The 57,671-nt window shown below is 38.1% G+C and carries 55 protein-coding genes, 1 tRNA gene and 1 riboswitch (1 of these 57 running past the window's edge); of the genes, 25 read left to right on the plus strand and 31 right to left on the minus strand.

Annotated elements, in window-relative coordinates; translation table 11 throughout:
* Positions 1–95 precede the first annotated feature (95 nt).
* From glyS to HMPREF2813_RS09870, 9 genes are all read left to right on the plus strand, one after another.
* The gene (glyS, locus tag HMPREF2813_RS04565) at positions 96–2,162 is read left to right on the plus strand and encodes a glycine--tRNA ligase subunit beta (protein ID WP_005686190.1); all 2,067 of its coding nucleotides are present in this window, start codon (positions 96–98) and stop codon (positions 2,160–2,162) included.
* An 86-nt stretch (positions 2,163–2,248) separates the two neighbouring features.
* Positions 2,249–2,325: transfer RNA gene (locus tag HMPREF2813_RS04570), tRNA-Ile, on the plus strand.
* A 198-nt stretch (positions 2,326–2,523) separates the two neighbouring features.
* The gene (locus HMPREF2813_RS04575; RefSeq protein ID WP_005659144.1) at positions 2,524–3,063 is read left to right on the plus strand and encodes an integrase; all 540 of its coding nucleotides are present in this window, start codon (positions 2,524–2,526) and stop codon (positions 3,061–3,063) included.
* 29 nt (positions 3,064–3,092) lie between these two features.
* Positions 3,093–3,401: a P2 family phage major capsid protein gene (locus tag HMPREF2813_RS04580; protein WP_005659142.1), complete on the plus strand. Its 309-nt coding sequence runs from the start codon at positions 3,093–3,095 to the stop codon at positions 3,399–3,401.
* Complete coding sequence (locus HMPREF2813_RS04585) at positions 3,401–3,625, plus strand: hypothetical protein (protein ID WP_005659141.1); 225 nt, start codon at positions 3,401–3,403, stop codon at positions 3,623–3,625. The genes HMPREF2813_RS04580 and HMPREF2813_RS04585 overlap by 1 nt, the downstream gene beginning before the upstream one ends.
* A gap of 297 nt (positions 3,626–3,922) precedes the next feature.
* Positions 3,923–4,177 carry a type II toxin-antitoxin system Phd/YefM family antitoxin gene (locus HMPREF2813_RS04595; protein WP_005651514.1) on the plus strand — a complete coding sequence of 85 codons (255 nt, stop codon included), beginning with the start codon at positions 3,923–3,925 and terminating at the stop codon, positions 4,175–4,177.
* Positions 4,167–4,457: a type II toxin-antitoxin system RelE family toxin gene (locus HMPREF2813_RS04600; RefSeq protein ID WP_014551013.1), complete on the plus strand. Its 291-nt coding sequence runs from the start codon at positions 4,167–4,169 to the stop codon at positions 4,455–4,457. Before HMPREF2813_RS04595 ends, HMPREF2813_RS04600 begins: the two co-directional genes overlap by 11 nt.
* A 35-nt stretch (positions 4,458–4,492) precedes the next feature.
* Positions 4,493–4,747 carry a hypothetical protein gene (locus HMPREF2813_RS09555; protein ID WP_014551014.1) on the plus strand — a complete coding sequence of 85 codons (255 nt, stop codon included), beginning with the start codon at positions 4,493–4,495 and terminating at the stop codon, positions 4,745–4,747.
* 169 nt (positions 4,748–4,916) lie between these two features.
* A complete protein-coding gene (locus HMPREF2813_RS09870) occupies positions 4,917–5,054 on the plus strand; it encodes a hypothetical protein (protein ID WP_005659136.1) in 138 nt (45 codons plus the stop codon).
* A 476-nt stretch (positions 5,055–5,530) separates the two neighbouring features.
* Here the strand turns inward: HMPREF2813_RS09870 and holA are convergent, their stop codons facing one another.
* The 3 genes from holA to leuS form a co-directional block, all read right to left on the minus strand.
* Positions 5,531–6,565, minus strand: coding sequence for a DNA polymerase III subunit delta (holA, locus tag HMPREF2813_RS04605; RefSeq protein ID WP_005659128.1), 1,035 nt, complete (start codon positions 6,563–6,565; stop codon positions 5,531–5,533).
* Entirely contained in the window at positions 6,565–7,068 is a 504-nt protein-coding gene (lptE, locus tag HMPREF2813_RS04610) for an LPS-assembly lipoprotein LptE (RefSeq protein ID WP_005659127.1), read from the minus strand. The genes holA and lptE overlap by 1 nt, the downstream gene beginning before the upstream one ends.
* 94 nt (positions 7,069–7,162) lie before the next feature.
* Positions 7,163–9,748, minus strand: a complete 2,586-nt coding sequence (gene leuS / locus HMPREF2813_RS04615) for a leucine--tRNA ligase (RefSeq protein WP_005659126.1) — start codon at positions 9,746–9,748, stop codon at positions 7,163–7,165.
* 248 nt (positions 9,749–9,996) lie between these two features.
* Here leuS and uppS point away from each other — a divergent pair, with 248 nt between their 5' ends.
* The 6 genes from uppS (at position 9,997) to lpxD (ending at position 17,096) form a co-directional block, all read left to right on the plus strand.
* Positions 9,997–10,716 carry a polyprenyl diphosphate synthase gene (uppS, locus tag HMPREF2813_RS04620; protein ID WP_005655860.1) on the plus strand — a complete coding sequence of 240 codons (720 nt, stop codon included), beginning with the start codon at positions 9,997–9,999 and terminating at the stop codon, positions 10,714–10,716.
* 17 nt (positions 10,717–10,733) lie between these two features.
* On the plus strand, positions 10,734–11,600 hold the full coding sequence (locus HMPREF2813_RS04625) for a phosphatidate cytidylyltransferase (protein WP_005686182.1): 867 nt from the start codon (positions 10,734–10,736) through the stop codon (positions 11,598–11,600).
* Between the two features lie 9 nt (positions 11,601–11,609).
* Positions 11,610–12,941, plus strand: coding sequence for an RIP metalloprotease RseP (gene rseP, locus HMPREF2813_RS04630; protein WP_014551015.1), 1,332 nt, complete (start codon positions 11,610–11,612; stop codon positions 12,939–12,941).
* A 19-nt stretch (positions 12,942–12,960) separates the two neighbouring features.
* Positions 12,961–15,357 (plus strand): outer membrane protein assembly factor BamA, encoded by a 2,397-nt coding sequence (bamA, locus tag HMPREF2813_RS04635; RefSeq protein WP_014551016.1) that lies wholly within the window; start codon positions 12,961–12,963, stop codon positions 15,355–15,357.
* A gap of 107 nt (positions 15,358–15,464) precedes the next feature.
* Complete coding sequence (locus HMPREF2813_RS04640) at positions 15,465–16,058, plus strand: OmpH/Skp family outer membrane protein (RefSeq protein ID WP_005655852.1); 594 nt, start codon at positions 15,465–15,467, stop codon at positions 16,056–16,058.
* 12 nt (positions 16,059–16,070) lie between these two features.
* The gene (gene lpxD / locus HMPREF2813_RS04645) at positions 16,071–17,096 is read left to right on the plus strand and encodes a UDP-3-O-(3-hydroxymyristoyl)glucosamine N-acyltransferase (RefSeq protein WP_011272285.1); all 1,026 of its coding nucleotides are present in this window, start codon (positions 16,071–16,073) and stop codon (positions 17,094–17,096) included.
* A gap of 168 nt (positions 17,097–17,264) precedes the next feature.
* Here lpxD and tsf read toward each other — a convergent pair whose 3' ends face one another.
* The 7 genes from tsf to secM form a co-directional block, all read right to left on the minus strand.
* Positions 17,265–18,116 carry a translation elongation factor Ts gene (gene tsf, locus HMPREF2813_RS04650; RefSeq protein WP_005686173.1) on the minus strand — a complete coding sequence of 284 codons (852 nt, stop codon included), beginning with the start codon at positions 18,114–18,116 and terminating at the stop codon, positions 17,265–17,267.
* Between the two features lie 133 nt (positions 18,117–18,249).
* A complete protein-coding gene (gene rpsB, locus HMPREF2813_RS04655) occupies positions 18,250–18,972 on the minus strand; it encodes a 30S ribosomal protein S2 (RefSeq protein WP_005645552.1) in 723 nt (240 codons plus the stop codon).
* Positions 18,973–19,149: 177 nt separating this feature from the next.
* Positions 19,150–19,914 carry a class I SAM-dependent methyltransferase gene (locus HMPREF2813_RS04660; protein ID WP_005666039.1) on the minus strand — a complete coding sequence of 255 codons (765 nt, stop codon included), beginning with the start codon at positions 19,912–19,914 and terminating at the stop codon, positions 19,150–19,152.
* Positions 19,915–20,033: 119 nt separating this feature from the next.
* Positions 20,034–21,890 carry a monovalent cation:proton antiporter-2 (CPA2) family protein gene (locus tag HMPREF2813_RS04665; RefSeq protein ID WP_005663631.1) on the minus strand — a complete coding sequence of 619 codons (1,857 nt, stop codon included), beginning with the start codon at positions 21,888–21,890 and terminating at the stop codon, positions 20,034–20,036.
* Positions 21,891–21,998: 108 nt separating this feature from the next.
* A complete protein-coding gene (gene mutT, locus HMPREF2813_RS04670; RefSeq protein WP_005655844.1) occupies positions 21,999–22,409 on the minus strand; it encodes an 8-oxo-dGTP diphosphatase MutT in 411 nt (136 codons plus the stop codon).
* A 64-nt stretch (positions 22,410–22,473) separates the two neighbouring features.
* Positions 22,474–25,179 (minus strand): preprotein translocase subunit SecA, encoded by a 2,706-nt coding sequence (secA, locus tag HMPREF2813_RS04675; protein ID WP_005686163.1) that lies wholly within the window; start codon positions 25,177–25,179, stop codon positions 22,474–22,476.
* Positions 25,180–25,303: 124 nt separating this feature from the next.
* A complete protein-coding gene (gene secM / locus HMPREF2813_RS04680; protein ID WP_005686162.1) occupies positions 25,304–25,606 on the minus strand; it encodes a secA translation cis-regulator SecM in 303 nt (100 codons plus the stop codon).
* A gap of 79 nt (positions 25,607–25,685) precedes the next feature.
* On the opposite strand from secM, the gene HMPREF2813_RS04685 reads away from it, so the two are divergent.
* Positions 25,686–26,000: a DUF721 domain-containing protein gene (locus HMPREF2813_RS04685; protein ID WP_005686159.1), complete on the plus strand. Its 315-nt coding sequence runs from the start codon at positions 25,686–25,688 to the stop codon at positions 25,998–26,000.
* Between the two features lie 27 nt (positions 26,001–26,027).
* Here the strand turns inward: HMPREF2813_RS04685 and tadA are convergent, their stop codons facing one another.
* The 6 genes from tadA to proB form a co-directional block, all read right to left on the minus strand.
* Positions 26,028–26,549, minus strand: coding sequence for a tRNA adenosine(34) deaminase TadA (gene tadA / locus HMPREF2813_RS04690; protein ID WP_005663639.1), 522 nt, complete (start codon positions 26,547–26,549; stop codon positions 26,028–26,030).
* Positions 26,549–27,400 (minus strand): thymidylate synthase, encoded by an 852-nt coding sequence (locus HMPREF2813_RS04695; protein WP_005666042.1) that lies wholly within the window; start codon positions 27,398–27,400, stop codon positions 26,549–26,551. The genes tadA and HMPREF2813_RS04695 overlap by 1 nt, the downstream gene beginning before the upstream one ends.
* Before the next feature lie 9 nt (positions 27,401–27,409).
* The gene (lgt, locus tag HMPREF2813_RS04700) at positions 27,410–28,216 is read right to left on the minus strand and encodes a prolipoprotein diacylglyceryl transferase (protein ID WP_005651466.1); all 807 of its coding nucleotides are present in this window, start codon (positions 28,214–28,216) and stop codon (positions 27,410–27,412) included.
* A gap of 8 nt (positions 28,217–28,224) precedes the next feature.
* Positions 28,225–29,019 (minus strand): sulfite exporter TauE/SafE family protein, encoded by a 795-nt coding sequence (locus HMPREF2813_RS04705; protein WP_005686154.1) that lies wholly within the window; start codon positions 29,017–29,019, stop codon positions 28,225–28,227.
* Positions 29,019–29,609 (minus strand): RNA pyrophosphohydrolase, encoded by a 591-nt coding sequence (gene rppH, locus HMPREF2813_RS04710; RefSeq protein ID WP_005686152.1) that lies wholly within the window; start codon positions 29,607–29,609, stop codon positions 29,019–29,021. Before rppH ends, HMPREF2813_RS04705 begins: the two co-directional genes overlap by 1 nt.
* An 80-nt stretch (positions 29,610–29,689) precedes the next feature.
* Positions 29,690–30,796, minus strand: a complete 1,107-nt coding sequence (gene proB, locus HMPREF2813_RS04715; protein WP_014551017.1) for a glutamate 5-kinase — start codon at positions 30,794–30,796, stop codon at positions 29,690–29,692.
* 100 nt (positions 30,797–30,896) lie between these two features.
* On the opposite strand from proB, the gene folA reads away from it, so the two are divergent.
* From folA to HMPREF2813_RS04730, 3 genes are all read left to right on the plus strand, one after another.
* Complete coding sequence (gene folA / locus HMPREF2813_RS04720) at positions 30,897–31,379, plus strand: type 3 dihydrofolate reductase (protein ID WP_005648125.1); 483 nt, start codon at positions 30,897–30,899, stop codon at positions 31,377–31,379.
* Positions 31,380–31,551: 172 nt separating this feature from the next.
* Positions 31,552–32,724, plus strand: coding sequence for an EmrA/EmrK family multidrug efflux transporter periplasmic adaptor subunit (locus HMPREF2813_RS04725; protein ID WP_013526215.1), 1,173 nt, complete (start codon positions 31,552–31,554; stop codon positions 32,722–32,724).
* A gap of 9 nt (positions 32,725–32,733) precedes the next feature.
* Positions 32,734–34,266 (plus strand): DHA2 family efflux MFS transporter permease subunit, encoded by a 1,533-nt coding sequence (locus HMPREF2813_RS04730; RefSeq protein ID WP_014551018.1) that lies wholly within the window; start codon positions 32,734–32,736, stop codon positions 34,264–34,266.
* Between the two features lie 12 nt (positions 34,267–34,278).
* On the opposite strand, the gene ftsN is transcribed toward HMPREF2813_RS04730, so the two are convergent.
* The 13 genes from ftsN to HMPREF2813_RS04795 all read right to left on the minus strand — a co-directional run bounded on the left by ftsN (position 34,279) and on the right by HMPREF2813_RS04795 (position 50,486).
* A complete protein-coding gene (gene ftsN, locus HMPREF2813_RS04735) occupies positions 34,279–35,049 on the minus strand; it encodes a cell division protein FtsN (RefSeq protein WP_005686142.1) in 771 nt (256 codons plus the stop codon).
* Positions 35,050–35,282: 233 nt separating this feature from the next.
* Positions 35,283–38,363, minus strand: a complete 3,081-nt coding sequence (locus HMPREF2813_RS04740; protein WP_041174640.1) for a multidrug efflux RND transporter permease subunit AcrB — start codon at positions 38,361–38,363, stop codon at positions 35,283–35,285.
* 17 nt (positions 38,364–38,380) lie between these two features.
* Positions 38,381–39,577: a multidrug efflux RND transporter periplasmic adaptor subunit AcrA gene (locus HMPREF2813_RS04745; RefSeq protein ID WP_012054558.1), complete on the minus strand. Its 1,197-nt coding sequence runs from the start codon at positions 39,575–39,577 to the stop codon at positions 38,381–38,383.
* A 31-nt stretch (positions 39,578–39,608) separates the two neighbouring features.
* A complete protein-coding gene (locus HMPREF2813_RS04750) occupies positions 39,609–40,172 on the minus strand; it encodes an efflux transporter AcrAB transcriptional repressor AcrR (protein ID WP_005686134.1) in 564 nt (187 codons plus the stop codon).
* A 241-nt stretch (positions 40,173–40,413) separates the two neighbouring features.
* Positions 40,414–41,661: an ATP-dependent RNA helicase RhlB gene (gene rhlB / locus HMPREF2813_RS04755; protein WP_005686131.1), complete on the minus strand. Its 1,248-nt coding sequence runs from the start codon at positions 41,659–41,661 to the stop codon at positions 40,414–40,416.
* Between the two features lie 116 nt (positions 41,662–41,777).
* Positions 41,778–41,984, minus strand: coding sequence for a DNA gyrase inhibitor YacG (gene yacG / locus HMPREF2813_RS04760; RefSeq protein ID WP_005645697.1), 207 nt, complete (start codon positions 41,982–41,984; stop codon positions 41,778–41,780).
* Positions 41,977–42,597, minus strand: a complete 621-nt coding sequence (gene coaE, locus HMPREF2813_RS04765; protein ID WP_012054560.1) for a dephospho-CoA kinase — start codon at positions 42,595–42,597, stop codon at positions 41,977–41,979. The genes yacG and coaE overlap by 8 nt, the downstream gene beginning before the upstream one ends.
* A gap of 70 nt (positions 42,598–42,667) precedes the next feature.
* The gene (gene glyA / locus HMPREF2813_RS04770) at positions 42,668–43,933 is read right to left on the minus strand and encodes a serine hydroxymethyltransferase (protein ID WP_005686126.1); all 1,266 of its coding nucleotides are present in this window, start codon (positions 43,931–43,933) and stop codon (positions 42,668–42,670) included.
* 134 nt (positions 43,934–44,067) lie between these two features.
* Positions 44,068–44,937: a glycosyltransferase gene (locus HMPREF2813_RS04775; RefSeq protein ID WP_224064290.1), complete on the minus strand. Its 870-nt coding sequence runs from the start codon at positions 44,935–44,937 to the stop codon at positions 44,068–44,070.
* 29 nt (positions 44,938–44,966) lie between these two features.
* On the minus strand, positions 44,967–46,253 hold the full coding sequence (purD, locus tag HMPREF2813_RS04780; protein WP_005686121.1) for a phosphoribosylamine--glycine ligase: 1,287 nt from the start codon (positions 46,251–46,253) through the stop codon (positions 44,967–44,969).
* A 185-nt stretch (positions 46,254–46,438) separates the two neighbouring features.
* A complete protein-coding gene (purH, locus tag HMPREF2813_RS04785; RefSeq protein ID WP_012054562.1) occupies positions 46,439–48,037 on the minus strand; it encodes a bifunctional phosphoribosylaminoimidazolecarboxamide formyltransferase/IMP cyclohydrolase in 1,599 nt (532 codons plus the stop codon).
* Between the two features lie 188 nt (positions 48,038–48,225).
* Positions 48,226–48,630, minus strand: a complete 405-nt coding sequence (locus HMPREF2813_RS04790; protein WP_005648172.1) for a DoxX family protein — start codon at positions 48,628–48,630, stop codon at positions 48,226–48,228.
* Between the two features lie 116 nt (positions 48,631–48,746).
* On the minus strand, positions 48,747–50,486 hold the full coding sequence (locus HMPREF2813_RS04795; RefSeq protein WP_012054563.1) for a protein-disulfide reductase DsbD: 1,740 nt from the start codon (positions 50,484–50,486) through the stop codon (positions 48,747–48,749).
* 191 nt (positions 50,487–50,677) lie between these two features.
* On the opposite strand from HMPREF2813_RS04795, the gene arcA reads away from it, so the two are divergent.
* Both arcA and HMPREF2813_RS04805 read left to right on the plus strand, forming a co-directional pair.
* Entirely contained in the window at positions 50,678–51,388 is a 711-nt protein-coding gene (arcA, locus tag HMPREF2813_RS04800; protein ID WP_005659073.1) for a two-component system response regulator ArcA, read from the plus strand.
* A 176-nt stretch (positions 51,389–51,564) separates the two neighbouring features.
* Positions 51,565–51,675: riboswitch (glycine riboswitch) on the plus strand.
* A gap of 112 nt (positions 51,676–51,787) precedes the next feature.
* Positions 51,788–53,158 carry an alanine/glycine:cation symporter family protein gene (locus HMPREF2813_RS04805; protein ID WP_012054564.1) on the plus strand — a complete coding sequence of 457 codons (1,371 nt, stop codon included), beginning with the start codon at positions 51,788–51,790 and terminating at the stop codon, positions 53,156–53,158.
* A 58-nt stretch (positions 53,159–53,216) separates the two neighbouring features.
* On the opposite strand, the gene HMPREF2813_RS04810 is transcribed toward HMPREF2813_RS04805, so the two are convergent.
* Positions 53,217–53,954: an epoxyqueuosine reductase QueH gene (locus HMPREF2813_RS04810; protein WP_012054565.1), complete on the minus strand. Its 738-nt coding sequence runs from the start codon at positions 53,952–53,954 to the stop codon at positions 53,217–53,219.
* Positions 53,955–54,004: 50 nt separating this feature from the next.
* Positions 54,005–54,994 (minus strand): octaprenyl diphosphate synthase, encoded by a 990-nt coding sequence (ispB, locus tag HMPREF2813_RS04815; protein ID WP_070646990.1) that lies wholly within the window; start codon positions 54,992–54,994, stop codon positions 54,005–54,007.
* 213 nt (positions 54,995–55,207) lie between these two features.
* Here ispB and rplU point away from each other — a divergent pair, with 213 nt between their 5' ends.
* From rplU to cgtA, 4 genes are all read left to right on the plus strand, one after another.
* Positions 55,208–55,519 (plus strand): 50S ribosomal protein L21, encoded by a 312-nt coding sequence (gene rplU / locus HMPREF2813_RS04820; RefSeq protein WP_005626416.1) that lies wholly within the window; start codon positions 55,208–55,210, stop codon positions 55,517–55,519.
* Between the two features lie 20 nt (positions 55,520–55,539).
* The gene (gene rpmA, locus HMPREF2813_RS04825) at positions 55,540–55,797 is read left to right on the plus strand and encodes a 50S ribosomal protein L27 (protein ID WP_005539872.1); all 258 of its coding nucleotides are present in this window, start codon (positions 55,540–55,542) and stop codon (positions 55,795–55,797) included.
* 80 nt (positions 55,798–55,877) lie between these two features.
* Positions 55,878–56,798: a DMT family transporter gene (locus HMPREF2813_RS04830; RefSeq protein WP_014551024.1), complete on the plus strand. Its 921-nt coding sequence runs from the start codon at positions 55,878–55,880 to the stop codon at positions 56,796–56,798.
* Between the two features lie 27 nt (positions 56,799–56,825).
* On the plus strand, positions 56,826–57,671 hold the 5' portion of the coding sequence (gene cgtA / locus HMPREF2813_RS04835) for an Obg family GTPase CgtA (protein ID WP_014551025.1). 327 nt of this gene lie beyond the right edge of the window; the window shows 846 of its 1,173 coding nt (coding positions 1–846); its start codon is at positions 56,826–56,828; the stop codon falls past the right edge of the window.

Below are 57,671 nucleotides of genomic sequence, written 5' to 3' on the forward strand. Positions count from 1 at the left end.
CTCTTTAGCAAAGAGGGGTAGGGGAGATTTGGCAGAAGTAATAACGAAGAAAATAAGAATTTAAATCTACAGAATTTTTAAATAAGAGAAACAAAATGACAACCCAAAACTTCCTAGTAGAAATCGGCACGGAAGAGCTGCCACCAAAAGCTCTCAAAACATTAGCAACCTCTTTTGCGGATAACGTTGAGGCGGAATTAATCCAAGCGGGCTTATCATTCGACAAAATCGAATGGTTTGCGGCGCCGCGTCGTTTAGCGGTGAAAGTGTTGAACTTGGCGACACAACAACCGAGCAAAGAAATCGAAAAACGAGGGCCTGCAGTATCAGCAGCCTTTGATGCGGAAGGTAAACCAACTAAAGCGGCTGAAGGCTGGGCGCGTGGTTGTGGCATTACTGTTGAGCAAGCAGAACGCATTGCGACTGATAAAGGTGAATGGCTCGTTCATTGTGCGAAAATTGAAGGCCAACCGACCAAAAACTTATTAAACGACATTGTGGCAAATGCGTTAGCGAAATTGCCAATTCCAAAACCAATGCGTTGGGCTGACAAAACTGTGCAATTTATTCGCCCAGTTCATACTGTGACTATGTTGTTAGGTGATGAGTTAATTGAAGGCGAAATTTTAGGTGTAGCAAGTGCTCGCACCATTCGCGGTCACCGTTTCTTAGGCGAGAAAGAATTTGAAATTCAACATGCAGACCAATATCCGCAATTATTGCGTGAAAAAGGTTCTGTGGTAGCAGACTTCAATGAACGTAAAGCAGAAATTTTGGCAAAATCTCAAGCAAAAGCGACCGCACTTGGCGGCGTGGCTGATATTGAAGAAAGCTTGCTTGAAGAAGTGACTTCGTTGGTGGAATATCCAAATGTTTTAGCAGCAAAATTTGAAGAACGTTTCTTAGCCGTGCCTGCGGAAGCCTTGGTTTACACCATGAAAGGCGACCAAAAATATTTCCCGATTTATGATAAAGACGGCAAATTATTACCGCACTTTATTTTTGTCTCGAACATCAATCCAGAAGATCCAACCGCAATTATCGAAGGGAACGAAAAAGTGGTTCGCCCACGTTTAACCGATGCGGAATTCTTCTTCAAAACCGACTTAAAACAAAAACTGGTTGATCGTTTACCGCGTTTAGAAACCGTGTTGTTCCAACAACAATTGGGTACATTGAAAGACAAAACTGACCGTATTGAACAACTTGCAGGCGAAATTGCAAAACAAATAGGCGCAGACGAAGCGAAAGCAAAACGTGCTGGCTTACTGTCAAAATGTGATTTGATGACCAACATGGTATTCGAATTCACTGATACGCAAGGCGTAATGGGTATGCATTATGCTCGTCACGACGGTGAAGATGAAGAAGTGGCAGTGGCGTTAAACGAACAATATATGCCACGTTTTGCGGGTGATGAGTTACCAAAATCACTCGTTGCAAGTGCGGTTGCTTTAGCGGATAAATTTGACACTTTAACAGGTATCTTCGGTATCGGCCAAGCACCAAAAGGTAGCGCAGACCCGTTCGCATTACGCCGTGCAGCATTAGGTGCATTGCGTATTATCGTCGAGAAAAACTTACCACTGGATTTAGAAGATTTAGTGAAAAAATCAGCCGCACTTTTCAGCGATAAACTCACGAATAAAAACGTGGTTGCTGATGTGGTGGACTTCATGCTCGGTCGTTTCCGTGCATGGTATCAAGATGAAGGCATTGCGGTGGATGTAATTCAAGCGGTATTGGCACGTCGTCCAACTCGCCCAGCTGATTTTGATGCGCGTGTACGTGCGGTTTCACACTTCCGTACTTTAGATTCAGCGGAAGCGTTAGCAGCAGCAAACAAACGTGTAAGCAACATCTTAGCCAAAGCGGATGCTGCAATTGGCGAGATCAATTTAACCGCTTGCGTAGAGCCAGCAGAAAAAGCCCTTGCTGAAGCGGTACTTGTATTACGCACTGAAGTACAACCGCTTATCGCACAAGGCGATTACACTGCAGTGTTAGATAAATTAGCAAACTTACGCGCACCGGTAGACAGCTTCTTTGATAACGTGATGGTAAATGCTGAAGATCCAGCATTACGCCAAAACCGTTTGGCGATATTGAACACACTTCAAGGGTTATTCTTACAAGTAGCTGATATTTCAGTGCTTCAATAATGATAAAAGGGATGGTTGATTTTTCGTCAATCATCCCTTCTTTTATAGACTTCAAGTGATTATTTCTCTATAATTACCGCACTTTCCCCCCCTTAGCTCAGTCGGTTAGAGCAGGCGACTCATAATCGCTTGGTCACTGGTTCAAGTCCGGTAGGGGGGACCATTCGACTTGTCAAATAACGTCTTTTCTGTCAAAAAACATCATAAAAACAGCATTTTAGAATCAACCTTATTGTTGTTTTCGTCTTTTATTGTTTGTCATTGTTCGTTTTTATTGTTCCCTTAAATGTTCCCTCTTTATGAAGGAACAAAAACGAGGGAACAGAAGAACGGTAAATTTTTATTTATTAGGGTTTGAACAATGGCTAGAGACTTTTCAAAAAAATTCACTGATTCTTATATTCATGGAATTAAACCAACCGATAAAGAGCAACTATTTTCTGATAGGGATAAGGCTCGTATATGGTGCGGGCTATTGGCACAAGGTATAGATCCTGCTGAAGAAGAATGTATGCAGCAAGAGGAGAAAGAGAAGAAATCTGTGACCTTTAAAGAGCTTGCTATGCTATGGCGTGATAAACGATTAAAGAAGGGTGAGTTAAAAGAAAATAGTATTGAGAAAGTTTATAGAAGAGTAGAGCTTTATTTGTTTGATAGATTTAATTTTTCTAGATTGTTAGCTAAAAATATTAATTTGAGATCTTTTGATAATGCTCTACTTCCCATAGAGGGAACAGGTATATGCGATAAGTTATGCATTGCAATAAAACAAATATTTGATAATGCGATTGATGAAGGCGTGTTAGAAAATAATCCTTTTACAAGATTATCCAAAAGATTTAAAAAGCCAATTACTAAGAATTTTCCATCAATACCGCCTAAGGAATTAATGGCGTTCTAGACAAGAGATTATGCAGACGTGGGGAAATTATGTTGAGCAGTGCATTAGTCAATCTTGATGCGAAACAGCTCAACAGCCAAAACGGCGCGCCAATCACCGCACAAAACCTGATTGGCGGACTCCGTGCAATTTCCGCACCTTTCTTTCCGGCAGACTACATTTTAATTACAACGTTTTCTAACCTTGCGATTTACTTCAAGCAAAACACCGCTCGCTTGTTCTTCAAACAAGAACCGAGACAAAATAACGTGCAAATTTATTTCTCTGTGATGCTTGATTACTTGCTAGAAAATCACCGCCATGCGGTGCTAATTGAAGGCATTGATGAGGTGCAATAATGGAACAGATAACTCCTGAAGAATGTGCTAGTAAATTGCTTGAAGCCGTGCATTTATTTATCAATTACAGCGTGCAGGATTATATTTCACGTGGAATCATACAGGCGAATGAAAAGCCTCGATTTATGCGTGAATTATGGGGGCAGCTTGAACAAAGTGCGTTAGAAAACAACCGCACTTTCAACAATAAAGCCACCGCGTCCGCTTGTTTTACGTTTGAATAGGGGGAGCAATGCGACAAACTCACGTAAATAACAAAATGAGAAAAGAAGATATATTCAAGCAGCTGGATTCATTTTCAGACCGTGGGGGCGATATTATGAAGGCGGAATTTATAGCGCACCTTTGCAGCACTTACTGAACGCGAAGCCATAGACCTCACAACTGAATATATCAAACGATGCAAAAAACTCGAACGCAATCACCACTAATCAAGCCCCAAAAAGGGCTTTTTTGTATCTTTTAAAAGGTTTTTAGTGGTGTTATCATATCGTTAAATTAAACACTAAAAGGGGCATTATATGGCATTACATCAAATACTGGCAGAACAAGCGGCAAGCATTACAGACTTAAAACGAAACCCAATGGGCGTAATTCAAGAAAGCGAAAGCGGAATAGTCGCAATATTGAACCGAAACCAACCCGCATTTTATTGCATCACCCCCGAATTATTCTCTCATATGCAAGAATTAATCGAAGATTTAGAGCTCGGCAGAATGGCAAATGAACGGCTAGCCACCCTAGAACCAGTAGAGGTTGATCTAAATGACTTATAAACTCATTTTTGATAAACGCGCATTAAAAGAATGGAATAAATTGGGGGAAACCTTACGCCAACAATTTAAAAATAAATTAGCCGAAAGAATGATAAATCCACGCATTCAAGCCGACAAATTAAAGGGCGAAAATGATTTATATAAAATCAAATTAAGAAGCGCTGGTTATCGATTAGTTTATCAAGTAAGAGATCAGGAAATCACTATTATTGTTGTATCTGTTGGAAAAAGGGAACGATTAGAAGTCTATAAAACCGCAGAACAAAGAACATCCCACTAAACTGGGCTTTATTTTTACTTAGGATAAGAAAAATTATGGCAAAAAATAAACCAACATTACCCCCTAGAAAATGGTATAGCTTGCAACAGGTAGCGGATAAATTGACAAGAGAATTTGGCGAGCCAGTAACAGTAGATGATTTATTGCATTATTATCAAATTGATTTATTGCCTTTTTCAATTTATATAAACCACAATGTAGAAAGAACATGTATTAATGATCTTGTATTTAGTGCCCCCAAAAGTCGGAAAATTCCATGCCGATTAGCATACTTAAATTCGACATATTAAACAAATTAGAGGAATTAATTATAGGAAAAATTCTATATATAGAATTCCCGAAAAAAGAAACAGAAAGTTTAATTTTAGATAGCTATAAATTTAAAAAAAGCCTTCATCATGTGGGCAATTAAACGCCAATTTTGTCGGGCAGATTAGTAACATTAAAAGGGCGGTTTATGTGGATTGCCCCGAAGCGAACAACTGGGATAAAACCGAAAAAGAAACTTTGCAGGAAAAAGGCATTAAGCCGATGACGAATGAAGAACGATTAGCACAGTTAAAAGGGCAAGATAAAGTGCAAGGCAAGTTGTTTTAAGCCGTGCACTGACTTGGGGGCAAAAAAGCCCCGCGAGGCTTGGACTTGGTTGGCGCAGGGACTTAGGAAAAAAAACCATACAACGAAAGATTTATTATGAAATTTAGCCAAAAACTAAACGGGCATATTATACCGAAAAACAAACACTTATCACAAAACGAACAAAAATATTCGCTTTTTGTTTATTTCACGCTTGACAGATAAAACGAAATTAAACGAGAATTAAAGATTAATAAATTTTCTAACTTGCCAAATAATTCCCAAATAATTCCCAAATAATGACATCAAAAAAGACCATTTTTTATAGTGATGTTCCCTGTTTTGTTCCCTTTTTAGATACTAACACTCTTATTAATTTTAGGTATGACAAGGGATAAGTTCAAAAAATGGAAGTAGGTAGAGACCATTTTTCCAGCAAAAAATTTCTTTTTTATCAAAATCTTATTTCAATATTGTCTATTTTATTTGCCTTGTGACTACAAACAAATTTTTACAGATAAATCAGCGAGTTTAATCCACACTTCATCACTAAATTCTTGTTTAGCAAGGCGTTCAATATTGGCAAGCTCTTGGATAATTTCGTAGAGAGTCTGGTAAGTTAAACGTTGAATCGCACTTAAAAAGAGCGGTCGGCGATTTTGCCAGATTTTTAGACGGTCAAATTCAGTCTTAATTTGTTGAGTTGGAAGTTTTTCCGTTGTCACAATACGTTGCTGTGGTTTTGTGAGTTCAAGCAACGTAAATAATTCTCGCTGTAGTGTGCGTAATAAAATAACAGGTTGCACATCTTCAGCTTGTAAACCTTTTAAAATACGCTTAGCACGATTTGCTTTTCCCATTAGCAAAGCATCAATCCATTGAAATGGTGTAAAAATTGAAGATTGTTCTACTACGCTAATAACACGATTGTAGTTAAGTTTATGGTCAGGATAGAGCAAATCTAAAAGCTGCAGAGCTTGTTTGAGTGCGAGCAGGTTATTTTCGTAACTATAACAAAGTTGTTGAATTGCTTCATTGTCAGCGTCTAATCCCATTACTTTGGTACGATTTTTTACCCAACGTGGTAAGTTTTCTACCGTCGGTGTTTGACAATTTATCAGTATTGTATTTGGTTCATATTGATTAAGTATAATAAACCACGTTTGCTTTTCAATCGCTTTAGTCAATTTTGCTACCTGTAAAATAAGCAAGACATCTTTATGCAATACGGATATAAGTTCTTGCAGATTTTTCTGCAAAAGTGCGGTGAAATTTTCAGGTAAATTCAAGCTTAGTATTTGTTTACTAAAAAACAACCCTATAGATTGACAAGATTCTATAAGTTGCGCCCAATCAGTTTGGCTATCAACTTGAATAGTATTTTTTTCATCAAAACCTTGCTGGTTTGCCACTTGACAAATAGTATCCTCAGTTTCACTAAGTAATAAAGGATCTTGCCCTTGCAAGAGATAAACTCTAGCCAAGCCTTGCGCAAGATGATGATTTAGTTGCTCTGGAAAAATGCGGTTCATTATTTCCTTTTTATTTGATTTTGTAACGCAATTATTTTTACGATTAATTGACGTGCTACTTGCTCGCGCATATCATTCCAAATTACCTCTCGTTCTTCTGATTTGGCTAATGCTGCACGTGCATTATCAAAGAAAGTACGGTTTACTTTCGCATTGATTGGATAGCTTTCGCCATTAGCAAGGCGGAAAGTGGCTTCTACTTCCAACATTAAAAGTTTTTCTGCCTCACGTCCGTGCTTAAAAATAGACGCGACTTGATCTGAAGTAATCTGTTTATTAATACGTAAAATGGGAATATTTTGTTCTAAATTGACGACATTAACCTGATTTTCCTGCAATTTGCGACGCATAATAACAGTAAAATCATTATAAGAGTCATCACTTTCAAGGGCTAATGTTCGCCATTCACTTGGCATAGTAACCGACTGTTGAAAATGCCAACCGCAAGCAGAAAGAATTGCTAATGTTGCGATAAGCAGTAAAGTCTTGATTGAGTTGATCATAAAAATTACCTTTATTGTAGGACGTGTAAAATGTAAATATTTCACATACCTATAAAAAATGGTGCGTGAATTTTAAATCCACACACCCTATGTATTATGGTTTCACTACCACGTTTAATAATTTACCTACGACATAAATCACTTTGACAATGTGTTGATTATCAATAAATTTCTTCACATTTTCATCCGCAAAAGCAATCGTTTTGACTGTGTCTTCATCTGCATCTGCCGCAACAGTAACTTTGCCACGAACCTTGCCATTTACTTGCACAACAATCAGTTTTTCATCTTCTACCATTGCGGCTTCATCGGCTTTTACCCATTCTGCAGTATCAATAGCACTTTCATTGCCAAGAGCTTGCCATAATTCAAAACAGATATGTGGCGTAATTGGATAAAGCATACGAACAACTGCACTTAATGCCTCCGCCATAACTGCACGATCTTGCTCGCTATCAAGCGATGCCTTAGTCAGTTTATTCATCAATTCCATCACTGCAGCAATCGCAGTATTAAATGTTTGACGACGACCAATATCATCGCTCACTTTCGCAATGGTTTTATGAACTTCACGGCGAAGCACTTTTTGTTCTGCGGAAAGTGCGGTCAAATCTAGGCTAGTTTTTGCTGGATTTTGTTGATATTGATATACCAAATTCCAAACACGCCCTAAGAAACGTTTCGCACCTTCTACGCCAGATTCTTGCCATTCCAAGGTCATTTCTGCTGGAGAGGCAAACATCATAAAGAGGCGAACAGTATCGGCACCATATTTTTCTACCATTTCTTGTGGGTCAATACCGTTATTTTTGGATTTCGACATTTTTGTCATGCCACTGTGGACTAATTCACGCCCTTCAGGATCAGTCGCTTTAATAATTCTACCTTTTTCATCACGTTCAAGAGTTACCTGTGTTGGACTCACCCAAATACGCTCATTGGTTGGACTTGTGTAGTAGAAGGCGTCTGCAAGCACCATACCTTGACATAATAATTTATCGGCTGGTTCGTCACTGGTTACAAATCCTGCATCACGCAATAATTTGTGGAAGAAGCGGAAGTAGAGCAAGTGCATTGTTGCGTGTTCGATACCGCCGATATATTGATCCACTGGTAACCAATAGTTTGCTTCTTCCGCATCAAGCATGCCATTTTGATATTGTGGACAAGTGTAGCGCGCGTAATACCAAGAGGATTCCATAAAGGTATCAAAGGTATCCGTTTCTTTTAACGCTGGTGCGCCGTTAAGGGTTGTTTTGGCCCAGTTAAGATCTGCTTTAATTGGACTTTTTACGCCATCCATTACCACATCTTCAGGCAGAATAATAGGTAAATCTTCCATTGGTGCAGGTACTACATCGCCATTTTCAAGGGTTAGCATTGGAATTGGTGCACCCCAATAACGTTGGCGAGAAACGCCCCAGTCACGTAAACGGTAATTAACTTGACGTTTTCCAACACCTAATTTTTCTAATTTATCCGCGATACCGTTGAATGCACCATCAAAGTCTTTACCATCAAATTCAGCTGAATTAACGAGTTTGCCGTGTTCAGTAAAGGCTTGTTTAGTTAAATCAATTTCCTCATCAGCAATGGGTTCAATAACTTGCTTGATTTGTAAACCGTATTTTTGAGCAAATTCAAAGTCACGTTGGTCGTGAGCTGGAACCGCCATTACTGCGCCAGTGCCATAGTGCATTAATACGAAATTCGCAACCCAAATTGGTAATTTTTCACCCGTCAATGGATGAATAGCAAATAATCCCGTTGCCATTCCTTTTTTCTCCATTGTCGCAAGATCAGCTTCTGCCACTTTTGCGTTTTTCGCTTCTTGGATAAAGGCGGCTAATTCGGAATTGTTTTGAGCTGCTAAACTTGCTAATGGATGTGCTGCCGCAATGCCTAAATAACTTACGCCATAAAAGGTATCTGGACGCGTGGTGTAAACTGCTACTTTTTCGTTGGTATTTGCAACATCAAAGGTAATTTCTACCCCTTCAGAACGACCAATCCAGTTACGTTGCATGGTTTTTACCATGTCAGGCCATTGTGGAAGGGTATCTAAACCACCTAATAATTGCTCTGCATAGTCAGTAATTTTGATAAACCATTGTGGGATTTCTTTTTGTTCCACAGGTGTATCACAACGCCAGCAACAACCTTCGTGTACTTGCTCGTTTGCGAGCACTGTTTCATCATTCGGGCACCAGTTTACGGTTGAGGTTTTTTTGTACACCAAGCCTTTTTTGTAAAGCTCAGTGAAGAACCATTGCTCCCATTTGTAGTAGTCGGGTTTACAGGTTGCGATTTCACGATCCCAGTCGAAACCAAAGCCTAAAAGTTGAAGTTGTTTTTTCATGTAGGCAATGTTTTCGTATGTCCATTTAGCAGGCGCAGTTTTATTTTTGATCGCCGCACCTTCTGCTGGTAAGCCGAAAGCATCCCAACCAAATGGTTGCAATACGTTTTTGCCTAGCATGCGTTGATAACGAGAAATGACATCACCAATAGTGTAGTTGCGCACATGCCCCATATGCAGGCGGCCAGAAGGATATGGGAACATAGAAAGACAGTAATATTTTTCTTTAGATTCGTCTTTGATTGCTTTGAAAACTTTATTTTCTGCCCAATATTGTTGAACCTTTGGTTCGATCATATCGGGGCGATATTGTTCTTGCATAAAATCACCTTAAATTTTAACCGCACTTTTGCAGCATTTTGACAATAGAAAATGTGCCATAGAATACCGTAAAATGGCAAAAATTAATAGGGAGAGAAATAAAAAGTGCGGTGGTTTTTTAGTTGTTTTTTACAATAAATTTTCAATTTTTACAGAACAGATTAGAACAAAGGAATTCATAGCAAGCCAATATAACTTATGATATAGTTTACCACCAAATTTATAGAGGTCTCTCAATAATAAAAATAATGATAGAGTTGGATCAAACAAATATACCAAAACACGTTGCCATTATTATGGATGGTAATGGTCGTTGGGCAAAACAGAAAAATAAAATGCGAATTTTCGGACACACCAATGGCGTTACTGCGGTACGCAAAGCAGTGGCTTATGCACGACAAATCGGTGTGGAAGTACTCACACTTTATGCCTTTAGTAGCGAAAATTGGAGTCGCCCAGAACAAGAAATCAGTGCGTTAATGTCGCTTTTTATGCAAGCCTTGGATCGCGAAGTGAAAAAATTACATAAAAATAATATTTGTCTGAAAATTATTGGCGATGTATCTCGTTTTAGTGAAACTTTACAAGAAAAAATCAAAAAAGCGGAAAATTTAACAGAAAAAAATACCGCGCTTACACTCAATATTGCGGCAAATTACGGCGGTTGTTGGGATATTATTCAAGCCGCTAAACAAATTGCAGAAAAAGTTAAAAAAGAAGAAATGTCAGTTTCAGATATTAATAACTCGACTTTTCAACATCATCTTGCAACCCAAAATGCACCACCTGTGGATTTATTAATTCGCACCAGTGGAGAACAGCGCATAAGCAACTTTTTATTATGGCAAATTGCCTATGCGGAATTATATTTTTCCGATGTGCTTTGGCCTGATTTTAATCAATTAGAATTTAATCGCGCGATTGCAAGTTATCAACAACGTCATCGCCGTTTTGGCGGGACTGAATAGTTAAACGGATTAAAATTATGCTTAAACAACGAGTTTTATCTGCTATTGTGTTAATTGCTGCAGTTTTATGTGCACTATTTTTATTCACACCTTTTTATTTTGCCCTCGCTTTAGGGGCGGTAGCGATTTTAGGCATTTGGGAATGGACTCAATTTGCTCGCCTAAAACAACCTTTGATACGTTTTTTTGTGACTACCTTTTTAGGCGTATTTATCTTCTTATGGCTCTATACTGAGGGCAACTATTTAGATGCAGGGCGTGTGTTTGAACAACATCTTCAGCTTTTATTGATAAATGCTGTTAGCTGGTGGGGTTTAGCTTTGTTACTTGTGATCAGTTACCCTAAATCAGCTAAATTTTGGTCTAAAAATCCACTTTTACAACTTTTATTTGCCTTTTCTACGTTGATTCCATTTATCGCAGGTGTATTACGTTTACGTTTAGAACACTATACCCATGATCCTTATCACGGCTTATTTTTATTACTTTACGTATTTGTACTTGTTTGGGCGGCTGATTCTGGTGCTTATTTTAGCGGACGCGCCTTTGGCAAACGTAAACTTGCCCCTAAAGTATCGCCAGGTAAAAGTTGGGAAGGGGTTATTGGTGGATTAATTACAGCATTAGTGCTTGCTTTTATCTTTATTCATTTCTCTAACAATACTTTAGTAGGCAATCGAAATATTACTGGATTTATCATTCTTTCTGTAGCGACAGTTGCAATTTCAGTATTGGGCGATTTAACTGAAAGTATGTTTAAACGTGAGTCAAGAGTTAAAGACAGTAGCCAATTGATTCCTGGTCATGGCGGTGTATTAGATCGCATTGATAGCTTGACTGCCGCGGTACCTTTTTTCAGCTACTTCTATTTCTTTGTGTTATAAGGATTTTGAATGTCATTTTTGTGGTCACTAGGTTCTTTTATCATTGCTATTGCTGTATTAGTATCCGTTCACGAATATGGTCACTTTTGGGCAGCGAGAAAGTGCGGTATAAAAATCCATCGTTTTTCCATTGGTTTTGGAAAAGTAATTTGGAAACGCATTGACAAATATGGTACAGAATTTGCGGTTTCAATGATTCCTTTAGGCGGCTATGTAAAAATGCTTGATGGACGTAATGAAGTAGTTCCTGCTGAGCAAAAATCACAAGCATTTGACAGTAAAAGCGTATTACAACGGTCATTTGTAATTATTGCAGGCCCTTTAGCTAATTTTATTTTTGCAATTTTTGCTTATTGGGTCATTTACCTTTATGGAATGCCAACGGTTAAACCAGTGATTGAATCAATAACACCAAACTCAATCGCAGCACAAGCCCACATTGAACCCAATACGCAAATTCTTACAATTGATGGCGAAGAAACTCAAGATTGGGAAACCATCAATATGCTACTTGCAACAAAAATGGGGGAGCTTAATGTTAAGATTACCCTTTCTCCTTTCAATTCTAATATTGAACAACAACGGACTTTAAATCTTACAAATTGGACATTCGATCCCGAAAAAGAAAGTGCTTTTGAGGCATTAGGGATTATGCCTATGCGTCCTAAAATTGAAATGGTGCTTTCTAAAGTTGTTCAAAATTCTCCCGCTGAGAAAGCGGGTTTACAAATAGGAGACAAAATTTTAACAGAAAATTTAACCGCACTTCCTTGGCAAGATTTTATAAAACAGGTCGAACAAGGCGAAACTTTTACTATAAAAATTGAACGTAATGGAGAAACATTTGACAAAGTCCTAACTCCAGTGCGTAATCAAAATGGCAAATGGTTTGTTGGGGTTAGCCCAACCTTGACAAAATTAGCGGATGAATACCGTACTGAATTAAAATATGGTATTCTTGAATCTTTACAAAAAGGCATTGAAAAAACAGGACAACTTTCCCTTTTAACCTTGAAAATATTAGGGAAATTACTTACTGGCGATTTGTCATTAAATAATTTAAGTGGGCCAATTTCTATTGCAAAAGGTGCTGGCGCATCAGCAAATATTGGATTGGTGTATTTTTTAATTTTTATGGCATTGATTAGTGTAAATTTAGGGATTATGAATTTATTTCCATTACCAGTATTAGATGGCGGTCATTTAGTTTTTTTAACAATGGAAGCTGTTAAAGGAAAACCTGTTTCTGAGCGGGTGCAAAGCATCTGTTATCGAATTGGCGCAGCACTGTTATTAAGCTTAACGGTGTTTGCATTATTTAATGATTTTTTACGTCTATAATTTATATAGGATACAATCGATGAAAAAACTTCTAATCGCAAGTTTATTATTCGGTACGACAACGACTGTGTTTGCCGCACCTTTTGTGGCAAAAGATATTCGTGTGGATGGTGTTCAAGGTGACTTAGAACAACAAATCCGAGCAAGTTTACCTGTTCGTGCTGGTCAGCGTGTGACTGACAATGATGTGGCTAATATTGTCCGCTCTTTATTCGTAAGTGGTCGATTCGATGATGTGAAAGCGCATCAAGAAGGCGATGTTCTTGTTGTTAGCGTTGTGGCTAAATCGATCATTTCAGATGTTAAAATCAAAGGTAACTCTGTTATTCCCACTGAAGCACTTAAACAAAACTTAGACGCTAACGGATTTAAAGTTGGCGATGTTTTAATTCGAGAAAAATTAAATGAATTTGCCAAAAGTGTAAAAGAGCACTATGCAAGTGTAGGTCGCTATAACGCAACAGTTGAACCTATTGTCAATACGCTACCAAATAATCGTGCTGAAATTTTAATTCAAATCAATGAAGATGATAAAGCAAAATTGGCATCATTAACTTTCAAGGGGAACGAATCTGTTAGTAGCAGTACATTACAAGAACAAATGGAATTACAACCTGATTCTTGGTGGAAATTATGGGGAAATAAATTTGAAGGTGCGCAATTCGAGAAAGATTTGCAGGCAATTCGTGATTATTATTTAAATAATGGCTATGCCAAAGCACAAATCACTAAAACGGATGTTCAGCTAAATGATGAAAAAACAAAAGTTAATGTAACCATTGATGTAAATGAAGGTTTACAGTATGACCTTCGTAGTGCACGCATTATAGGTAATCTAGGAGGTATGTCTGCCGAGCTTGAACCTTTACTTTCAGCATTACATTTAAATGATACTTTCCGCCGTAGTGATATTGCAGATGTAGAAAATGCAATTAAAGCAAAACTTGGAGAACGCGGTTACGGTAGCACAACGGTAAATTCAGTACCTGATTTTGATGATGCAAATAAAACATTAGCGATAACCTTTGTTGTTGATGCTGGACGACGTTTAACTGTTCGCCAACTTCGCTTTGAAGGAAATACCGTTTCTGCTGATAGCACTTTACGTCAGGAAATGCGCCAACAAGAAGGAACTTGGTATAATTCACAATTAGTTGAGTTAGGAAAAATTCGCTTAGATCGTACAGGTTTCTTCGAAACAGTCGAAAACCGAATTGATCCTATCAATGGTAGTAATGATGAAGTGGATGTCGTATATAAAGTCAAAGAACGTAACACGGGTAGTATCAACTTTGGTATTGGTTACGGTACAGAGAGTGGTATTAGTTATCAAGCAAGTGTTAAACAAGATAATTTCTTGGGAACAGGGGCTGCTGTAAGTATAGCTGGTACGAAAAATGATTATGGTACGAGTGTCAATTTGGGTTATACCGAGCCCTATTTTACTAAAGATGGTGTAAGTCTTGGTGGAAATGTTTTCTTTGAAAACTACGATAACTCTAAAAGTGATACATCCTCTAACTATAAGCGTACGACTTATGGAAGTAATGTTACTTTAGGTTTCCCTGTAAATGAAAATAACTCCTATTATGTAGGATTAGGTCATACCTATAATAAAATTAGTAACTTTGCTCTAGAATATAACCGTAATTTATATATTCAATCAATGAAATTTAAAGGTAATGGCATTAAAACAAATGACTTTGATTTTTCTTTTGGTTGGAACTATAACAGCCTTAATAGAGGCTATTTCCCAACTAAAGGGGTTAAAGCAAGTCTTGGTGGACGAGTTACTATTCCAGGTTCTGATAACAAATACTACAAACTAAGTGCAGACGTACAGGGTTTCTACCCATTAGACAGAGATCACCTCTGGGTTGTATCTGCAAAAGCATCTGCAGGATATGCAAATGGTTTTGGAAACAAGCGTTTACCGTTCTATCAAACTTATACAGCGGGTGGCATTGGTTCATTACGCGGTTTTGCTTATGGTAGTATTGGGCCTAATGCAATTTATGCCGCTCAAAATGGTAGCGGTAATGGTAATGGTGATTTTAATAAGATAAGTTCTGATGTGATTGGTGGTAATGCAATCACAACTGCGAGTGCAGAACTTATTGTACCAACACCGTTTGTGAGCGATAAGGGGCAGAACACAGTCCGAACTTCCTTATTTGTTGATGCGGCAAGTGTTTGGAATACTAAATGGAAATCGGATAAGAGTGGGTTAGATAACAATGTATTGAAAAGCTTACCCGATTATGGCAAATCAAGCCGTATTCGTGCCTCTACAGGTGTCGGATTCCAATGGCAATCCCCTATTGGGCCATTGGTATTCTCTTATGCCAAACCAATTAAAAAATATGAAAATGATGATGTCGAACAGTTCCAATTTAGTATTGGAGGTTCTTTCTAATAAATTGAACTTTTTTCTTCATCAGAACTCAAAAACAACGTTCTCTGCCTAATTTAATTGGGCAGAGAAAATATTAAACCCATCATTTAATTAAGGATATTTATCAAATGAAAAACATCGCAAAAGTAACCGCACTTGCTTTAGGTATTGCACTTGCTTCAGGCTATGCTTCCGCTGAAGAAAAAATTGCTTTCATTAATGCAGGTTATATTTTTCAACATCACCCAGATCGCCAAGCGGTAGCAGATAAACTTGATGCTGAATTTAAACCTGTAGCTGAGAAATTAGCAGCAAGCAAAAAAGAAGTTGATGATAAAATTGCTGCTGCTCGTAAAAAAGTAGAAGCAAAAGTTGCGGCTTTAGAAAAAGATGCACCTCGCTTACGTCAAGCTGATATTCAAAAACGCCAAGAGGAAATTAATAAATTAGGTGCGGCTGAAGATGCTGAATTACAAAAATTAATGCAAGAACAAGATAAAAAAGTTCAAGAATTCCAAGCTCAAAATGAAAAACGTCAAGCTGAAGAACGTGGTAAATTATTAAATAGCATTCAAACTGCGACAAATAATTTAGCAAAAGCAAAAGGTTATACTTATGTGCTTGATGCAAATTCAGTTGTATTTGCGGTAGAGGGTAAAGATATTACTGAAGAAGTATTAAAATCTATTCCTGCTTCTGAAAAAGCACAAGAGAAAAAATAATAGGTTCTCATAATGCAAAAATCCTATTCTTTACAAGAATTGGCAACTCAAATCGGCGCTACCGTTCGCGGTAACGCCGATGTTGTTGTTGAGAATATCGCTCCTCTCGATAAAGCCCAATCAAATCAACTCACTTTTATTTCTAACGTAAAATTTCGTGCATTATTGAAAGATTCTAAAGCAGGGATTTTGGTTGTTTCTGAAGAGGATGTTGAACACTGTTCTCCAGAAAGCAATTTACTTATTGTTAAAGATCCTTATGTGGCTTACGCAATTTTAGCGCAATATATGGATAGCACGCCAAAAGCGGCACAAGGAATCGCAAAAAGTGCGGTCATTTTTGATGGTGTTTTATTGGGCGAAAATGTATCTATTGGTGCGAACGCAGTGATTGAAGAAGGTGTTGTACTAGGTGATAACGTGATCATTGGTGCAAATTGCTTTGTTGGTAAAAATACCAAGATAGGTTCAGGCACTCAGCTCTGGGCTAATGTCACTGTTTACCATAACGTTGAGATTGGAGCTAATTGCTTAATTCAATCAGGAACAGTTATCGGTAGTGATGGTTTTGGTTATGCAAATGATCGTGGTCGTTGGATTAAAATTCCACAAGTAGGGCAAGTAATAATTGGTAATAATGTGGAAATTGGTGCGAATACCTGTATTGACAGAGGCGCATTAGATGCCACGATTATTGAAGATAACGTTATTATCGATAACCTTTGTCAAATTGCGCATAATGTTCATATTGGCACTGGTACAGCGGTTGCGGGTGGCGTTATTATGGCAGGTAGCTTAACTGTTGGTCGCTATTGCTTAATTGGTGGTGCAAGTGTGATTAATGGTCATATGGAAATTTGCGATAAAGTAACCATTACTGGAATGGGAATGGTTATGCGCCCAATTACAGAGCCTGGCGTATATTCCTCTGGTATTCCATTGCAAACGAATAAAGAGTGGCGTAAAACGGCAGCTCTAACATTAGGTATTGATGGAATAAATAAACGTTTAAAAGCGTTAGAAAAGAAAATTTCTTAATTGATACCCCATCATTTAATCTGCATTTTACAAGTTTAATAACTGATTAAAATGCAGATTTTTATGTGTATAAAATTTACTTAACGAAATAAGTTGAAATTCTTTTAAAAATAAATAAGCCCAACTTTAAATTGGGCTTACAAGCATACATTTTTTATCGTTAAAGAATTATGCGTTACCGCCAGTGATTTTTGCAACTTCAGCAGCAAAATCTTCTTCTTTTTTCTCAATACCTTCGCCTACTTCTAAACGAATGAAGTTAGAAACAGAAGTATTTACTGATTTTAAGAAATCCCCTACAGATACAGAAGGATCCATTACAAATGCTTGACCTGTTAATGAAACTTCACCAGTGAATTTCTTCATACGACCTTCAACCATTTTCTCTGCGATTTCTTTTGGTTTACCAGAGTTGATCGCAATATCGATTTGGATTTGGCGTTCGTGTTCAACCACTTCAGCAGACACATCTTCTGGGTTCACGAATTCAGGTTTAGATGCAGCTACGTGCATTGCTACTTTTTTCAGTTCATCATCAGAACCTTCGCCCGCAACTAATACGCCAATTTTTGCACCGTGTAAGTATTGTGCAATTACTTGACCATCTAAGTAAGCAACACGACGGATATTCATGTTCTCACCGATTTTAGCAACTAATGCAGCACGTTTTTCTTCAAATTGCGCTTGTAATGCTTCGATAGTGGTACCTTTGTTTGCTGCTGCGAAATCAGCCACTTCGTTTGCTAAACCTAAGAAACCTGCATCTTTTGCTACGAAGTCAGTTTCACAGTTCATTTCAACTAATACACCGAAACCATTTTCTACACGAGCAAGGATAACACCTTCAGCTGCAACACGGCCTGCTTTTTTAGCTGCTTTAGCTTGACCAGATTTACGCATATTGTCGATTGCTAACTCAATATCACCGTTTGCTTCAACTAATGCTTTTTTACATTCCATCATACCTGCGCCAGTACGGTCACGAAGTTCTTTTACTAATGATGCTGTGATTTCAGCCATTTTTAAAATCCTCTGTCGAAAATGCGGTTTATTTTGACCGCACTTTTAGATAAAAATATAGGGGCTAAATTTTAGCCCCTATGCCAATTAATCGCTTGATTATTAAGGGCTTCGCCTTATTGCAAAACTTAAATTATTCTGCGTCAGCTGCTAATTCTTCAGCAACTTGAGCTTCGTTACCACGACCTTCTTTAACCGCTGCTGCAGCTGCAGAAACGTAAAGTTGGATAGCACGAGTCGCATCATCGTTACCAGGGATAACGAAATCTACGCCAGCTGGTGTTGAGTTAGTATCAACGATAGCAAATACAGGAATACCTAGGTTATTTGCTTCTTTAACAGCGATATGTTCGTGGTCCGCACCGATAACGAATAATGCATCTGGTAAGCCACCCATATCTTTGATACCGCCAAGGCTTAATTCAAGTTTTTCCATCTCACGGCTACGCATTAACGCTTCTTTTTTGGTTAATTTATCAAAAGTACCGTCTTGAGATTGGGTTTCTAAATCTTTTAAACGTTTAATTGATTGACGAACGGTTTTCCAGTTAGTCAACATACCACCTAACCAACGGTGGTTTACGTAATATTGCTGACAATCTAATGCTGCTGCTTGAACTGCTTCAGACGCTGCACGTTTTGTACCAACGAATAATACTTTACCATTGTTGCTAGCAATGCGAGTTAATTCCGCTAAAGCTTCGTTGAATAAAGGTAAAGTTTTTTCAAGATTGATGATGTGAACACCGTTACGAGCACCAAAAATGAAAGGTTTCATTTGTGGGTTCCAGTAACGAGTTTGGTGTCCGAAGTGTACGCCTGCGTTGATCATGTCGCGCATTGAAACTTGTGCCATAATATTTTCCTTTTGTTGGGGTTGAGCCTCCACATATCAGCTAATCGACCGTTTGGCACCCCGATTAAGCCTTGTTAATATGTGTGTGTTGTTAGTAATTAAAAAACTGCTTTTGAAAGGCAAAAACAGCGGGGCGATTTATACCATAAAGTGCGGTTAAAAACCAGTTTATTTTGTTTATTTCTCCACTTTTCTTGCTTTGATAAATAACAATGGTGGTCGATGTGACAAATCTTTAAATTCATTATGCCATTGCGGTTGGTCAGCAAGCATGGGTTCTTCCATTTGCTCGATTTGAAACCTTGCATGAATTAAATTATTGATAATTGTTGCTGTTGTTCGATGATAGGTTTGAAAAGGTTGTTTGAACCAATTTCTATTGCGTTTCCCCTCTTCTCGATAATGATTTAAACGATAAGCGACTTGCTGTTTTTTGTCATTTTTTTCCCAGCGTTCTCCCTCTTTATGGCAGGTTGTTATCGGATGTTCTTGTGAGAAAATTAATGTGCCATTAGACGAGAGTTTGTCATGGATCGTTGATAATAATGTCGGAAAATTTTCAATATAATGAAAGGCAAAAGAGCTAGTAATCACATCGAAATGACTTTCTGGTAACTCAGCTAATTTTTCTATTGGTAAGTGATATAAGGAAAAACGCCCTGAAAATTGACCGCACTTTTGAAGATCTTTTTCAGCTTGTTCGAGCATTTTTTCGGAAAGATCGGTTCCAATTACTTTAGCCGCCCCTCGTTCTAAATAAAGTTGTAAATGCCCTCCCGTACCACAGCCTAAATCGAGTAATTTCTTCCCTTTTAAATTAGGCAACAATGAAAGCATGGTGGGCTTTTCGATAATTTCATTGAGGCTAATTGGATTTGCGCGGAGTTTCTGATAAAGCTCAAAGAAATTATCTTTATCATAAACACTAATTTTATTATTCATTTATTGCCTTAAAATAAAAATTTACGTGATTTAAATCACTCAAAAGTAAATACTTAAACGAGAAGTTAAAATTTAATATTTTTATAGATAAAAAATATCACTAAAGATAAAAAATAATTTTATGAATGATCATTTGATATTTCTTCTTCAATTTTCTCACTTAGAATTTCTTCTGTTTCTTTATTTAATGCTTTTGTGTCAAGATGCGGTTTAATAAATGGTCTTGGTGTCCAATATTTTTTTACTATTTCATTCGAAAAACCGTGTAAAACTTCTTCATTTAACCGTTCTTGATCTAATGTTCGTACTTCCTTAATAATTTCTTCCGCTTCAATTTTATCAATACCTAATTTCATCAATGTTGCTCGACTAAGTGTAATTGCTGATTCAAAAGTTTCACGCACAATAAAATCTACATCCTGCTTAATCAAACTAACTGTTGTTTTTCTGTCATAAGTTCGGGTTAAAATCGGTAAATTTGGATAAGCCTCTTTCATTTGACTGACAATATGTTCAATTCTTTGTGTATCGTTAATACCTAATACGACACATTTCGCCTTTTCAATTCCTGCGGCTCGTAAAACATCTAATCGAATGCCATCACCATAATAAACTTTAAAACCAAACTTTGCGGCAGCACGGATATTTTCGATATTGCGATCAATCACTGAAACGCTAATTCCACGAATCAATAATGTTTGGCAGACAATTTGACTAAAACGTCCAAAACCAATAACTAAAACGTTATCTTCCAAATCCACGATGCTGTCTAGATCATTTTCATCAAGCTGATCAAGATGTTTAGGCTCTGTACGCTGTATAAGTTTGCGAGCAATTTGAGCAATAATAGGCGAAAAAAGCATCGAAATAATCACTGCAGCAGTGAATGTCGCTTTTTCTTCATTACTGATTACTTCCGCAGTTGCTGCGGCTGAAAAAAGAACGAAAGCAAATTCGCCACCGTGTGCCATCAAAGACATTCGTCCTATGGCTTCTCGATGATCAAGACGGGTAATTCGGGCAATAATATAAACAGCACTGGCTTTTCCAAGTATATAAAGAAAAACAATTCCAAGTAGCAAGATCCAATGATTAAACACTAAATGCAAATCTAAGGACATTCCTACGCCCATAAAAAATAATCCTAGTAATAAGCCGCGAAATGGTTCTATATCCGCTTCAAGCTGATGGCGAAACGCTGATTCAGACATCATCACACCAGCAACAAACGCGCCCATTGCCATTGAAAGTCCGCCAATTTCCATTGCTAATGCAGCACCTAAAACGACCAATAATGCGCCCGCTGTCATCATTTCACGAATACGTGCTTTAGAAATTAAACGAAATAGTGGGTTCATTAACCATTTTCCAGCCACAATTAACCCCACAACAGCACTTAATGCTATACCAATTGATACCCAATCAGTATGTGGTGTCGCTTCTTTCGAATGGGGAGCAAGAAAAGCGACAGAAGCCAAAAGTGGTACAATAGCAATATCTTCAAAAATTAATGTCGAAATTACGCGTTGTCCTTTTGACGTAGAAGTAAGCCCCCTTTCTTCTAGTGATTGCATTACAATAGCAGTAGAGGAAAGCGTGAAACCCATACCAGCAATAAATGATACTTCTTTTGTTAATCCTAATAAATAAATACCCGAAAAAGTGAGTAAGCAACCACATAATCCAACTTGTAACAAACCTCTGCCAAAAATAGCTTTACGCATTGCCCAAAGGCGTTCTGGATACATTTCAAGCCCGATAATAAAAAGAAACATTACCACACCTAATTCCGCTAAATGTACCACAGCTGTTGGATCTTGCACTATGCCAAAGACAGATGGGCCAATCAAACAACCTGCTACTAAATAACCTAGCACGCTACCCAACCCGAGTCTTTTAAATAACGGCACAATTGTTACGCTAGATGCGAGTAAAATAACGACTTTCATCAGTTCTGGATTGGCAAGTTGAGACATAATGACTCCAATAATGCAAAAAATACAAATATTTTGGCGAGTATATTAAAAAGTTATATGTGATAAATCATATTAAATCTTTTAATATAACTTTAAACCACATTTATTTTATATGAAATTGTGAGTTTCATTTAGTAATCGATGAATTAATTTTGCATTTGCGGGGGGAAACTGTCCTGCATCCAATGCGCGCTGCTCAACCCAAAAACCTTCTTGCCCCTCTCGCCCAAAAGGTTCGCCAATCCATTCATTTACCAGATAAAAGAAAAAAGAAATGATTTTTGTTGGATATTCAAATTGAAAACGTTCATAAAGTTCTGCATTTAACGCAACAATGCCTATTTCCTCTTCCAGTTCACGTTTTAAAGCCTGTTCTGGGGTTTCTCCCTCATCTACTTTTCCACCGGGAAATTCTAAAGATTGGGCAAAATCCTGTCCTTCTAAACGCTGCGTTAAATAGATCTGACCAAATTCATTACGAATAATCCCCGCAGCAACTTGTATAATTTTTTTATCCATTTTTCTATCCAATGTAGAGGTATGAAAAAAGTGCGGTGAAAAATCACCGCACTTTGATTGTTCATTACTGGCGTGCCACACGACTGCCGTGACAATGCTTATATTTTTTACCCGACCCACAAGGACAAGGTTCGTTGCGACCAATGCGACGATCTGAATAATCTTCAGTCTCTGAATTTTGAGTTGTCTGACTATTTTCATCCACAGGTAAATTATTTTGATTGATACGAGTAGCCATCTCCTGACGAGCACGTTCAGCTTCTTCCATTTCTTCTTGAGTACGCACACGTACACGGGTTAAAGTCATGATAACGTGGTGTTTTAAGGAATCTAGCATTTCCGTAAACATGCGGAAAGATTCTTTTTTATATTCTTGTTTTGGATCTTTTTGTGCATAGCCGCGTAAATGAATACCTTGGCGTAAATAATCCATCGAAGCTAAGTGTTCTTTCCAAAGTTCATCTAAGGTTTGCAACATAACACCTTTTTCAAAATGGTGCATAGCATCTTCGCCAACCAAAGCCTCTTTTTCTTTGTATTCCTTTTCTGCAATTTCCACAATGCGTTCGCGCAAACTTTCTTCGTGAAGATTATTATCTTCTTCTAACCAATTAGAAATCGGTAATTCCATACCAAATTCTTGAGATAAACGTTCTTCAAGCCCTTTAATATCCCATTGTTCTTCCAAAGATTGTGGTGGAATATATTGATCAATCACACCATTAAACACATCGTGGCGAATAGCGTTGATAGTTTCAGAAATATCATCATTATCAAGCAAATAATTGCGTTGCTCATAAATCGCGTGACGTTGGTCATTTGCCACATCATCATATTCAAGTAGGTTTTTACGGCCATCGAAATGGAACGCCTCAACTTTTGCTTGAGCAGATGCAATCACTTTCGCCAGCATTTTCGACTCCATTGCCTCGCCTGCTACCGTGAACGCTTTACGCATTAAATTGCGCTTACCCTCATTCAAATAAATGCGCATTAAACCATCTTCTAAAGAAAGATAGAAACGAGAAGAACCGGGGTCACCTTGACGCCCAGAACGACCGCGCAACTGGTTATCAATACGACGCGATTCGTGACGCTCTGTACCGATAATATGCAACCCACCCGCTTTCATTACAATTTCGTGGTTTTTCTCCCACTCTGCTTTAAGGGCTTCAATTTGTTCTTGAGTTGGATTTTCTAATTTGGCAGCCTGCGCTTTCCAGTTACCGCCAAGAATAATATCGGTACCTCGACCCGCCATATTCGTTGCGATAGTCACTGCGCTAGGAAATCCTGCTTCTGCCACGATTTCCGCTTCTTGTTGGTGGAATTTCGCATTCAACACATTGTGTTTTATACCTGCTTTATCTAACGCTTTAGATAATTCTTCTGATTTTTCGACTGAAATCGTACCCACTAATACTGGTTGCTGGCGTTCTACACAATCTTTAATGTCTTCAATAATCGCATTAAATTTATATTGTTCATTTTCAAACATCACATCAGTGCGATCATCACGAATCATTGGACGATTTGTTGGAATTACAACAGTTTCCAAGCCATAAATTTGTTGGAACTCAAATGCTTCGGTATCCGCAGTCCCCGTCATACCCGCAAGACGTTCATATAAACGGAAGTAGTTTTGGTAAGAAATTGACGCAACCGTTTGGTTTTCGCTCTTAACATCCACCCCTTCTTTTGCCTCAATGGCTTGGTGCAAACCATCTGACCAACGACGCCCCGCCATTGTACGACCAGTATGTTCATCAACAATCACGATTTCACCGTCCTTCACAATGTAATCGACATCTTTTTCAAACAATGTGTGCGCACGCAATGCAGCCATAACGTGATGAAGCAATACAATTCGACTAGGAGAATACAAAGAGTCCCCCTCAGGCATTAAACCTTGTGCAATTAACCAATCTTCTACTTTTTCTTGACCACGTTCGGTTAAATGTGCTTGTTTAGATTTCAAATCTAAAGTGAAATCGCCCTCTCCTTGATATTCTTCCGTATCTTCTTTTTCTTGTTTAATTAAACTTGGGATCAATTTATTTACCGCAATATAAAGCTCTGAACTTTTTTCTGCCTGACCTGAAATAATCAATGGTGTACGTGCTTCATCGATTAAGATAGAATCCACTTCATCCACCAACGCATAGCCTAAAGTACGTTGGAAACGCTCTTCTTTTGAGTGGGCTAAGTTGTCACGTAAATAATCAAAACCAAGTTCACTATTGGTTGCATAAGTAATATCTGCCGCATAAGCTTCACGTTTTTCTTCTGGCGATAACCCAGGAATATTGACGCCTACGCTCATACCCAAAAATTCAAATAACGGACGGTTGGTTTCTGCATCTCGGCGAGCAAGATAATCATTCACCGTGACAACATGAACGCCTTTACCTTCAAGTGCGATTAAATAACAAGGCAAAGTCGCCGTTAATGTTTTACCTTCACCAGTACGCATTTCTGCGATACAGCGGTTAGTCAATACCATCCCACCGATAAGCTGCACATCAAAATGGCGCATACCAAGCACACGCTTACTTGCTTCGCGTACAGTTGCGAATGCTTCTGGTAAAATTTGTTGCAAAGTTTCGCCACCACTTAAACGATCACGAAACTCTTGTGTTTTTGCTTTTAATTCATCATCACTTAATGCCTCAAAAGCAGGCTCCATTTTATTAATTTTGACGACTTGTTTTTTTAATTTACGTAAAACGCGTTCATTACGACTACCAAAAATTCTTGTTAAAATGCTCATAATTTCTCTTTTTAAATATATAAGTTAAATAGTTAAATGCTTATGAAATACTTTATTTCATGCACAATAATTTTTTAAAATATCGCTATTTCAATAGCAATATTCTTCACAAAAAACAGAAAAATTAAATAAGCAAGGGGCCTGCTCGAATTGGCGCGCTAATATTCAACGCTTCAGTAAAAAAGTGCGGTTGAATTTTAAGTTGTTTTTCAGTTTGACGGGAAATTGAAGGTTGAGGAATGGCTTGTCGTTGCACTTCACGAGCAACTTTTACCGTTTCTAACGCTTGTTGAATGGAAACACTCGAGGAATAATTTTCCGTATTATTTTGATTTTCAAAACTTTGTGCGTTAGGCAAAGCAAAAATCGCGATGATACTTAGAAGTAATCGCAACCAAAAATTCGGTTTGACAGTGCCTGAAATCATTCGTCTCGTTGTTTATTATGAAAATTGCGTGTATTGTAGCGGAAATCTAAACTAATGTCATTTACTGGGGGCAGACTTTATGGAAAACAAGGCTGATCGTTATCAAAAAGCAGTCAATATTACGGATGTGCTTGAGCAATCGCCCTTTGCCAAAATAATCAAAAAAGGCCTTGCCATCAATGAACTCAATCAAAAATTTAACCGCATTTTTCCACAGGAATTTCACGGCAAATTTCGTATTGGTAACATAACAGATCATTTAATTTTTATTGAAGTGTCTAATGCTATTGTTCGGCAGGGGATTCTATTTAAACAAATTGAATTATTAACACTAATTCAAGAAGAATTTCCGCAAGTAACAGGGTTTGAGATAACGATCAATCCTGGATTTTAAGTTTCAAATATAAGAAAAAATAAAGAATTAATTATCACTCAGACTTTTTAATAATGCTTTCTCTATTTTTTTCTCCTCGCGTCTTTTCTGAAAAAATGTACTCAATTTTTGACTACACTCTTCTGCCAATACGCCAGATGTAATCTCTAAAGTATGATTCATCTTGTAATCATCAAAAAAATGAAAACGTGATCCAATCGCGCCAGTTTTATAATCAGATGCACCGAACACAAGACGTTTAATACGGCTATGCAAAATTGCCCCTGCGCACATTGTGCAAGGCTCTAATGTCACATAAAGCGTGCTATTCAGTAGACGATAATTTTGAATATTTTTCGCGCCATTACGCAAAGCGATAATTTCAGCATGTGCAGTAGGATCACTTTGAACAATGGAGAGATTCCAACCTTCTCCAATAATATTCCTAGCGTCATCCACCAGCACCGCCCCCACAGGAATTTCACCTAACGCTTCCGCTTTATCGGCAAGCTCAAGGGCGTAGCGCATCATTTTCTCGTCAAATTCTGACCGCACTTTTGCTGCATCCATTAGACGGAAAAAGGATATTTAATCGGCTCATGAGATTGATAGCCAACGACTTTAAAATCATCCATCGTGACCCAAGTTTCTAAATCTTCAAGCGTTTTTATATCTGGATTTATTTCTAATTTTGGCAATGGGAAAGGCTCACGTTTAAGTTGTACGTCACGCATTAACTCAAGCTGATCTTCATAAATATGCGCATTCACAATTTTATGGTATGCCTTGCCGGCTTTTTTGCCCGTGATCTGAGCCATAAGTGCTAAGAAGGTAAACACCTGAATTTGATTGAAATTCAATCCAAGCGGAACATCACAGGAACGTTGATAACTAGTAAGATGTAAAGTATCGCCCACAAGAGAAAAAGTATGCGTGTGCATACAAGGACGAAGACAACCAAGATCAAATTCCCCAGGGTTAAAAAAAGTTAAAATTTCTCCTCTATCATCAATACCTTTCGTTAAGTTATTAACAATTTTACGTAGCTGATCGATGGTTTCTCCATTAGGCTTACGCCATGCTCTGCCTTGCACACCATATACGCGCCCCATATCATCAACGCCTCTACGATGCGGATTTGCAAGCCAAGCTGCATTTTCATTCGCATTAGCATCCCAAGTTTTCGTGCCAAGTGCGCGGAAATCAGCGGCATTGTCATATCCACGAATATAACCTAGAAATTCAGCAATGGCCGCTTTCCAATAACTTTTACGGGTAGTAATCAGCGGAAATTGATTATTCGCCACATCATATTCTAAATCTGCATTAATAACGGTGAGACAGCGCTTACCTGTACGCTCATTGGCAACCCATTCCCCTTCACTAACAATGCGGCGACAAAGCTCAAGATATTGTTTCATAAAAATCTCCTATTTTATGACCGCACTTTTGCGTGAATAAGCCCAAGCCATAATGAAAGCACCACCAATAATCATTGGTAAGCAAAGTGCTTGCCCTCGTGTAATAATCCCAAAGAAATTTTCAACTTCAGGTTCACGCACATATTCCACAATAAAACGGAAGACACCATAACCAATTAAAAATAAACCTGCAACAGAAGCCATTGGACGTGGCTTTTTAATAAAAATATTCAGAATCGCAAACAACACCAGACCTTCTAAAAAGGCTTCATAAAGTTGTGATGGATGACGAGGAAGTAATAGCGGATCATTCGGGAAAATCATTGCCCAAGGCACATTCGTTTCGCGTCCCCATAGTTCAAGATTAATGAAATTACCAATTCTGCCTAAACCTAAACCAAACGGAATCAAAGGCGCAACAAAATCAGCCGTTTGCCAAAAATTACGTTTTTGTGAATAGGATGTCCAAATCATAGCAACAATTACACCAATTAAGCCACCGTGGAACGACATTCCACCTTCCCAAACGCGGAATAAATAAAGTGGTTCTTGTAAGAAATGATCAAGATTATAAAAAAATACATCGCCAACACGTCCGCCAATAAACACCCCCATAAAACCATTGAAAAGTAAGCTATCAACTTGATCTACTGTCCAACCGCTATTTGGGCGATTAGCACGGCGAACCGCAAGCCAACGTGCAAAAACAAAACCTAAAAGGTACATCAAACCATACCAACGTAAGCCGATATTACTATCGCCAAGCGTAAAAATACTCGGATCAAAGTGGGGAAGAAGTAAATAATTTGAATTCATAATTTTCCTTATTTCAGAAACATATTGATCGCAACCACAATTAAGAAAAGGGCGAAACCTTTTTTTAAGGTTGAAACAGGCAATTTAGAGGTTGCACTTGCGCCTAATTTGGAAGTAAAAAATGAAGTGGCAGTAATGCCTAACACTGCGGGAAGATAAATATAACCGAGCGAATATTCAGGCATTAATGGATTTCCCCAACCACTCACTATAAAACTAAACATCCCTGATATGCCCAATAACATCCCACAAAATGCGGAAGAACCGATAGCTTGTTTGATATTAATGCCACGAGCAGTTAAAAACGGTACAATAAATCCACCACCGCCAATTCCCGCAGCACTAGATGCCATACCAATCAAAATACCGCCAATTACGGAAGAAAGAGGGGTAAGTGGTTTTGTTGTGACTTGATCTTTTTTAATCGAAAGTACCATTTTTGTGGCTAAATATACCACTAAGCAAGCAAAAATTTTGGCAGAAATTTCACGATCAAGTCTTCCAATGAATAAACCACAAATAAAAACAGAAAGCATAATAACCGGAGCTAAAATGCGAACTGCCTGCCAGACTATGTTACCTAATTTATGATGACGTTGTGCCGATCCAATGCCAGTAATCACAATGGTAGCAAATGATGTTCCAAGTGCGGTAGACATCAACAAAGATTCTGGTACATCTACAATGGGCAGTAAATACACTAACATTGGCACAATTACTAACCCACCGCCGATACCAAATAATCCAGCAAGAAAACCCGCTAATGCGCCAACAAGTAAACAAAGAAGAATAAAAGTGAACATTATTGGCCTCTTGATTTATAAAAATGGCGTTTCGTGTATTTTGTCTGAGAATATTTTTTGTTTGCCGAATAATGCTGTAAACTTGCTTCACGAGATGCGGAAAATATTAGTGGATTGTCCGTAAATAGTATCGAAGCAAACTCTTTCATTACCTTTCGATAAACATCTCGCTTAAAAGACACAACTTGACGAACAGGATACCAAAAACTTACCCAACGCCACCCATCAAATTCTGGCGATTTAGTTGTTTGCATATTGATGTTTTTTTCATCGCTAACAAGCTGTAGCAAAAACCAGCGTTGTTTCTGCCCAATACACATCGGCTTGCTGTCATAACGCAATAAACGCTTTGGCAATTTATAGCGTAACCAATGTTTAGAAACATATAACAGACGCACATCTTTAGGTTGTAAACCAACTTCCTCGTGTAGTTCGCGATACATCGCTTGCTCGGCACTTTCATTATCATTAATGCCACCTTGCGGAAACTGCCACGAATTTTGCCCACAACGCTTCGCCCAAAGCACTTGCCCTTTGCGATTACAAATCACAATACCCACATTTGGACGGTAGCCATCAAAATCGATCACTATCGTTTTACCTTAAATTTTTCCTATAAAAATAGCTCAAGATTGTTTCATAAATCAGTGCTTTTATCAACCAAAGGACATTATGACAAAATAATCATATCATCACGATGCATTGCCACCGCACCATATTCATAGCCTAAAACATTCTCAATGTCTGCTGATTTTCTGCCCTTAATTAATTGTAGAGCATCGCTGTTATAGCGTGGCATACCCAGCGCAATGTCTTTACCTGATTGAGTGCGTATTTTGACTACTTCACCACGCGAAAAACGCCCTTCCACGTTAATAATACCAGCGGGTAATAAAGATTTATTTTGTTCAAGAATGGCATTTTGCGCACCGTTATCAATGGTAATAATACCTGCCGATGGTGCGGCGAAAAGCCATTGTTTGCGGCTTTCTAATCGATCAGATTGGTGTGCAATAAATTTTGTACCAATATTTTTTTCATAAGCAAGATCTGCAATTACATTTGGGCGATTACCTGGAGCAATAATGGTTTCAATTCCAGAGCGAGTCGCAACATCGGCAGCAATGATTTTGGTCATCATTCCACCAGTACCAAGATTTGTACCACTTCCTCCTGCAATTGATCGAATATGATCGGTAATTTGTTCTACAATTGGAATTAATTTCGCTTCAGAATTTTTACGCGGATCACTATCAAATAAACCTTGTTGATCAGTCAATAAATAAAGCTGTTCCGCTTGCACAAGAATAGCGACTAATGCCGATAAATTGTCATTGTCACCTACTTTAATTTCCGCAGTCGCCACCGCGTCATTTTCATTAATCACAGGAATAATGTGGTTATCTAAAAGTGCGTGTAAAGTATCTCGCGCATTTAAAAAACGTTCGCGATCTTCAATATCTGCACGGGTTAATAAAAGTTGCCCGATATGGATATCATAAATAGCAAATAATTTTTCCCAAGCCTGAATTAATTGGCTTTGACCAACCGCTGCAAGCAGTTGCTTTGAGGCGATAGTAGGTGGTAATTGAGGATGATTTAAATAATGACGACCCGCTGCAATCGCACCAGAAGTCACGATCACTATACGAAATCCATCATTATGCAATTGTGCAATTTGACGAACGATTTCCATCATATGTGGCGAATTCAGTTTTGGCGAACCCTGAGTTAGCGTGCTTGTACCGAATTTCACAACGATTGTTTTTTTGTTCATAGTCCTTTCCAAGTTCTTAAAATTGGCATTAACGTTATCACTAAATCAATGAAAAATCACTTAATATCAGGTATAGTAACGGCAAATTTTAGGGGGATTTATGACATTTAGTTTAATTGTGGCGACAACATTAAATAATGTGATTGGTAAAGATAACCAAATGCCTTGGCACTTGCCTGCAGATTTAGCTTGGTTTCGTCAGAACACCACTGGTAAACCTGTCATTATGGGGCGTAAAACCTTTGAAAGTATTGGTCGTCCACTACCTAAACGTACCAATATCGTACTTTCTCGCCAGCTTTTTGAACACGAAGGTGTGATATGGAAAGATAGCTTTGAAAGTGCGGTCAATTTTGTCAGAGATTTTGATGAAATTATGTTGATTGGTGGGGGAGAGTTATTCAAACAATATTTACCCAAAGCAGATAAGTTATACCTTACTCAAATTCAAACAGAACTAGATGGCGATACTTTTTTCCCTCAATTGAATTGGGAGGAGTGGGAAATTGAATTTGATGAATATCGTAAGGCAGATGAACAAAATCGCTATGATTGCCGATTTTTAATTCTTACCCGAAAATAAATCAAATAAATGAAACAATACTTCTAGAACATTCATTAATCTAACAAAAACAAAGAGATGATAATTTCCCCTTGAGTTCCCCTTTTTAAAGTTTCATAATGACCTTTCATTTTATTTTTGATAGTTTTAAATATCCCATTTTTAAACATTATCCCAAATCAGGGAAGACATTATGACGAAAACTGCAATTGAAACTCCATCAAATAAATCTGTATCAAAGAAAACTAATCGTAAAAAAAATTTAAGCATTTTTATTTTTATCTTGCTTATTATTGGTATTGCTTGTGCTTTGTATTGGTTTTTCTTCTTGAAGGATTTTGAAGAAACAGAAGATGCTTATGTGGGTGGAAATCAAGTAATGGTATCATCACAAGTTGCAGGTAATGTAGCGAAGATTAATGCTGACAATATGGATAAAGTCCATGCAGGTGATATTCTAGTTGAATTGGATGATACGAATGCGAAACTTAGTTTCGAACAGGCCAAAAGCAATCTCGCCAATGCTGTACGTCAGGTAGAACAACTGGGTTTCACTGTGCAGCAATTGCAATCAGCTGTGCACGTCAATGAAATTTCTTTAGCTCAAGCTCAAGGCAATTTGGCGCGCCGAGTTCAACTTGAAAAAATGGGTGCGATTGATAAAGAATCTTTCCAACACGCAAAAGAAGCTGTCGAGCTTGCCAAAGCAAATTTAAATGCCTCTAAAAATCAATTGGCTGCTAATCGGGCTTTATTGCGTAACGTTCCATTACGTGAACAACCGCAAATACAGAATGCGATAAACTCGCTTAAACAGGCTTGGTTAAATTTGCAACGTACAAAAATTAGAAGTCCAATTGATGGCTATGTGGCGCGCCGTAATGCTCAAGTTGGGCAAGCCGTTTCAGTGGGTGGCACGTTAATGGCGGTGGTATCTAATGAACAAATGTGGCTAGAAGCTAACTTTAAAGAAACTCAATTAACGAATATGCGCATTGGCCAGCCAGTGAAAATTCATTTTGATTTATACGGTAAAAATAAAGAATTTGATGGCGTGATAAATGGTATTGAAATGGGGACTGGCAATGCATTTTCTCTTTTGCCTTCACAAAATGCTACGGGTAACTGGATTAAAGTGGTGCAACGCGTACCTGTGCGAATTAAATTAGATCCACAACAATTTACAGAAACGCCATTGAGAATTGGTCTTTCTGCAACGGCAAAAGTAAGAATTTCAGATTCATCAGGCGCAATACTACGAGAAAAAACAGAACCGAAAACGTTATTTTCTACTGATACACTTAAATATGATGAAAGTGCGGTAGAAAATTTGATTGAATCTATCATTCAGCAAAACAGCCATTAAGGCGGCGTTATGGACAATTCCGCAAAAAAATTCCCGCCTATTCAAGGTGGTGCCCTGATTTTATTAACGCTGGCTTTATCTCTTGCCACCTTTATGCAGGTATTAGATTCTACCATTGCAAATGTGGCAATTCCTACTATTGCGGGCGATCTTGGCGCATCTTTTAGTCAAGGTACGTGGGTAATCACTTCTTTTGGTGTGGCAAATGCGATTTCTATTCCAATAACGGGTTGGTTAGCAAAACGTTTTGGCGAAGTGCGGTTATTTTTAGTTTCAACTTTTTTATTTGTTGTCTCTTCTTGGCTTTGTGGGATTGCAGATAGTCTTGAGGCGTTAATTATTTTTCGCATCATTCAAGGTGCTGTCGCAGGTCCAGTGATCCCTCTTTCGCAAAGTTTATTATTAAATAATTATCCGTCAGAAAAACGCGGAATGGCATTGGCATTTTGGTCAATGACTATTGTGGTTGCGCCTATTTTTGGCCCAATTTTAGGCGGATGGATTAGTGATAATATCCACTGGGGATGGATCTTCTTTATCAATGTTCCGATTGGTTTATTAGTTGTGCTAATCAGCTGGAAGATTTTGGGTGGCCGAGAAAGTGAAATTGTTCATCAACCTATTGATAAAGTCGGTTTAGTTTTACTTGTCTTAGGCGTGGGATGTTTGCAATTAATGCTTGATCAGGGCCGTGAGCAAGATTGGTTTAATTCTAATGAAATCATTATATTAGCCGTTGTTGCTGTCGTTTGTCTGATTGCCTTGGTTATTTGGGAATTGACAGATGACAATCCTGTGGTGGATATTTCGCTTTTCCATTCTCGTAATTTTAGCGTAGGGTGTTTATGTACTAGTTTAGCCTTTTTGATTTATCTAGGTTCTGTGGTATTAATTCCGCTCTTGCTACAACAAGTCTTCCATTATACTGCGACGTGGGCAGGGCTTGCGGCTTCCCCAGTTGGATTATTCCCTATTTTACTTTCACCGATTATTGGACGTTTCGGTTATAAGATCGATATGCGAATTTTAGTGACGATAAGCTTTATTGTATATGCAATAACATTTTATTGGCGAGCGGTAACTTTCGAGCCATCAATGACATTTGTTGATGTAGCTTTACCACAATTAGTGCAAGGTTTAGCGGTGTCCTGTTTCTTTATGCCACTTACTACAATAACGCTGTCTGGCTTGCCTGCGCATAAAATGGCTTCAGCCTCTAGCTTATTTAACTTTTTGAGAACTTTAGCGGGTTCTGTAGGAACATCTTTGACCACATTTATGTGGTATAACCGTGAAGCTGTTCACCACACTCAATTAACAGAACACATTAATCCTTATAACCCGATTTCCCAAAGTTTTTACCATCAAATGAATCAATTTGGTTTAAGTGATACGCAAACTTCAGCTTACCTCGCTCAACAAATAACATCGCAAGGATTTATTATTGGCGCAAATGAAATATTTTGGTTATCAGCTATGGGATTCTTAGGATTGCTTATTGTGATTTGGTTTGCAAAACCACCTTTTGGTACTCAGCATTAAAATAAATATATATTACATACCAATCACAACACAATCGGTAACAGTTTTAGCTCTACTTTGTGCCTGTACTGCAAGCTCTCGAGTATCAAAACTTGCTACACGAACACGGTTCCATTCGCCGTTAGTTTGTATTTGAGCATTTAATCCTGTCATCTGTAAACGACCTTGCAAATTTTCAGCTTGCGCTCGATTTTTAAAAGCACCGCATTGTAAACCAAATTTCTTGCTATCCCGTACATTATTAACCGTTTTTATTTGTTCTACTTTTTTTGCGCTTTCAATTTTCTGTGAGTCTTGCTTTTTAATTGATTCCAATTTTACGATTTCTGCCTCTGTATTTTTCATATCTTCCGTTTTTTTGGATTGAGTTCTCGTTGCATCTTCTATTCTCTGTTGCTCAGCCAGTTTTCTAGCTTCATCAGCCGCTTTTTGATCTCTTTCTATTTGAATTAAAACTTGACGTTGTTCTTCTGTTAAACGCATATTTTGTTCTACACTCGCTGGATTATTATCTACAGGTACAGTACGCGTTTCTAAGGCTTTAATATAACTCCACACTTCCTCTGGACGATTAGGTAACACACTTTTAGGTTGAGCTTTTTCCTGTTGTGTTATAGCTTGCTGCACGCTTACCTTACTGTTCTTATTTTTCAACAAATAAAGTCCAACAACAAAAACTAGAACAATAAATAAAGCAAGAAAAATCAAGACATTTGTATTCTTTTTCTTATTTTTTTTCTTATTATTTGAGCTACGACGCGCAGCAAAATCTCGATGTGCCACAATAAATTCCTAGATTTGAAGTGATAATTTTAATAATTCAACAAAATTCGCTAAGTTTACTGAAAAATAGTCTTTAAATAAAGACTAACATAAGTGGATCATTTATATAATTAACAGAATAAAAAATACCGCACTTATGCAGGTTATGCTCAAAAAAGTTGGATAAAACAACTAGTTATAAGTACGAATTACGTAAGATAACCTAAGTGCGGTTTGTTTTTTCTATGTTTTAATTAGTGGGTTGTTTTATTTTCATCAAAAACCGGTAATGGTTTGTGTTCAGTTGCGACATAGCTATATACCACAGGCAAGACGAACAAGGTGAAAATAGTACCAATAGATAATCCCGCTACAATCACTATCCCAATACTAAAGCGAGATACCGCTCCTGCACCTGTTGCATAGAGTAATGGAATTAAGCCTGCTACCATTGCCGCCGTTGTCATTAGGATTGGGCGTAAACGTACTTTTGCAGCATGAGTGATTGCCTCAATTCGAGTTTTACCATAGTTTAGCTGTTCTTCTTTTGCCACTTCGCACATTAAGATACCGTGTTTGGTGATTAATCCCACGAGAGTAATCAACCCAACTTGAGAGTAGATATTTAATGTTGTTCCTGCGATGCTAAAGAAGGATAAAATATTTAAGCTCACCAATGCACCACTTACGGCTAATGGTACGGAAATCATAATTACCATTGGGTCACGTATAGATTCAAACTGAATGGCAAGCACCAAGAAAATAATTACAACAGCAAGAATGAAAGTCGTCGTAAGTGCATTACCCTCTTGTACTAATTGACGAGCTTCGGATTTGAAATCATAAGTGTATCCTTGTGGCAAATTATCATTTGCCTGTTGTTGAAGCCAAGCAATGGCATCACCACTTGATGTACCTGGCATTGGTACAGCACTGATTTCAGCCGAATTTAACTGACTGAAACGCGGTAATGATGTTGGCTGAGTTTCTAATTTCATACTAATAACACTACTTAATGGCACTGATTGACCATTAGATGCAGTTAAATAATAATTTTGGAAACTTTCTGGCGATAAGCGATCATCTCGTTTTACCTGCGAAATGACTTTATAAGCGCGTCCATCCACATCCACACGCGTAACTGTCGCACCAGATAAGAAACTCCCTAAAGTATTACTAATTTGTTGCATCGTGATGCCGTAAGTACCAGCTTTCTCTTTATCTACTGAAATTGTCATTTGCGCCGTATCATAGGTCAAATCTAAATTTGTATAAATAAATTTGCCAGAGGCTTTCATCGCACTGAGGAATTTCTCTGCGGTGTTTGCCAAAGATTTATAATCTTGTGCAGTTTTCAATACAATAGAGACTGGAGGGCCTTGTTCCCCTGTATCAATTTCAGGAATGTTAAATGCTGATACTGACACTTCTGGAATTGATTTTGCTTTTTCATTAATTTCATTCATTATTGCAGATTGTTTACGTGAACGTTCTTTCCAATCTTTCAATGTGATGATATTTAACGAGCTATTAGAAGTTGGCGCACCAGCAATGCTCATACCAAAAGAGACTTCGGGTGTTTCCATTACATTTTTCATATATGGTTGCATTGCATTTTGAATGTAATCCACATTTACGCTAGATGGCGCGTTACCAATTGCAATAAATGCGCCTTTATCTTCATTTGGCGTTAATTCACTAGAAAGTGAATTAAACAAAAATGGGAGCGTTGAGAAAATCACGACCGCAAAAGCCAGCATTGATTTACGATTGAGCATAACGAGATCAAGCATGTATTCGTAAACACGATTTACTTTACCTAAGGTATGTTCTACGCGTTCTTCCATCCATGTTGGTTTAGCATTGGATTTGAGTAACTTACTACTCATCATTGGCGATAACGTTAATGCCACAACACCAGAAATAAATACTGCACCAGCAAGGGTTAAAGCAAACTCTTTAAACAATGTGCCGGTAATGCCGCCCATTAAAGCCATTGGTGAGTAAACTGCGATCAATGCGATAGTCATAGAAATTACAGGCACGGCAATTTCACGCGCACCAATAATCGCCGCTCGGAATGGCGTTTCTCCCGCTTTAATATGACGATCAATATTCTCCAGCACCACAATAGCATCATCTACAACTAAACCTATGGCAAGAATTAAAGCAAGCAAGGTCATTAAATTAATAGAAAAGTTGAAACTTTGTAGCAGCATTAATACGCCAATAAGAGAAATTGGAATAGCCAAGATTGGAATTAAAATAGCACGGAACGAACCGATAAACATTAAAATTACCACTAAAACGATCAAAGTAGCTTCACCAATAGTTTTTATGACCTCGTGAATAGAGCTATTAATGGCAATAGTGCGGTCATAAAGAATATCGCTTTCCATACTGTCTGGCAGTTGTGTTTTTATACTTTCATATAAAGGGCGAATTTTTTCTGCGACAGTCAAAGGGTTTGCTGTCGAGGTTGGATTGATGGCTAACACAACGGACTCTGCACCATTTGCCGTAGCACGCGAATTATCATTTTCTTTATTTAATTCAACGGTTGCAATATCACGCAAACGCACTAAATCATCGCCATTTGATGAAATAATTAAGTTGCTGAGTTGTTCCACTGATTTCGTTGTAGTCTCTACTTTATTACGATAACTCACATAATAGCCATTATCGTTCCCCGCAGCCGTTTGTACATTATTTGCAGAAAGGGCAGACATCACTGTTGGCACAGAAAGATTTTGTGCTGCCATTTTTTGTGGATCAAGCCAAATACGTAATGCATATTCAGCTGCACCAAATACCTGTACTTCGGCAACACCCTCTATGGTAAAAAACTGTGGTTTGACTACACGATTGATGTAATCAGTTACCTGACTAGAATCTAGTTTTTTAGATCGGAAACTGATATACATAATACCGCTCCCACCTGAAGAAGAGGATACACTAGGATCTTCAATACCATTTGGTAATGCTGACTTTACTGCATTCACTTTGGCTAACACATCTGCTAACGCGCCTGCAGGATCGGTATTTAATTTCATTTTTATTGTAATAGTCGAACTACTAGGCGCACTAGTCGAAGACATATAATCAATATTATCGGCTTGCGCGATAGATTCTTCCAATTTTGACGTAACAAATGCTTGGATTAAATTCGCATCTGCCCCTGGATATGCGGTACTCACTGTAATGACTGTAGTAGTCATTTTAGGGTATTCACGCACTGCCAATTTCGAGATTGCTTGCAACCCTAAAATAATCATTAACAAACTAATTGAAACTGCTAAAACAGGACGACGAATAAAGATATCGGTAAATTTCATTCGGATTTCCTCATACATTAAAGTGGTGTTTTATGTGCAGGCTCTATTGCACCCACAATGTCTTTTTTAATCCATTCCACAAGACTTCCATTACCAATACCTTGCTGACCGCCTGTAATAATTTTATCTCCCGCTTTAACTTCATTTCCCTGTAATTGAGCATAAACACCTTGACGATCTTTAGTAAATACGGTGATCTGTTTCGCACGATAGAGATGATCCAATTTTTCATTACCTGACATTTTTCCTTTTTCTTCTTCAGATAATGGTTCAAGTAAATAGGCAATTTCGCCATACATATTGTAGCTAATAGCTACTTGTGGAACGATAACTTGATTTGTTTCAGTTGGAAGTGCAATGCGTAAGCGAGAGAACATACCTGAAAGCAATTTATGCCCATCTTCAGGATCAAAAGTAGCCTGAACATCAACTAAACCTGTTGATGAATTAATGGCAGGTTCAATCGCAGTGATTCGAGCTGAAAATGTTTCGCCCAAGCGAGCATCTGTTGTCGCTGTAACGCGCTGACCGATATGTAATTTATCTAAATCATTTTGTGAAAGAGCAAAATCCACTTTCATTGAGCTAGTATCTTCTACACGCACAATTTCTGTTCCAACATTCACATATTGACCAACGTTTACTTTCACAATACCTGCTTTGCCATCAAATGGCGCAACAATTTTACGACGTTCAATTGCTGCTTTTAGAGATTCAATACTAGCTACTTGAGCATCATAAGCCGCTTTTGCGTTATCCATTTCTTGACGTGATACAGCATTGCTATTTAATAAGCCCACATAACGTTGGTAAGTTTGACGAAGTGCTGATAATTGTGCCTGAGCAGCTTGTAGATTAGCTCGTTCAACAGAACTATCAAGTTCCACAAGCACCTCACCTTTTTTCACATTTTGTCCATTTTGAACAAGTACTTGTGAAACTGCGCCCGTATTTTGTGTACTGAGCATCGCACCTTGATTTGGACGCACAAGACCTGTTGTGTTAATAACTGGCGTCCACTCACGTGGTTGTACTTCAAGTGCGGTCACTGGGCTTGAAGGTTCTGGCATTTCTGCAATTGCTCGGCTTATCATTATGCCTTTTATCATATTAAAACCGATGACACTGGCAAAAATTAAGACAAATACCACTAAAATTATTTTCATCAAGAAAATATGTGAGCGTTTTGGTCTTTGATGTTGAGTTTGACTCATGTTTAAAGCTCCGTTATAAAAATAACAACAATTATTTCTGAATCGCACGCCAAGAGCGTTCAATCACAGATTCTAAAATTTCAGGCTTAAGATCGAAATCGATAAATTTTGCATCAGAGGCTAAATTTATCGCTGTTTTCAAACTTAATAAAAAGAGAATATCTTCAGATAATTCCGCTAATAAGCCAGCTTTTTGGGCTTGATGACAAAATAAATCCCAACGGCAATTTTTAACGTTTTTACAAATATCCTTGAAATTAGGCAAAGATTCATATTGCTTTAAATTGGATAGAATAGTGGGATTTTCTTGTAAGAAATACCAAATGTTTTTCCACATTTGTCGATATTGTTCGAAAAAAGGTTTCGTTTCATCAAAATCTTTTTCAAGTGTTGCCATAAACATTGAAAACACTCTGTGTGCAAATTGTTCAAGCAATTCATCTTTGTTTTTAAAATAAAGGTAAATCGTTCCTGCGGCCACATTTGCTTCTTTCGCAAGTTTGTGCATAGAAAGTTGATTCAACCCTTCTCTTGCCATTAAACGATCTGTCGCTGAAAAAATCTGTTCAGCTAAGTCTGTTTTAGCTTGTCGCATAAGATCCTTGAGTAAAATAAGGAGCAATAATTGCTCAAAAATGAATGAGCGTTCATTTTATTTATTTTTTGTTTTTTGGCAAGTTAAAAAACAAAAAACGTAACAATACTTATCTGTAGGTAAGCCGTAAACCCACAAGATGAATGATGAACAAAGGAGGATATAAAAAATAGGAATATAAAATGCAGTCAAAATTAACCGCACTTTTCATCATTAAATAAACGCGTGGACTGAAGCCCACCTATTTTGTGTGATAAGAACGATGTCTTGTATGTCCTTGCGGTGGCACCGCACGTTTTAACCGATACGGTTTCGGCAGTTCAAGCAAGGCTTCTGTTTCATATTGGCTCACAGGGATAGAATGGCCAATATATTCTTCAATTGCTGGTAAATTCATCGCATATTCTTCACAAGCGAAACTAATCGAAACACCACTTTCCCCTGCTCGTCCAGTGCGGCCGATTCGGTGAACATAATCTTCTCTATCATCGGGTAAATCATAATTGAAAACATGCGTCACATCAGAAATATGCAAGCCACGAGCGGCCACATCTGTTGCCACTAAAATATCCAAATCACCATCAGTAAATTGTTTTAATAACGATAAACGTTTTTTCTGTGCTACATCGCCAGTCAGTAAGCCGACACGATGCCCATCAGCAGCCAAATAACCCCAAATTTCTTCACAACGATGTTTCGTATTAGCAAATACAATACAACGCTCAGGCCATTCATCTTCCATTAAGGTTAAGAGAAGTGCCATTTTATCCTGATTAGATGGATAAAAAAGTTCTTCTTTAATGCGATGACCTGTCTTTTGTTCTGGTTCTATTTCAATATATTCAGGATCATTCATATCTTCAAATGCTAATTCACGCACTTTATAAGAAAGCGTCGCTGAAAATAACATCGTTAAACGCACTTGCGGAGTGGGGCATTTACGCAATAAATAACGAATATCACGGATAAATCCAAGATCGAACATTCGATCCGCTTCATCTAGCACGACAACTTGAATTTCATCTAAACCAATTACGCCTTGTTTTACATAATCAATAACTCGCCCCGTCGTACCAATCAAAATATCGACGCCACGCTCAATCGCTTGTAGTTGTTTGTCATAACCATCGCCACCATAGGCAAGTGCGGTCTTTAATCCACAGGCTTTTGCAAGAAATTCTGCGTCATTACTAATCTGCACCGCTAATTCTCGAGTAGGTGCTAAAATCAAAGCTCTTGGGTGAGGATATTCAAGATTAGGATCTTGGTGAGTTAAAAGATGGTGAAAAGTAGCCGTTAAAAAAGCCATTGTCTTGCCTGTACCAGTTTGAGCTTGTCCTGCGACATCTCGTCCATTTAAACTGATAGGCAAGGATAAAGCCTGAATTGGGGTACAAAAATCAAAGCCTTTTTTTGCCAAAGTATCTCGTACAATCGGATGTAGAGAAAGATCGGAGAATCGTTGTTGGCTTAAATAATCTTGTTGCATAAAAATCACATTTTAGAATAATAAAATTACGTTTAGCATAGCATTTTTAGGAAAAATCCTCAAAAAAGCACCGCACTTATAAAAATTAACCGATAGGGTTTCCTATCGGTTAATCTCTATTTAATGCTCCATTCGTCACTCACATTTGGATCCATTGCAAAATCAGCAGTATCACTTGGAATCGCTTTTTCTTCAGCCGCCCATTCGCCAAGATCGATTAACTGGCAACGTTTGCTACAAAAAGGTCGAAAAGTACTTTCATTTGTCCAAGGCACAGATTTTTGGCAAATCGGACAAGGTACTTCAATTATTTCGTCAGACATTTTTATTTTCCGCTTGTTGTAAATAAAACTGGTGCAATTCTAGCACCTTTTTCTGCAAGTGCGGTAAGTTTTGAGCCAGATCAGAATCATTGTTAATCACATCATCCGCCCATTTTAAACGCTCTTGTTGAGAAACTTGAGAATTCATAATTCGTTGAATTTGCTCAAAATTATTGTTATCTCGTTGAGCTGAACGAGCAAGTTGAGTTTGTGGACTCACATCTACTACTAAAATACGATCACAAAGTGCGGTCAATTTATTTTCTATTAATAAAGGGACGACAAATAATGTGTAAGGTGCAGTTTGTTCAGAAAGTTGTTGTTTCATTCGTTCACGAATAGCGGGATGTAAGAGATTATTTAACCACTGTTTTTCTTCATCATGATGAAACACTATTTCACGTAAAGCTGCACGATTAAGCTCGCCTTGATCCGTTAAAATTTGAGTACCAAAATGTTCAACAATTTTTGACAATAAGGGAGAATCTTTCTCGACGACTTCTCTAGCAACCACATCCGCATCCACTAGAGGTACGCCAAGATCAGCAAATAAATTAGCAATCGTTGTTTTACCACTACCAATGCCACCAGTTAATCCAACAATATAACTCATATGATTTCCCATAAAAAATAAGCGGCGATATTGATCGCCGCTAACCATATAATCAACGAAAGAAAATAAATTATTTCGGATAAACTGGAAGACGTTTACAAATTGCTAATACTTTTTCTTTAGTTTCAGCAATCACTTGTTCTTCATTTTCTTTGCCTAAAGCATCTAAAACATCACACATCCAGCCAGCTAATTCACGCACATCATTTTCATTGGAACCACGGCGAGTTACCGATGGTGTACCTACACGGATACCAGAAGTGACGAATGGTTTTTGCGGATCATTTGGTACTGCATTTTTATTCACGGTAATATTTGCTTTGCCTAATGCCGCATCTGCTGCTTTACCCGTTAATCCTTGTTTAATAAAACTTACTAAGAACAAGTGGTTTTCAGTACCATTTGACACAACATCATAACCACGTTGTTTAAATACCTCAACCATTGCTTTCGCATTTTTGATTACATTTGCTTGGTATTCTTTATATTGAGGCTCTAATGCTTCTTTAAAGCAAACTGCTTTTGCCGCAATAATATGAACTAATGGACCACCTTGATTTGCAGGAAATACAGATGATTGTAATTTTTTGTAGATTTCTTCATCACCACAAGATGAAAGAATTAAACCGCCACGCGGACCGCCTAATGTTTTGTGGGTAGTAGTGGTTACAACATGTGCGTGCGGAAGTGGATTTGGATATAAACCCGCTGCAATTAATCCTGCTACATGCGCCATATCCACAAATAAATATGCACCCACTTCATCTGCGATTTCACGCATTTTCGCCCAATCCACAACTTGTGAATAAGCCGAGAAACCAGCAACGATAAGTTTTGGTTTACATTCTAATGCTTTTTGACGAACATCTTCATAATCAATTAAGCCATCCGCAGTAATTCCATAAAGTACGGAGTTATAAATTTTGCCAGAGAAACTGACTTTTGCACCGTGAGTTAAATGACCACCGTGAGCCAAATCCATACCTAAAATAGTATCGCCTGCATTAATCAATGCACCATACACCGCAGCATTCGCTTGTGATCCAGAGTGCGGTTGAACATTCACATAATCTGCACCAAATAATTCTTTCGCACGGTCAATTGCTAACTGTTCCACAATGTCCGCATACTCACAACCACCGTAATAACGTTTACCTGGATAGCCTTCTGCGTATTTATTCGTGAATTGTGAACCTTGCGCTTCCATCACACGTGGACTCGCATAGTTTTCAGATGCAATGAGTTCGATATGTTCTTCTTGACGACGATTTTCATCTTGGATCGCTTGCCATAATACTGGATCGTAATCAGCGATAGTCATATTTCTTGTAAACATTGTGTTCTCCTGTTATGTGTTCTCTTGTAGTGTACCTGTTTATTCAATTAAATGTTATTAGAATTTAGTGCCTATTTTTTCACTTTATTAATGAATTAAATTCATATAATTATAATAAAAATGTATAGATTTCCTTATCTATTTTCCGAAAGTGCTATCAACTCATTATTAGTATAAATCGTTGGCATGTCCCAAGTTATACCCATTTCAATAACCTTCTCATTTTGTAAACGCACTGCTTGATAAATCTCTTCCTTATAAAATTGCTCTCTATCAAAAATTGGAGTGAGTTTATAATGAGTAGTACATTTTCCCGTAAAACCACCTTTTGCATTAAGTGATAATAATTTTCTAAATACAGTACGATCATTTGCTGTACCTGAATACCAAGATTCTGATAACTCAAAAGAGATTTTTCGTGTTAAAGCATAGCTATTAGTATCAATTAAAGGCTCTGAATTATTAGATACTGACACTAACCCTACTTTTTGAGTTTCTATCATTACAGAAACTTCCGCCTTCCAAAATCCGATAGAACCACAGCAATCTTTTGATATAAACGTTCCATTATCATCATAAAGATAACGTAATGAATAAGCATAATCTAGTTGGTATTTAACAATCATATTCACTAAATATTCAACATGCTCAGGTTCATGCCAATTATCATCATCTAAAAAACAAAAAATATCTTCTTTTAGAAGATAAGGTAATATAGCGTGAATCCCACCATTTCCAATATCATTTTCTCCCCCAGTATTCATTGGCAAAAAAGTAAAAATAACCTCTGGATATTTTTTCAGTAATGGCTCAACATTAGCCCAATATTGTTTTCCATCAACAAACACATAGTGCTTACAAGGATAAGTTTGAGAACGAACAGATAAAATAGCTTTTTCTAGTGTTTTTCGACCAATTGTAGTGGTAATAACAGCAACATTTCTATACTCTGACTGACTGACTGACTGACTGACTGACTGACTGACATAGATTATTCCCTCCAATAAAAAGGTTTACAATCTTATCATTAATTTTAGCTTTTTTCACGCAACACAGCTCTGTAACCAATATCTCGACGATAAAAACGCCCAGACCATTGAATTTGCTCAGCCAATTTTAACGCTTTCTGCTGTGCCTCAAATACGCTTTCGCCTAATGCAGTTACACAAAGTACACGACCGCCGTTTGTTACTAGCTTGCCTTCTTGTTCTGCGACACCCGCTAAGAAAACTTTCTCGTTTTTGACCGCACTTTTAGGCAATCCGCTGATTTCATCGCCTTTGCGATAATCTTTTGGGTATCCTTCTGCAGCCAATACGATACCTAAAGAAGCCTGCGGATCCCACCGTGATGTTACTTCATCTAATTTGCCATCACAGGCTTTAAGACAGAGTTCAACAAGGTCTGATTTGAGACGTAGCATTATTGGTTGCGTTTCCGGATCGCCAAAACGACAGTTAAATTCGATCACTTTCGGTTGACCATTCGGCATAATCATTAATCCTGCATACAGGAAGCCAGTATAAACATTGCCTTCTTCCGCCATGCCATTAACCGTCGGATAAATCACTTCCCGCATAATGCGACTATGAATTTCGGGTGTTACCACAGGTGCAGGCGAATACGCACCCATACCGCCTGTATTTAATCCCGTATCATTTTCGCCAACACGTTTATGATCTTGGCTAGTCGCCATAGGCTCAACATTTTTACCGTCTACCATTACGATAAAACTGGCTTCTTCGCCATCTAGAAACTCTTCAATTACTACTTGGCTCCCCGCTTCGCCAAAGGCATTACCAGAAAGCATATCATGCACAGCGTTTTCCGCCTCTTGCAAGGTCATCGCAACGATTACGCCTTTACCTGCAGCTAAACCATCTGCTTTAACGACAATTGGTGCGCCTTTCTCACGCAAGTAAGCCAATGCTGGTTCGACTTCGGTAAAGTTTTGATATTCCGCTGTTGGAATTTTATGACGAGCAAGGAAATCTTTAGTAAATGCTTTTGAACCCTCTAATTGCGCCGCTGCTTGAGTTGGTCCAAAAATCTTCAATCCAGCTTCACGAAATGCATCAACTACCCCTATCACTAAGGGGGCTTCAGGACCAACAATGGTTAATCCAATTTGTTTATCTTGAGCAAATTTCACTAATGCGGGAATATCTGTCGCAGAAATATTCACGTTTTCTACTTTGTGCTCCAATGCAGTACCAGCGTTACCCGGTGTGACAAAAACTTTATCTGCTAATGGAGATTGTGCAGCTTTCCAAGCCAAGGCGTGTTCACGACCGCCGTTTCCGATGATGAGGATGTCCATGTTGTAGTCCTTGCGTATGCCTAATTTAAAAAAAGTACGGCTATTTTTTACCTGCAATTCCCCCTCTTTTGTAAAGAGGGGGCTAGGGGGAGATTTAAACGATATTGAATTTAGTATGAGCTTGAAATCACTTCTGCCAAATCTCCCCTTCCCCTCTTTGCTAAAGAGGGGGATAGTTAGATAAATTAATGTCTAAAATGTCGCATTCCAGTCAATACCATCACCATATTATGTTCATCCGCCGCATCAATGACTTCTTGATCGCGCATTGATCCACCTGGCTGGATCACACATTGAATCCCCACTTTCGCCGCCGCATCAATGCCGTCACGGAATGGGAAGAACGCATCAGATGCCATCACACAACCAGCCACTTCTAAACCTTCATCTTGCGCTTTAATACCCGCAATCTTCGCAGAATATACGCGGCTCATTTGACCTGCACCAATGCCGATAGTTTGATTGTCTTTGGCGTAAACAATGGCATTCGATTTCACAAATTTTGCCACTTTCCAGCAGAATAATAAGTCTTTTAATTCTTGTTCAGTTGGCTGACGTTTACTCACGACTTTTAAATCATTCACGCCAACCATACCTAAATCCGCATCTTGTACTAATAAACCGCCGTTTACACGTTTGAAATCCAAACGTTCGGAACAAGAAGTCCATTCACCACATTCAAGCAAACGCACATTTTTCTTACGCTTCATTACTTCTTGCGCTTCAGCAGAAACTTTCGGTGCGATAATCACTTCAACGAATTGGCGTTCCACAATTTCATTCGCCGTTTTTTCGTCTAATTCACGGTTAAAAGCAATAATGCCGCCAAAAGCAGACGTTGGATCGGTTTGGTAAGCGCGATTATAGGCGTCTAAAATATCCTTACCTAACGCCACGCCACATGGATTGGCGTGTTTAACGATTACGCAAGCTGGCTCGTCAAATTCTTTCACGCATTCAAGTGCTGCATCAGTGTCGGCAATATTATTGTAAGACAAGGCTTTACCTTGCAGTTGATTAGCTGTAGCCACGCTCGCTTCTTTCACATTTAAATCAACATAAAATGCCGCATTTTGATGGGCGTTTTCGCCGTAACGCATAGTTTGTTTACGCACGAAGTTAAGGTTTAAAGTTCGTGGGAATTGACCGCACTTCGCATTCGCCTCTTCTTCCTCTGCAATATGATAAGGTTTTACTAGCTGACCGAAATAGTTGGCAATCATAGAATCATATTGAGCGGTATGTTCAAATGCTTTAATCGCAAGGTCAAAACGAGTTTCAAAAGTTAGGCTGTTTTGATGTTGATCCATTTCGGCTAGAATTGCGTTGAAATCATTGTTATTAACTACGATCGCCACATCTTTGTGGTTTTTCGCCGCAGAACGAACCATTGTTGGACCGCCAATATCGATATTTTCTACCGCATCAGCCAAAGTGCAATCAGGTTTAGCCACAGTGGCTGCAAATGGATATAAATTCACCACCACCATATCAATGCCTTCAATGGCATGTTGCTGCATGATGGCATCATCTGTACCACGACGACCAAGAATACCGCCATGTACTTTGGGATGTAAGGTTTTCACTCGACCGTCCATCATTTCTGGGAAACCTGTGTAATCAGACACTTCCATTACAGGTAAACCATTTTGTGCTAAAAGTTTTGCCGTTCCACCTGTTGAAAGTAGTTTTACACCACGTTTAACTAAACCTTGAGCAAACTCTACAATACCCGTTTTATCAGACACACTCAGTAAAGCCTGACGAATTGGACGATCTGCCATTGTATTTTCCTTTCATTAAATAGTTAAAAATAAGCGATGAGAATTATAACGCAAACGTTTGCTTAAATATAGAAAAGATTAAATATAATTTCTTAAAGTGCGGTAAAAAATGCGATAAATTTCAGGCATAAAAAAGCCCACATAAATGTGGGCAAAAATAAGGATAAAATTATGAAACTACAACTAAACTACTTTTTAAAAAACTTATTATCTAAAGCACAAGCACCTGCGCCAGAAAATACAAAATATAGAAAGAGAAGTGAGTAAAGTAATGCAAGCTCGCCGCCATTTGCAATTGGGAAAAATAGGTTTCCTTTTCCTGCTACGTGCAGAAAGAAATAGGCATATGCCATTTCCCCTGACAAGATAAACGCGGCTTGGCGTGTAAATAAACCTAAGATTAATAAAATTGAACCAACAATTTCAATTACGCCTGCTACTAGTAGCATTGGATCGCCTACTGCACCATTTCCTCCAGTCATAGAAATTGGAAATTCCAAATATTTTGCCGTGCCGTGTAAAATAAACATATAAGCGACAACGATACGTAAAAATGCCAAGAAATACGGGCGATATTTTTCAAGATTGTTCATTTTGCTTTCCTTTCGTTTAAAGATAAATTAAAACCTAGCTATAATAATGATTAGCTATTTGTTAAACAAGATGTATAACAGAAAAAGAGTTTTTACTTATTGTAAATAATTCTAACTTAATGCAAGGCTTTTAACCAATTGGAAAAAGCATCAGCATCCATAAAGCCCGTTACTCTACTTCCTTTAATTTCATTATTTTGCTGATCAAAAAATAAAATCGTAGGCAATCCCATCACATTAAAGCGTTCCATTAATGCTTTATTTTCTGGGCTATTCTTTGTCATATTCACTTGTAACAATAAGATATTTTGAAATTGCTGTTGCACTTGTGGATCTGAAAACGTCAGCTTTTCAAATTCTTTACAAGCAACACACCAATCCGCGTATAAATCCAACATAGCAATTGAATGCGGATTTTCCGCTAAAGTGCGGTCAAGTTCTTCAGTATTTTTAATTTGCTTAAATTTAACCTGAGAAACAGACTTATTTTCTACCGCACTTTGTGTTGTAGTCTGAGTTTGCCAAATCCAATTTTGCAGGGGTTGTACAGTAACCATAGCCAACACAAAACTAATAATTTTAATAGCATAGCCAAAACCGTTCTTAGACATCTGCAACGCAAACCAAATAAAAAATACTGTCGCTAACCCAGCCCATAAGCGAGGTTCCCATACTTCAGGCAAAATACGAGAAAGTAAAAATACAGGTAACGCTAACATCACAAAGCCGAATGTTTGTTTCACTGTGTTCATCCACTCACCTGATTTTGGCAAAATTTTATTACCAAACAATGTGATTAACATTAGCGGCACGCCCATACCAAGTGCGAGCAAATAAAGGGTTGCTGCGCCTGTGAATAAATCGCCACTTTGTGCCACATAAAGTAAAGCACCAGAAAGTGGCGCAGATGTGCAAGGCGATGCCACCAGCCCAGCAATCATTCCCATTGCAAAGGCTCCGCCAAAAGCACCCGAGGTTTGTTTTTGGCTCCATGTATTGAGTTTATTTTGTAAGCTATTTGGCAATTGAATAGTAAATAAGCCAAACATTGAAAGGGCAAGCACAACAAATAAAATAGAAAGCCCGATCATCACATAAGGATGTTGCAAGGCGATTTGAAACGGTAAACCGATGGCTGCCACTGCAAGACCTAACAAAGTGTAAGTCAGAGCCATACCTTGAACATAAAGAAAAGCTAAACTAAACGCTCGCATCATATTTGGACGTTGTTGCTGACCGATAACAATAGCAGAAAGCAACGGTAACATTGGCAATACGCAAGGCGTAAAAGCCAGTCCCAATCCTAATAAAAAGAAACCAAAAATTGTCCATTTACTATGGAATAAACCATCAGCTAAACGATCTTGTTCAGATAAAAGTGCGGTATTTTTTTCAACTGTTTTTTCGACAATTTGCTCTTGAGAAATGGCTAAATCCCCAATTCGTAATACTTTAGTTTCAGGCGGATAGCAAAAACCTTCGGTACATCCTTGATAAGTGATTTCAACCTTATCATCAGCATTATTAAATGTACCCCTAAATATGCCATCAATTGAGTGAGTAAAAACTTTTACTTCGCCAAAATAAGGATCTTGATGTAATTCCGCCGCCTGTTGGGTATGTAAAGAGAGAGGATTTGATTTACCGACTAACTCAGCACTAATTTTATCTTGATACAAATAATAGCCATCGGTAATATCCCAATGGGCTTGTAACTGGCTTTTATCTGTAGATAAAGTAGCAGAAAAAGCAAAAGCATCATCTACTTTTAAAAAGGTTTGTTTTTTATCGAATAAACCTGAATTAGCCGCAAAAGCGGTGAAAATCAGCGTAAAAAAAAGAAAGAGTTTTTTCATAGAATTGAGTGTAAAAATATAGATTCTCGAAATTCTATCACAAAGAAAGTTGAATACCTAAAACTATGATTTAGATCACAAAAAGGAAAATCAGGTAAAAAATCACCGCACTTTTTTATTGTTACAATAATGTTGCACAGATAGAATGATAGCTTTGATAGCATACGCCAAAATAAGTATAAGGATGGAAAATGACTACTCCAAAAATTCTCGTTGTTGAAGATGAAATTGTCACTCGAAATACGCTTAAAGGGATTTTTGAAGCGGAAGGATATGATGTGTTTGAAGCAGAAAATGGTGTTGAAATGCATCATATATTGGCAAATCATAATATTAATTTGGTTGTGATGGATATTAATTTACCAGGTAAAAACGGCTTATTATTGGCAAGAGAACTCCGTGAAGAATTAAGCTTACCTCTTATTTTTTTAACTGGTCGAGATAATGAAGTGGATAAAATTTTAGGTCTGGAAATTGGTGCCGACGATTATTTAACCAAACCTTTTAACCCTAGAGAACTGACTATCCGCGCACGTAATCTATTGCATCGCACAATGTCGCATCAAGAAAAAGAAAATACATTTGGTCGAGAATTCTATCGTTTTAATGGTTGGAAATTAGACCTAAATAGCCACAGTTTAATTACACCAGAAGGACAAGAATTCAAACTTCCTCGCAGTGAATTTCGTGCAATGTTACATTTCTGTGAAAATCCAGGAAAATTGCAAACGCGCGAAGAATTGCTGAAAAAAATGACGGGACGAGAGTTAAAACCTCAGGATCGTACCGTAGATGTCACAATTCGACGTATCAGAAAACATTTTGAAGATCATCCAAATACTCCAAATATCATTATGACTATACATGGAGAAGGCTATCGTTTTTGCGGAGATATTGAATAAAGTGATTGTTCTACATAAAAATTCCTTTTTGAAATTCATTTCCTGTTTTGTTAGAATTCGCACACTTTTCAATATCTAATGGAAAGTGAGTTCGGATGAAGGTAGCTGGAGAGCGGGGAATTGACCCCACACCGACGATGTAAAATCTTTCAGGTGCGATGGCAGGGACTGTTACTGGACGAACCCTTGGAGAGATCCATTTTAGAAATGGACGCCGAAGGCGCAAAAGAGCGGTTAATTTTTCAATCGTTTTTCAAACGCTCAGGCAAAAGGACAGGGGCAAAAGACAATCTATCGTAAGTGTGGAAATTATCTATCTTTTTACCACACTTTCTTTTCCATTGTATCTTTTCGTCTTCTTGTCGTGTTTATTTTTGATTTAAACGACGAGGAATCACAATGACAATTGAGTCAATTCTTTCAGCTATTGATAGCTTTATTTGGGGCGCACCTCTACTCATACTCTTATCGGGCACGGGGCTCTATTTAACGTTACGCTTAGGCTTTATTCAAATTCGCTATTTACCACGTGCACTAGGTTATTTATTTAAAAAAGATAAAGGTGGAAAAGGGGACGTTTCCTCTTTTGCCGCACTTTGTACTGCATTAGCAGCAACAATTGGAACGGGTAATATTGTGGGCGTGGCAACTGCGGTACAAGCAGGTGGGCCAGGGGCTATTTTTTGGATGTGGCTGGTTGCTTTGTTAGGAATGGCAACAAAATATGCTGAATGTTTACTCGCGGTTAAATACCGTGTTTGCGATAAAAATGGCTTTATGGCTGGCGGCCCGATGTATTACATTGAACGTGGACTAGGTATCAAATGGTTAGCAAAATTATTTGCATTATTTGGTGTGATGGTGGCCTTTTTCGGGATCGGCACATTCCCACAGGTCAATGCGATTACCCATGCAATGCAAGATACTTTTAATATTCCAGTTTTAGTTACTGCAATTATTGTGACGCTTTTAGTCGGCTTAATTATTCTTGGCGGTGTAAAACGTATTGCAACCGCATCATCGGTAATTGTGCCGTTTATGGCGATTTTATACGTCACGACTTCACTGGTTATTATCCTTTTAAATATAGAAAAAGTACTAGATGCGATTTTATTGATTATTGATAGTGCTTTTGATCCGCAAGCTGCGCTAGGTGGGGCTGTTGGCTTTACCGTAATGAAGGCTATTCAATCAGGCGTTGCACGCGGCATTTTCTCCAATGAATCAGGTTTAGGAAGCGCACCAATTGCAGCTGCAGCGGCACAAACTCGTGAACCTGTGCGACAAGGCTTAATTTCCATGACAGGTACATTCTTAGATACCATCATCGTTTGTACAATGACAGGTATTGTATTGGTATTAACGGGAGCGTGGAACAATCCTGAATTAGCGGGTGCTACTGTCACAAACTATGCCTTTGCACAAGGTTTAGGCACATCAATTGGTGCAACGATTGTAACAGTCGGTTTATTATTTTTTGCATTCACGACTATTTTAGGTTGGTGTTACTACGGGGAACGTTGCTTTGTCTATCTCGTCGGTATTCGTGGCGTAAAACTATATCGTCTAGCTTATATTATGTTGGTTGGTTTAGGGGCATTCTTACACTTAAATTTAATATGGATTATCGCCGATATTGTAAATGGTTTGATGGCTTTCCCAAATCTTATCGCGCTTATTGGATTGCGAAAAGTGATCATTGAAGAAACAAAAGATTATTTTCAACGTTTAAAAATTAATCATTATGATCAAGATGAAGTGATAAAATAGTGAAATAAAAGGTGCTGTTCAGCAAATTCTGTGAAACAACACCTTTATTTTTCTATTTTTAATCAGCACTATAATACAATTTTCCGATTTCAATTTTTTGACGACCCGTCTCTTCTCGCCATTTATTACTATCACGTAAAGAATATACACAACCGCAATATTCCTGTTGATAAAACCGCTCACGCTTACTAATTTCAATCATGCGTTGCGAGCCACCTTCCTTGCGCCAGTTATAATCCCAATAAACTACATCATCATATTTTTCCGCCGCACGATGTCCACAGCCATTGATTTGATTCATATCCTTCCAGCGAGAAATACCTAGGCAACTAGTAAATACAGGGAAACCATGTTTATGAGCATATTCAGCAGCTTTTTCAAAACGCATATCAAAACACATTGTGCAGCGAATACCTCTCTCAGGCTCCCATTCCATACCCTTAGCACGATCAAACCAATTTTGACGATCGTAATCAGCATCAATAAATGGAATACCAAATTTTTTTGCAAAACGGATATTTTCTTCTTTACGAATCAAATATTCTTTGAGTGGATGAATGTTTGGATTATAAAAATAAATTGTAAATTCAATGCCTGATGCAAGAATTGCTTCCATCACTTCGCCAGAGCAAGGCGCACAACAAGAATGCAAAAGGAGCTTATTGTGTCCATCTGGCAACTCAAGTTTTTCACGAATAAAAGGTGCGTTAGGATCCTTACGGATTTTTTGTTTTCGCGGTTTAGCTTGAAAATTGACCGCACTTTTTTCTAGTTTAGGTTGAAGTTCTGTATTCATAAAGTTTAATTAAAATTAATGGGTATCAAGTATATAAGCTAAATTATGGACTAATAATTTCTATCTACAGACAAATATGCCAATGAAATCAACGCTTGTTTATATTCACTTTCTGGCAAAATTTCGATTGCATCCACTGCTTTTTGAGCCTCTTCTTTTGCACGATTCATTGCATAATCTAAAGACTTATGCTCAGTCATAATAGCTAATACTTCATCAATTGCTTCACGTTTACCACCTTGCTCAATCGCTTCGCGAATTAAAGCTGCCTGTTGAGCATTTCCATGACGCATAGCGTGTAGTAGAGGAAGGGTTGGTTTTCCTTCAGCTAAATCATCGCCTACATTTTTGCCTAGAGCTTGCGCATTTGCACTATAATCCAATACATCATCCACGAACTGAAATGCAGTGCCAAGATAACGCCCATAATCTTGTAACGCCTTTTCTTGAGCTTCTGTTCCACCGGCGACAATTGCCGCAGCCTGACCAGCCACTTCAAACAAACGCGCAGTTTTGCTATAAATTACACGCATATAATTAGCTTCGCTCGTTTCGGGATCATTAACATTCATTAACTGCTGAACTTCGCCTTCCGCTAAAACGTTAGTCGCATCGGCCATGATTCCCAAAATCTTCAATGACTCTAACTGTGCAACTAATTGAAATGCACGCGTATAAATAAAATCGCCTACCAATACACTCGCCGCATTGCCAAATTCAGCATTTGCCGTAGCGCGCCCACGACGCATATCGGATTCATCTACGACATCATCGTGTAACAAAGAAGCGGTATGAATAAATTCAACAAAAGTAGCACAAGTAATTGAATTAGCTCCTTCAAACCCTAAAGATCGTGCTGCGAGAACTGCGATCAACGGGCGGATCCGCTTACCACCACCTTGAACAATATAAAAACCTAACTGTCCTATTAGCGATACATCTGAATTAAGCTGAGCAAGAATATTTTGATTAACTTTTTGCATATCTGGATCTGCAAGTTTCTGGATCTCGTCTATGCTCATAAGATCTTGTTTCTTCATTATTTCATCATTTATCAGTCAAAAGTGCGGTGCATTTTACCCGAATTTTCAGACTTTCTGAAATCAATCCGCAAATGAAGGGAATTTTTTTATTTTATTATAAATAAATTCTTGCCATAGGTAGGATTTTTCCGTAGAATTTGCGACCTATTTATATGAATTTTTAAGTGTGGACTGCTAAAAAGCAGGAAAACACAATTAAGCGGAGTATTTATGTACGCAGTTTTCCAAAGTGGCGGTAAACAACACCGTGTGAGCGAAGGTCAAGTTGTTCGTTTAGAAAAACTTGAACTTGCAACTGGCGCAACAGTTGAGTTCGATTCTGTGTTGATGGTCGTTAATGGTGAAGATGTTAAAATTGGTGCACCAGTAGTTGCTGGCGCAAAAGTAGTGGCTGAAGTTGTTGCACAAGGTCGTGGCGAGAAAGTTAAAATCGTTAAATTCCGTCGTCGCAAACACAGCCGTAAACAACAAGGTCATCGTCAGTGGTTCACAGAAGTGAAAATCACTGGGATTCAAGCATAATTTCAGAGGAGATCAAGTAGATGGCAACTAAAAAAGCTGGTGGTTCAACTCGTAACGGTCGCGATTCTGAAGCTAAACGCCTTGGTGTTAAACGTTTCGGTGGCGAATCTGTATTAGCAGGTAGCATTATTGTTCGCCAACGTGGTACTAAATTCCACGCAGGTAACAACGTAGGAATGGGAAGAGATCACACCTTATTCGCAACTGCAGATGGTAAAGTTAAATTTGAAGTAAAAGGCGAGAAAAGCCGTAAATACGTAAGTATTGTTACTGAATAATTTAAAATCTATTCCATTGAAACGCCCTACAATTTTGTGGGGCGTTTTGTCTTTTTTAATTTCACATAAGCGAGCAAGCAATGAAACAACAACCTTTATTAGGCTTTACCTTTGCGCTTATTACCGCTATGGCTTGGGGGTCATTGCCTATTGCCTTGAAACAAGTTTTGTCTGTAATGAATGCGCAAACTATCGTATGGTATCGTTTCATTATTGCTGCAGTTTCATTATTGGCTTTACTTGCTTATAAAAAACAATTACCTGAATTAATGAAAGTTCGCCAATATGCGTGGATTATGCTTATTGGAGTAATTGGTCTTACTGGCAATTTTCTATTATTTAGTAGCTCGCTGAATTACATTGAACCGTCAGTTGCACAAATTTTTATTCATTTATCCTCTTTTGGAATGCTCATCTGTGGTGTACTGATTTTCAAAGAAAAATTAGGGTTGCACCAAAAGATCGGACTTTTCTTATTATTAATTGGTTTAGGCTTATTCTTTAATGATCGTTTTGATGCATTTGCTGGACTAAATCAGTATTCAACAGGTGTCATTTTAGGTGTAGGGGGTGCTCTTATTTGGGTCGCTTATGGAATGGCGCAAAAATTAATGTTACGTAAATTTAATTCACAACAAATCTTGCTAATGATGTATTTAGGTTGTGCCATAGTCTTTATGCCGATGGTTGAATTTTCGCAAGTACAAGAACTCACACCTTTAGCTCTGATTTGTTTTATTTACTGCTGTTTAAATACCTTAATTGGATACGGCTCTTATGCGGAAGCACTTAATCGTTGGGATGTATCAAAAGTCAGTGTTGTTATCACACTTGTACCTCTTTTCACGATCCTATTTTCTCATATTGCGCATTATTTTAGCCCAGCAGATTTTGCGGCACCGGAATTGAATAATATTAGCTATATTGGCGCATTTGTTGTAGTATGCGGAGCAATTTTATCCGCGATTGGACATAAATTATTACCGCATAAAACTCATTAAAGTGCGGTTTATTTTGGAGAAGTTTGAATGAAATTTATTGATGAATCCCTTATTCGAATTGAGGCTGGAGATGGTGGCAACGGTTGCGTAAGTTTCCGTCGAGAGAAATTTATACCGAAAGGTGGCCCTGACGGTGGTGACGGTGGCGATGGTGGCGATGTCTATTTACAGGCTGATGAAAACCTCAATACCTTAATTGACTACCGCTTTAATAAACGCTTTGCGGCAGAGCGCGGAGAGAATGGACGGAGTTCAGATTGTACAGGACGTCGTGGTAAAGATATTATTTTACCTGTTCCCGTAGGAACTCGTGCTATTGATAATGACACCAAAGAAACCTTGGGAGATTTAACCCAACACGGTCAAAAAATGTTGGTAGCCAAAGGTGGTTATCACGGTTTAGGGAATACCCGTTTCAAATCATCGGTAAACCGTGCACCGCGTCAAAAAACAATGGGAACACCGGGTGAAAAACGCGATTTATTATTGGAATTAATGCTACTTGCTGATGTGGGAATGCTCGGTTTTCCTAATGCAGGTAAATCCACTTTTATTCGTGCCGTTTCAGCCGCCAAACCAAAAGTTGCAGATTATCCATTTACTACCTTAGTACCAAGTCTCGGTGTTGTGAAAGTGGACGACTCACACAGTTTCGTAGTCGCTGATATTCCAGGATTAATTGAAGGGGCTGCAGATGGTGCAGGGCTAGGAATTCGCTTTTTAAAACATTTAGAACGTTGTAGAGTGCTTATTCATTTAGTCGATATTGCTCCAATTGATGGATCTAATCCAGCAGATAATGTCGCTATTATTGAATCTGAACTTTTCCAATACAGTGAAAAATTATCAGAAAAGCCACGTTGGTTAGTATTC

The organism is Haemophilus sp. HMSC066A11 (assembly GCF_001811665.1).
GTDB classification, from domain to species: Bacteria; Pseudomonadota; Gammaproteobacteria; order Enterobacterales; family Pasteurellaceae; genus Haemophilus; species Haemophilus influenzae.

Excerpts from the sequence above, each read along its gene's own strand:
- HMPREF2813_RS04790 (WP_005648172.1), bottom strand. The coding sequence starts at position 48,630 with ATGAACAATCTTGAAAAATATCGCCCGTATTTCTTGGCATTTTTACGT.
- HMPREF2813_RS04740 (WP_041174640.1), bottom strand. The coding sequence starts at position 38,363 with ATGAAATTTACCGATATCTTTATTCGTCGTCCTGTTTTAGCAGTTTCA.
- yacG (WP_005645697.1), bottom strand. The coding sequence starts at position 41,984 with ATGTCTGACGAAATAATTGAAGTACCTTGTCCGATTTGCCAAAAATCT.
- HMPREF2813_RS04810 (WP_012054565.1), bottom strand. The coding sequence starts at position 53,954 with ATGAATACAGAACTTCAACCTAAACTAGAAAAAAGTGCGGTCAATTTT.
- coaE (WP_012054560.1), bottom strand. The coding sequence starts at position 42,597 with ATGAGTTATATTGTTGGATTAACTGGTGGCATTGGTAGTGGTAAAACA.
- mutT (WP_005655844.1), bottom strand. The coding sequence starts at position 22,409 with ATGGATAAAAAAATTATACAAGTTGCTGCGGGGATTATTCGTAATGAA.
- purD (WP_005686121.1), bottom strand. The coding sequence starts at position 46,253 with ATGGACATCCTCATCATCGGAAACGGCGGTCGTGAACACGCCTTGGCT.
- secA (WP_005686163.1), bottom strand. The coding sequence starts at position 25,179 with ATGAGCATTTTAACAAGAATTTTTGGTAGTCGTAATGAACGCGTTTTA.
- proB (WP_014551017.1), bottom strand. The coding sequence starts at position 30,796 with ATGAACAAAAAAACAATCGTTGTGAAATTCGGTACAAGCACGCTAACT.
- HMPREF2813_RS04695 (WP_005666042.1), bottom strand. The coding sequence starts at position 27,400 with ATGAAACAATATCTTGAGCTTTGTCGCCGCATTGTTAGTGAAGGGGAA.
- tsf (WP_005686173.1), bottom strand. The coding sequence starts at position 18,116 with ATGGCTGAAATCACAGCATCATTAGTAAAAGAACTTCGTGACCGTACT.
- holA (WP_005659128.1), bottom strand. The coding sequence starts at position 6,565 with ATGAACCGCATTTTTCCAGAGCAACTAAATCATCATCTTGCGCAAGGC.
- rplU (WP_005626416.1), top strand. The coding sequence starts at position 55,208 with ATGTACGCAGTTTTCCAAAGTGGCGGTAAACAACACCGTGTGAGCGAA.
- HMPREF2813_RS04575 (WP_005659144.1), top strand. The coding sequence starts at position 2,524 with ATGGCTAGAGACTTTTCAAAAAAATTCACTGATTCTTATATTCATGGA.
- rhlB (WP_005686131.1), bottom strand. The coding sequence starts at position 41,661 with ATGCAACAAGATTATTTAAGCCAACAACGATTCTCCGATCTTTCTCTA.
- tadA (WP_005663639.1), bottom strand. The coding sequence starts at position 26,549 with ATGGATGCAGCAAAAGTGCGGTCAGAATTTGACGAGAAAATGATGCGC.
- lpxD (WP_011272285.1), top strand. The coding sequence starts at position 16,071 with ATGCAAAAATCCTATTCTTTACAAGAATTGGCAACTCAAATCGGCGCT.
- HMPREF2813_RS04660 (WP_005666039.1), bottom strand. The coding sequence starts at position 19,914 with ATGAATAATAAAATTAGTGTTTATGATAAAGATAATTTCTTTGAGCTT.
- rpmA (WP_005539872.1), top strand. The coding sequence starts at position 55,540 with ATGGCAACTAAAAAAGCTGGTGGTTCAACTCGTAACGGTCGCGATTCT.
- rpsB (WP_005645552.1), bottom strand. The coding sequence starts at position 18,972 with ATGGCACAAGTTTCAATGCGCGACATGATCAACGCAGGCGTACACTTC.
- HMPREF2813_RS04685 (WP_005686159.1), top strand. The coding sequence starts at position 25,686 with ATGGAAAACAAGGCTGATCGTTATCAAAAAGCAGTCAATATTACGGAT.
- lgt (WP_005651466.1), bottom strand. The coding sequence starts at position 28,216 with ATGAATTCAAATTATTTACTTCTTCCCCACTTTGATCCGAGTATTTTT.
- ispB (WP_070646990.1), bottom strand. The coding sequence starts at position 54,994 with ATGAAGAAACAAGATCTTATGAGCATAGACGAGATCCAGAAACTTGCA.
- uppS (WP_005655860.1), top strand. The coding sequence starts at position 9,997 with ATGATAGAGTTGGATCAAACAAATATACCAAAACACGTTGCCATTATT.
- secM (WP_005686162.1), bottom strand. The coding sequence starts at position 25,606 with ATGATTTCAGGCACTGTCAAACCGAATTTTTGGTTGCGATTACTTCTA.
- HMPREF2813_RS04730 (WP_014551018.1), top strand. The coding sequence starts at position 32,734 with ATGGACAATTCCGCAAAAAAATTCCCGCCTATTCAAGGTGGTGCCCTG.
- glyA (WP_005686126.1), bottom strand. The coding sequence starts at position 43,933 with ATGTTTACAAGAAATATGACTATCGCTGATTACGATCCAGTATTATGG.
- HMPREF2813_RS04585 (WP_005659141.1), top strand. The coding sequence starts at position 3,401 with ATGGAACAGATAACTCCTGAAGAATGTGCTAGTAAATTGCTTGAAGCC.
- rseP (WP_014551015.1), top strand. The coding sequence starts at position 11,610 with ATGTCATTTTTGTGGTCACTAGGTTCTTTTATCATTGCTATTGCTGTA.
- HMPREF2813_RS04640 (WP_005655852.1), top strand. The coding sequence starts at position 15,465 with ATGAAAAACATCGCAAAAGTAACCGCACTTGCTTTAGGTATTGCACTT.
- HMPREF2813_RS04600 (WP_014551013.1), top strand. The coding sequence starts at position 4,167 with ATGACTTATAAACTCATTTTTGATAAACGCGCATTAAAAGAATGGAAT.
- arcA (WP_005659073.1), top strand. The coding sequence starts at position 50,678 with ATGACTACTCCAAAAATTCTCGTTGTTGAAGATGAAATTGTCACTCGA.
- HMPREF2813_RS04665 (WP_005663631.1), bottom strand. The coding sequence starts at position 21,890 with ATGTCTCAACTTGCCAATCCAGAACTGATGAAAGTCGTTATTTTACTC.
- glyS (WP_005686190.1), top strand. The coding sequence starts at position 96 with ATGACAACCCAAAACTTCCTAGTAGAAATCGGCACGGAAGAGCTGCCA.
- HMPREF2813_RS04625 (WP_005686182.1), top strand. The coding sequence starts at position 10,734 with ATGCTTAAACAACGAGTTTTATCTGCTATTGTGTTAATTGCTGCAGTT.
- HMPREF2813_RS09555 (WP_014551014.1), top strand. The coding sequence starts at position 4,493 with ATGGCAAAAAATAAACCAACATTACCCCCTAGAAAATGGTATAGCTTG.
- HMPREF2813_RS04805 (WP_012054564.1), top strand. The coding sequence starts at position 51,788 with ATGACAATTGAGTCAATTCTTTCAGCTATTGATAGCTTTATTTGGGGC.
- HMPREF2813_RS04795 (WP_012054563.1), bottom strand. The coding sequence starts at position 50,486 with ATGAAAAAACTCTTTCTTTTTTTTACGCTGATTTTCACCGCTTTTGCG.
- HMPREF2813_RS04595 (WP_005651514.1), top strand. The coding sequence starts at position 3,923 with ATGGCATTACATCAAATACTGGCAGAACAAGCGGCAAGCATTACAGAC.
- purH (WP_012054562.1), bottom strand. The coding sequence starts at position 48,037 with ATGGCAGATCGTCCAATTCGTCAGGCTTTACTGAGTGTGTCTGATAAA.
- folA (WP_005648125.1), top strand. The coding sequence starts at position 30,897 with ATGACATTTAGTTTAATTGTGGCGACAACATTAAATAATGTGATTGGT.
- HMPREF2813_RS04750 (WP_005686134.1), bottom strand. The coding sequence starts at position 40,172 with ATGCGACAAGCTAAAACAGACTTAGCTGAACAGATTTTTTCAGCGACA.
- HMPREF2813_RS04830 (WP_014551024.1), top strand. The coding sequence starts at position 55,878 with ATGAAACAACAACCTTTATTAGGCTTTACCTTTGCGCTTATTACCGCT.
- HMPREF2813_RS04705 (WP_005686154.1), bottom strand. The coding sequence starts at position 29,019 with ATGTTCACTTTTATTCTTCTTTGTTTACTTGTTGGCGCATTAGCGGGT.
- bamA (WP_014551016.1), top strand. The coding sequence starts at position 12,961 with ATGAAAAAACTTCTAATCGCAAGTTTATTATTCGGTACGACAACGACT.
- leuS (WP_005659126.1), bottom strand. The coding sequence starts at position 9,748 with ATGCAAGAACAATATCGCCCCGATATGATCGAACCAAAGGTTCAACAA.
- HMPREF2813_RS04745 (WP_012054558.1), bottom strand. The coding sequence starts at position 39,577 with ATGAGTCAAACTCAACATCAAAGACCAAAACGCTCACATATTTTCTTG.
- HMPREF2813_RS04725 (WP_013526215.1), top strand. The coding sequence starts at position 31,552 with ATGACGAAAACTGCAATTGAAACTCCATCAAATAAATCTGTATCAAAG.
- lptE (WP_005659127.1), bottom strand. The coding sequence starts at position 7,068 with ATGATCAACTCAATCAAGACTTTACTGCTTATCGCAACATTAGCAATT.
- HMPREF2813_RS04580 (WP_005659142.1), top strand. The coding sequence starts at position 3,093 with ATGTTGAGCAGTGCATTAGTCAATCTTGATGCGAAACAGCTCAACAGC.